We start from the raw sequence: 56,295 nt of genomic DNA, 5'->3' as shown, positions 1-56,295 counted from the left end.
GCCGGTTACTGGCAGGGCTGGTGCGACGGTATTATTTCACGCTTTATCGAGGCGCTGCTCGCCTGCCCGTTTCTGATTCTGGCGATTGCGCTCGGGGCGTTTCTCGGCCCGAGCCTGTCGAATGCGATGATCGCGATTGGCCTGTCAGCGATGCCGATTTTCGCCCGTCTGACGCGCGGCCAGGTGATCGCCATTCGTCACGAAGAGTATATCGATGGCGCTCGCGCCATCGGTCTGCCGGACCGCTGGATCATCCTGCGTTACGTGCTGCCGAATGTGTTGTCGCCGATTCTGGTACAGGCCACGCTGGCGATTGCGTCGGCGATTATCACCGAAGCCAGCCTGTCGTTTCTCGGCCTCGGCCAGCAACCCCCTTCGCCCTCGTGGGGCGCGATGCTGAATACCGCCAAAGGTTACCTGGAACAGGCACCGTGGATGTCGATTTTTCCCGGCCTGGCCATTTTTCTCACCGTGCAGGGCTTCAACCTGTTGGGCGACGGACTGCGCGACGCGCTCGATCCGCGCAATGACTCACATTAAGGAAAGGTTATGAGTGATTTGGATTACAACGTCAGTTACGCCTCACACCGTGTACCGATGATGGGACGCAACGCCGTCGCCACCTCGCAGCCGCTGGCAGCGCAGGCCGGTATCCGCATGTTGCAGCTGGGCGGCAACGCCGTCGATGCGGCGATTGCCAGCGCTATGGCGCTGACGGTGCTGGAGCCGACCGGTAACGGCCTCGGCAGCGATGCGTTCGCCATTATCTGGGACGGTAAAGAATTGCACGGCCTGAATGCTTCCGGCCGCGCCCCGGCGGCATGGAACCCGGAACGTTTTGCCGGACAGCAAACCATGCCGGAAATCGGCTGGGAGGCCGTCACCGTGCCGGGCGCAGTGTCGGCCTGGGTGGCACTGGCGGAACGCTTTGGCACCCTGCCGCTCACCACGCTGGCGCAACCGGCGATTGAATACGCCCGCGACGGCTTTCCGGTGTCGCCGCTGATTGGGCAGCTATGGCAGCGTGGCTACAACAAACTGAAAGATCAGCCCGGCTTCAGCGCCTGTTTTGCACCGGAAGGCCGCCCGCCGCGTGCCGGTGAGTTGTTCCGCAATCCGGCGCAGGCCGCCACCCTGCAGAAAATCGCTGAAACCAACGGCGAAGCTTTTTATCGCGGCGAACTGGCGCAGCAGATGGCTGCCTTCGCCGCCGAGCACGGTGCCGCACTGACGCTGGACGATCTTAACCATCATCGTGCCGACTGGGTGCAGCTGCTGTCGCAGCCGTTTGCCGGTGGTTCGGTGCAGGAACTGCCGCCCAACGGCCAGGGCATCGCCACCCTGATCGCCCTTGGCATTCTGGAGCATTGGGATATCGGCCGTTACACGCCGGACAGCGTGCCGTGGCTGCACTTGTCGATTGAAGCGATGAAGCTGGCGCTGGTGGATCTGGAGCGTTATGTCACCGATGAAGACCACCTGGAATTCCCGGCGGATTTGCTGCTGAGCGACAGCTACCTGAAACAGCGCGCTGCGCTTATTGACCCGGATAACGCGGGAGACTTTACCTTCGGCGCCCCGCAGCAGAGCGGCACTGTGTATCTTTCGACCGCCGATGCCAGCGGCATGATGGTGTCATTTATTCAGTCCAACTTTATGGGCTTCGGTTCCGGCGTGGTGGTTCCTGACACCGGCATCAGCCTGCAAAACCGTGGCGCGGGTTTCTCACTCGATCCTGCGCATCCGAATGTGGTCGCTGGCGGTAAACGTCCGTTCCATACCATCATCCCGGCGTTTGCGCTGGATGGCGACGGCCAGCCACTGATGTCATTCGGCGTGATGGGGGGGCCGATGCAAGCCCAGGGACATTTGCAGATGGCGCTGCGCATTATGCTGCACAAACAGAACCCGCAGGCGGCGATTGATGCACCGCGCTGGCGTGTGGTGCAGGGGCGAGAAGTGATTGTCGAAGCGGGGATGGATCGTAATGTCCTTGCCGCACTGCGCGCGATGGGCCACAAGATTGCGGTGGAAGATCCGTTGCAGGGTTATAACTTCGGTGGTGCGCAGGTTGTGGTGCGTGACCCGCAGGGGTTTTATATTGCGGCGACCGAGAGCCGGAAGGATGGGCAGGCGTTGGTGTATTAATGCGCTGTTGGCGGCGAGTTGCCTGCAAGCAGCGGTTTGGCCCTGAGAAGGTTCCGCCCGCCAGGCTTTGGGTAGTTTCAGGACCTGTGTGCAGGCGGACGGGCAAAGGTGCGATGGCGCGCACCTTTGCAATCCGCGCCCTGCGGCGTCCTCGCGCAGCGCTGCGCGCTGTCCCCTCGCTTATCACTCAGGCCGAACGGACCACGCGGATTCGCCATCCATGGCTCATGCCGCGCTCTCGCCGCATCCATGCGGCTCGTCCTGGCCTTCCCTCTGCGCTCGGCGCTGCGAATGCCGCCAACACCCCCGCCTGAAAGCCCGTGCTATCTGAGTTGCGCGATAAATCGCGCCGCTACAACAGCGTGCAGTTATTTGTAGCGGCGCGATTTATCGCGCAAAAAGCAATGAAGAAATAAATGGAAAGCAAAAGGCGTGCAGCGGGGGTGTGAGCGCCATCCGAACTCGCTGAGTGCGGGAGCGATTCCAGGATGAGCCGCATGGATGCAGCGAAAGGCGGCGTGTAGCGGCGCGATTTATCGCGCAATAAAGCCGCGAAGCGGCGAGGGAGGCGGCGCAAGGCCGGGGAATGCAAAGGGGGCGGCAGGCCCCCTTTGCTCGGTCGCCGCACGGGCGAACTGAAACTTCAGGTGCCCGAGGCGAACGAAATCACTCCGAAACAAACAAAACCACGCCATGGCGAACATAAAGATAAAGACGTTTTAAACGCACCACAACGCGCCCGTTGTACACCCCAACCCATTGTTCTATCCTTTAGGACCTTTCCCACCGAATTAAATCTATTCCCCGCAACGGAAGCGTGGCGGGGATAAGCCATGATCACTGACAGGAGTTGAAATATGGCGTCAGGAATTTCCCGCATCTGGATGCGTAGCGGCATGTTAATGATTACGTTGCTCGCCGTGCTGCAACTTACCGCCTGTGGCGATAAAGAAGGCGATCAACGCAAAGCCTTTACCGATTTTCTCCAGAACACCGCGATGCGCAGCGGCGAGCATCTGCCCAGCCTGAGCGAAAACCAGAAACAAACCTTCGGTAACTATGCCAGCGATTACGCCATCCTTTATGGCTTCTCTCAGCAGGTCAATCAGGCGGTTGAACAGGGTATGCGCCCGGTCGTTGATGAGCTGGCCGCCATTCGCGTGCCCCAGGATTATCTGACGCGCCGTGACACACTGCGCCAGGCCAGCGGCAATCTCAGCGTACTGACCCAGCAGATTCAGGCCGCCAAAATGCAGGCGGACAGCAGCCACGCCGCACTGAAACAACCGGACGACCTGAAAAAAGTGTATGACAGCGTCTTCACCAAAGTGGTGACGCAACCCGCCAGCACTCTGATGCCACTGCTGCCGCAATTGCAGGCACTGAGCCAGGCCGCAGTCCAGACCGGTGACTACCTGCAATCGCAGGGTACCCGTGTCACCTTTAATAATGGTGGCGTGCAGTTCCCGACCCAGGATCAGGCAACACAGTACAACGCGCTGATGACTACCCTCTCCAGCAATGCGCAGGCGCTGACCCAGGCACAGAATGCCGTACAGAGCGGTTTTCAGTAAAACTTCAGGCGGGTAATCATGGATTACCCGCTTTTCAGACTTTTGTCACTTCCTTACATCCCCCTTTTCTGCATGACCTCCCCCCCGTCATTGTGTGATCTGGCGCATTTTCGACCATAAATTGTTTGTGATCATCATCACATTTATGAAACAAACCACCCCCGGAAAAAAGTGATTATCGTCACATTTATCAGCCTGACTTGGTTAAATATTCGGCATCGTACTTTTCTTACACTGCCTTTTTGTGATCAATATCACCAAATAGCACCCTGCACACCCCAAATAAGCGTGATCTAAATCACACTTATTCCGTGCCCTACGCAGCGTCATAAACTAGTGCTAGAGTCCGCCTGCATACAGTAATGCCACGGCCCCCGCCGTAACGTCTTAACAAAAACAAACGCGCTCTCTTATTGCGGCGCGTCTCAATAAGGGGTGGGTTTATGTCCTCATCAGTGAAGGTCAAAGTTCAAAGCTTTGGTCGCTTTCTGAGTAATATGGTGATGCCTAACATCGGTGCGTTTATCGCCTGGGGTATCATCACAGCACTGTTCATTCCAACGGGTTGGATCCCCAACGCGACGCTGGCGAAACTCGTCGGCCCGATGATCACCTATCTGCTGCCACTGCTGATTGGTTTCACCGGTGGTCGTCTGGTGGGTGGTGACCGTGGCGGCGTGGTCGGCGCAATCACCACCATGGGTGTGATTGTCGGTGCCGATATGCCAATGTTCCTCGGCTCGATGATTGCCGGTCCGCTGGGCGGCTGGGCGATCAAACATTTTGACCGCGCCGTTGATGGCAAGATCAAAAGCGGCTTCGAGATGCTGGTTAACAACTTCTCTGCCGGTATCATCGGTATGCTGCTGGCGCTGCTGGCGTTTATCGGTATCGGTCCGTTGGTTGAAGGCCTGTCCCATATTCTCGCCGCTGGCGTGAACCTGATGGTGCAGAACAACCTGCTGCCGCTGACCTCGATCTTTGTTGAACCGGCGAAAATCCTGTTCCTCAACAACGCCATTAACCACGGTATCTTCTCTCCGCTGGGTATCCAGCAGGCCAGTGAAGTCGGCAAATCCATCTTCTTCCTGATTGAAGCCAACCCAGGCCCGGGTATGGGCGTGCTGGTGGCGTATATGATTTTTGGTCGCGGTAGCGCCAAACAATCAGCCGGTGGTGCAGCAATCATCCACTTCCTTGGTGGTATCCACGAAATTTACTTCCCATACGTGCTGATGGCACCGCGTCTGCTGCTGGCGGTGATCCTCGGTGGTATGACTGGCGTGTTCACCCTGACCGTGCTGCACGGTGGCCTGGTCTCTCCGGCTTCTCCGGGTTCAATCCTGGCGGTGCTGGCAATGACGCCGAAAGGCACTTACTTCGCTAACATCACCGCCATCATCGCGGCGTTTGCTGTCTCCTTCGTTGTCTCTTCTATCCTGCTGAAAACCAGCAAAGTGAAAGAAGAAGACGATATCGAAGCCGCAACCAAACGTATGCAGGACATGAAAGCGCAGTCCAAAGGACAGAGCGTGGCAGGTGCACCGGTTGCCGGTGACGCGATGAGCGTTGACCTGAACCATGTGCGTAAAATCATTGTGGCTTGTGACGCCGGTATGGGTTCCAGCGCCATGGGTGCAGGCGTGCTGCGTAAGAAAGTGCAGGATGCCGGTCTGAGCAATATTTCGGTGACCAACAGCGCCATCAACGCCCTGCCGGGTGATGTGGATCTGGTGATTACCCACCGCGACCTGACTGAACGCGCTATGCGCCAGGCACCGCAGGCACAGCATATTTCGCTGAACAACTTCCTCGACAGCGCGTTGTACACCAACCTGACCGAGCGTCTGGTGGCAGCGAATCGCAGCGAAGCGCATCGCGAAACCGTGCAGACCACCCTGGCCGACAGCTATGACGACGGCAGCGCGCATCTGTTTAAACTGGGTGCGAATAACGTGTTCCTCGGCCTGAGCGCCAGTAACAAAGAGCAGGCAATTCGCTTTGCCGGTGAGCAACTGGTGAAAGGCGGCTACGTGCAGCCGGAATACATCGATGCCATGCTGGAGCGTGAAAAACTGACCCCGACCTACCTCGGTGAGTCGATTGCGGTACCGCACGGCACGGTGGAAGCCAAAGACCGCGTGTTGAAAACGGGCGTGGTATTCTGCCAGTATCCGGCGGGCGTGAAGTTTGGCGAAGAAGCGGATGACGTGGCACGCCTGGTGATTGGTATTGCGGCACGCAATAATGAACACATCCAAGTGATCACCAGCCTGACCAACGCGCTGGACGACGAAAGCGTGATTGAGAAGCTGGCGAATACCACCAGCGTACAGGATGTGCTGGACCTGCTGTCTGGCAGCAAAACCACCGCCTGATATATCAGTCTTTTTCCCTGGGGCGGGCATGCCCGTCCCCAAGTTCCGGGGCGGATATGCCCGCCCCATCGTCATTTGATATGGGTCAAATTATGAAAGCGTTACATTTTGGAGCAGGTAACATCGGCCGTGGTTTTATCGGTAAGCTGCTGGCTGATGCCGGTATCGAACTGGTGTTTGCGGATGTGAATCAGGTGGTGCTCGATGCCCTTAACGCCCGTCATGAGTATCCGGTTCATGTGGTTGGCGAGCAGGCGAAAGTCGAGATTGTCAAAGGGGTAAGCGCAGTTAGCAGCGCCAGCGAAGATATCGTGACGCTGATTGCTGAGGTTGATATCGTTACCACGGCGGTGGGTCCGCAAATTCTGGAGCGCATCGCCGGTGGCGTCGCTAAAGGACTGGCCAAACGCCACGATAACGGTAATGTCCGTCCGCTGAATATCATTGCCTGTGAAAACATGGTGCGCGGCACCAGCCAGCTGAAACAACATGTGCTGAAAGCACTGCCGGAGCAGTATCACGCCTGGGTTGAGCAGCATGTTGGCTTTGTGGATTCAGCGGTAGACCGCATCGTCCCGCCATCAGAAGCTGGCAGCAATGACCCGCTGGAAGTGACCGTTGAAACCTTCAGCGAGTGGATCGTCGATAAAACCCAGTTCAAAGGCGATCTGCCGACTATCCCGGGGATGGAACTGACCGATAATCTGATGGCGTTTGTTGAGCGCAAGCTGTTCACTCTGAACACCGGCCACGCCATTACCGCCTACCTCGGCCAGCTGGCCGGTCACGCCACCATCCGCGATGCCATTCTTGACCAGAAAATCCGTGCCGTGGTGCAGGGGGCGATGGAAGAAAGCGGTGCAGTTCTGATCAAACGTTATGGTTTTGATGCGGATAAACACGCCGCCTACATCCAGAAAATCCTCAGCCGTTTTGAAAACCCGTACCTGAAAGATGACGTTGAGCGCGTAGGCCGTCAGCCGCTGCGTAAACTCAGCGCGGGCGATCGTCTGATCAAACCAACGCTGGGCACGCTGGAATATCAGCTGCCGCATGCCAACCTGGTGCAGGGCATTGCCGCCGCGATGCATTATCGCAGCGCACAGGACCCGCAGGCACAGGAGCTGGAAGCGCTGCTGGCGGAAAAAGGCCCGCAGGCAACACTGGCACAAATTTCCGGGCTGGATGCCAACAGTGAAGTCGTCACCTCAGTGGTGAGTGCTTATAACGCTATGGCATAATGCGCGCCACGTAACACGGCGGTATTTGAACGATGCAGGCAATAATGGAAGAGAAGCAAGCTTTTGAAAACCGGGTGCTTGAGCGCCTGAACGCCGGTCGTTCGGTGAGAAGCTTTCTGATCGCCGCCGCTGAGCTGTTGGCCGAAGCGGTTAACCTGCTGGTTCTGCAGGTTTTCCGCAAGGATGATTACGCCGTGAAATACGCCGTCGAACCGTTGCTGCTCGGCAATGGTCCGCTCGGCGAGATGTCAGTACGCCTGAAACTGATTTACGGCCTCGGCGTGATCAATCGGCATGAATATGAAGATTGTGAATTGCTGCTGGCACTGCGCGAAGAGTTAAACCACGACACCAGCGAGTATCGCTTTACCGACGACGAAATTCTCGGCCCTTTTCGCGAACTGCACTGCGTCGCCGCCTGGCCGCCACAACCAGACTTCACGCGCGATGACGAAGAACTGCGCGCCATGCAGCAGCAGCGTTATTTGCAGATGGTGCGCTCCACCATGGTGTTATCACTCACCGAGCTGATTTCCCGCATTTCCCATAAGCAGGCATTTAAAAAGCCCGCAGTTTGAGCCAGCCAGGTCGCCATCAATGGCGACCCTACAGTTGTAGGGTGCGCATTAATGCGCACCGGGCGAACGCTGCACAATGCTGGCGAATTGATGTATCCTTTCCCTGTTTTCCTTAACGAGTTTTCCCGATGAAAGAACTAGAAAAAGCTGAGATCAAACGCCTGAGCGATCAGCTGGATGCCCTGAACCGCAAAGAACCACAGCTGCTGGAAGCCGGTGATGCCGAAAAACTTGGTGCGCTGCTGAAAGAAAAAGAAGCGCTGGTGGTGGAGATTGAACGCCTGCGCGGTGTGCGTGACGAGAAGCTGAGCAAAGAAGCGCAACAGCTGCAAAAACTGGCGTTCAGCCGTGAGATCACCAAAAAAGAGCAGGCCAATCTGGGTGCGCTGAAGAAAAGCGTGCGCGGCCTGGTGGTGGTACACCCAATGACCGCGCTCGGACGCGAGATGGGACTGAAAGTGATGACCGGCTACGCGAAGCAGCCGTTCTGATACGCGGTTACGCGGCGTGAGTCACGTCGCGTACCACTTCCACCCCGGCTGCCAGCAATGCCTGTTGTGTCAGGTTATCCAGCAGTTCATAGCGACGGCGATACTCCGCACGTTTCTTGCTGGCAATCTCTTCCAGCGCCTTACGCGGCATATGCAGCGGCAGCGTAAATATCCCATCCGCCCGCGCTTCACCACCTAATGACTGCCAGAATTCACTGTAGCTGGCAAAGAAGTGATCCCCTTTGCTGTGACGATAGCGCAGGCTGCGGAAGACGTGGGTGGTATCTCCTACCGCGCTGATGACCTGCACGCCACATTGTTCGGCCAGAATAAATACCGCTTCCATCAGCAGACGTTTAGGGAATAAACCGTGCGCCGCCTTGGTGGCATCACGAATCACATCATTAGAAATATGTTTGCGTGGTCCCTGCAAACCGCCAATTAATAAACTGCGTTGTTGATTCTCATTAAAAATAGAGAAAGACAGCGAAGCAATTAACATGCCTTCATAATGTAATTCCAGCGTAATTTCGCCTTCACGATCGAAACGTCCCGGGCAGCAGTGAATCGTGAAAGATTCGCCATTCTTACCTTTAAAGCCTGCCAGCAAGTTATCACCGGGACTTTGCAGCATCTGACGCAGGGTGGCGTTTTCCAGGCCAGCCATCAGATGATAGTGGTCAAGAATGGCCTGCGCGCGCTGCGCCACGCTAAAACCCGCGCGCAGATAAGGACGATGGAGTTTAGCCGGTAGCAACCCCTGCACCGTTAACATTTGCGGCAACTGTGGCAATGCCGCCAGTTCATGCAGATAACGGTGGGTAGTAACAGGATAAACAAGAGATCTTAAGGCAAATTTAAAACGGAAATTTTTACTGCGCCATAATTTATTCGGCACAAACTTTCCGCTTATTAACTGCAGAAAAAGAGAGGCTGACGAATCATTATTCGTCTCAGTATTAATTATCGTAGACATGATTATTTTTTGCTTCGCAGGACTAATTGGCGCAACTATATGCCCCAAATTATCAACGGCGGGTTAATAAGTTTCGATGCGTTGCAATCACTGGCGGGAATATCGCTTTCGTTGAGGGTCGGTTTAGATTCTGTTAAAAAAAACCGGCGGCATGGAGCCACCGGTTGTGCAGTTAAGGACTGATTACTTAGCAGAAGCGAAGCGTGCTGCTGCTTCGTCCCAGTTCACCACGTTCCAGAATGCTTTGATGTAGTCAGGACGTTTGTTCTGATACTTCAGGTAGTAGGCGTGTTCCCATACATCCAGACCAATGATCGGGAAGCCAGAAACGCCAGCGATGGCTTCGCCCATCAGCGGGTTGTCCTGGTTAGCGGTAGAAACCACAGCCAGTTTGTCGCCTTTTTTCACCAGCCACGCCCAGCCAGAGCCGAAACGGGTCGCAGCCGCTTTCTCGAACTCTTCCTGGAATTTTTCTACGCTGCCGAAATCTTTTTCGATAGCCGCTTTCAGTTCACCCTGCAGGGTGGTACCGATTTTCAGGCCTTTCCAGAACAGGCTGTGGTTAGCGTGGCCGCCCGCGTTGTTACGCAGTGGACCTTTTTTGTCTGCTGGCAGCTGATCCAGTTTGGTGATCAGCTCATCAACCGGCAGAGCGGCGAATTCAGTCCCTTCCAGCGCTGCGTTAGCGTTGTTGACGTAAGTCTGGTGGTGTTTGGTGTGATGGATTTCCATCGTCTGCTTGTCGAAATGCGGTTCCAGTGCGTCGTATGCGTAAGGCAGGGATGGCAGTGAATAACTCATGTTCTTCCTCTCCATTAGTGTTTGAGCAGCACGACCTCGCTGGCGTGCCGCGTAAGCAGTTGGATCATTATAGTTAAATTCATGATCCGGAAAAGGGTTATCAATGCCTTAGTAATGATAAGGATTTGAAGAATCTGGCAAAAGGGGTACGGCAACCGTACCCCTTTGTAGGGTCGGGATTTATCCCGACCAGGTAAAATTAATTTACCGGCCCAGCTCCGTCAGCGATTGATCCAGCGCACCCACCAGCCAGTCGATATCGCCTTCCTGGAACGCCAACGGCGGACGCAGCTTCAGCACGTTACCGTAAGGACCCGCCACTGAAGTCAGCACATGGTGATCGCGCAGTTTCTCAATCAAATCCAGCGCCAGCGCCTTGTCCGGCGTTTTGCTGCTGCGATCGGTAACCAGTTCGAAACCGATAAACAGGCCCGCGCCGCGCACATCGCCAATCGCTTCATGGCGGTCCATCAGCTTCGCCAGTTCGGCCTGCAACTTCGCGCCCACCACACGGCTATGTTCCTGCAAACCTTCTTCCTTGATCACTTTCAGCACCGCCTGCGCGGCTGCCATCGCCACCGGGTTGCCACCAAAGGTGTTGAAGTAAGGAATCTCATCGCTGAATGCCGCCAGCACATCACTTTTCGCCAGCAGGCCAGACACCGGAATGCCGTTGCCCATCGGTTTACCGGTGGTGACCACATCCGGTACGACACCGTGACGGGCGAAGCCCCAGAACGCATCACCGGTACGGGCAAAGCCAGGTTGCACTTCATCCGCAATAAAAATACCGCCGTTGGCATGCACCACTTCCACCGCTTTCTGCAGGAATCCCGGTGGGTTGGGCAACACACCGTCAGAGGAGAAAATGGAGTCAGCAAGGAAACCGGCGAACTTGATGCCGTGCGCTTTCATGTCGTCGATTTGCTTCTGGATTTCATTAGCAAACCACTCACCGAGATCAGGCGCATTGACACGATAGTGATCTGGCGGTGGCACCAGACGGGTGGTCGGGGCCAGCGGCTGGCCGGTGCCCAGCGCCGGTGACGCGCCAGAAGTGAGGTCGCTGGTGCCGTGGTAGGCCTCCTGCGAAACGATAATGCCGGTACCGCCGCTAAACGAGCGCGCAATACGAATCGCCAGGTCATTGGCTTCCGAACCGGTACACATATACATCGCGCGGTCGATGGCGTCCGGGGTGGTTGCCAGCAGTTCTTCGCTGTAATCCAGGATACGTTCGTGCAGATAACGGGTATGGGTGTTCAGCATCTTCATCTGCTGATTCACCGCCTCAATCACTGCCGGATGGCAATGGCCGATGCTCGCCACGTTGTTGTACACATCGAGATATTTGTTACCTGCGGCATCCCACAGATACTGCCCTTCACCGCGCACCAGATGTACCGGCTTACGGTAGAACAGGCGATACGACTCGCCCAACACTTTGCTGCGTTTATCGGTCAGTTTGCGCGTATCGGCATCCAGGCCGTCGGCATGTTCAGCACGAAAACTGTTGGTATCCATGATGGTGGAACGTGTAGCCATGGTAACTCCCGTTGCGAAGGTGAAAGGGGTGAATGCGTAATAACCGTTTACAGATATCATGCCGGTTTTGGCGAGAAATGCAACCAAATACACAAATACAACCAAATACACATGACGGAACGATGAAGCTCAGGTAATCTTAGGCCCACGCTGAACTCGCCACAGGGAAATGTCATGTTGCAGGAAACCCGTTTACATCGCATCCGCGCGCTGCTGACCACACATCATCAGGTCAGTACCGAACGCGTGATCAAAGAGCTGGGTATTTCGCGGGAAACCGCGCGGCGCGACATTATCGAGCTGGAAGCGCAGGGGCTGGCGCGGCGGGTACACGGCGGCCTGGTGGCGGTGGATAACCAGCCAGAAGCGCCGTTACGCGAGCGACGCAGCGCCCAGGCCAAAGAGAAGCGCGCCATTGCTATCGCGGCGGTGCAGCATCTGCAACCCGGCCAGACGCTGTTCCTCGATTCCGGCACCACCACCACCCTGCTGGCTGAAGAATTACGTACTATGTCCGGGCTGACCATCATCACCAACAGCCTGCAAGCGGCGCTGGCGCTGAGTGCAGCCGAAGAACATGAAACGCTGAATAATCAGGTAATTTTGCTGGGCGGCATGATGTCTGCCGGTGCACAGCAGACGCGCGGTGAGATGACGGTGGGCGAAATTTATCGTTACCGTGCCGACGTGGCGCTGCTGTCTCCGGTCGGCATTGAGTCCAGACAGGGGGCCACCAGCTTCCATCCGCACGAGGCAGCGATTGCGCGCGCCATGGTCCAGCAGGCCAGTCACACCATCCTGCTGGCAGATCACAGCAAACTTGGCGTGGTGAGCCGCACGCAATACGCCGCGATTGCCGAGGTGGATTTGCTGATTTGCGACGCGGGCCAGGGCAAACCTGGCGCGCTCAGTGCCCTGCAACAGGTGCTGCCGCAGGTCCAGGTGGTTTAACGCAGCCGCTGCGGATGGGTATAGATGGTGGCGCGGCCCGGCTTGCTAAAGCCAACCAGCGTCAGATTGCTCCGCTCCGCCACATCAACGGCCAGCTGGGTCGCTGCCGATACCGCAAACAGAATCTCGACGCCACACATCGCTGACTTCTGCACCATCTCATAGCTGGCGCGGCTGGAAACCAGCACTGCGCCCTGCTGCCAGTCGGCTTTGCTGCGATAGCCAAGCAGCTTATCCAGCGCCACATGGCGGCCCACATCTTCACAGCCACCGCGCAGTTCCCCCTCTGGTGACATCCATGCCGCCGCGTGGGTGCAGCCTGTCAGTTCGCCCACCGGCTGGAAATCACGTAGTCGCGCTAATCCGGCATCCAGATGGTCGAGGGAAAATGTCTGGGTAAAGGGCAAAGGCGTGATTGGTTTACCGATCTGATCCAGCTGCTCGACCCCACAGACGCCGCAGCCGGTGCGGCCTGCCATCGCGCGACGCTGCTCTTTCAGCGCCATAAAGCGACGGCTGGAGAGTTCGATTTGCACTTCGATGCCATTGCAGCCCGGCACCACATCAAGACCAAAAATCTCCTGCGGTGTGTCGATAATCCCTTCAGACAGCGAAAAACCGAGGGCAAAGGCTTCCAGATCGTTGGGCGTCGCCATCATTACCACATGGGAAATGCCGTTGTAGACCAGCGCCACCGGAACTTCCTGCGCCAGCCAGTCCGGTTCGGCATGGGTGATGTCGCGCCGCTGCCACACCTGCGCCTGGCTTGCGCCTGCGATCTCACTCACATTGCTGGGACTTTTCTGAACTTTCTGTGTCACTTTCTTCGCCTCGCACAACAACCTTACAAAAGCAGTGGTAATATTTAGCCGCTATACTCGCAGTCTTAGTTGGGTCATTTTGAACCGCTAACCAGCGCTCCGCAAAAATAAAATGTAGTAATGTCGAATCAAGGATTATCCATGAACGTCAGCAGAAGAAAATTCTTCAAAATCTGCGCGGGCGGTATGGCAGGGACAACGGCAGCACTTCTTGGCTTTACGCCTGAGATAGCGCTGGCGGAAACGCGGCAATACAAGTTGTTGCGCGCCCGCGAAACCCGTAACACCTGCACTTACTGCTCAGTCGGCTGTGGCCTGTTAATGTACAGCCTCGGCGATGGCGCAAGAAACGCCAAAGAAACCATCTTCCACATTGAAGGAGATCCGGATCACCCGGTCAGCCGCGGTGCTTTGTGCCCGAAAGGCGCGGGCCTGCTGGATTTCGTCCATAGCGACAGCCGTCTGCACTATCCGGAATATCGCGCGCCAGGATCGGATAAATGGCAGCGCATCAGTTGGGACGATGCGTTTGATCGCATTGCGAAGCTGATGAAAGCCGACCGTGACGCCCATTTTGTGGCGCAAAACGCTGCGGGCGTGACGGTAAATCGCTGGCTCACCACCGGTATGTTGTGCGCCTCGGCGTCCAGCAATGAAACCGGCTATCTCACCCAGAAAATGACCCGATCGCTCGGTATGCTGGCGGTCGACAACCAGGCACGCGTCTGACACGGACCAACGGTAGCAAGTCTTGCTCCAACATTTGGTCGCGGTGCGATGACCAACCACTGGGTCGACATCCGTAATGCCAACCTGATTGTGGTGATGGGCGGTAATGCGGCAGAAGCGCATCCCGTCGGTTTCCGCTGGGCGATGGAAGCCAAAATCTTCAACAAAGCCAAACTGATTGTCATCGATCCGCGCTTTACGCGCACCGCATCGGTGGCGGATTTCTATACGCCCATTCGCTCCGGCTCCGACATTGCTTTCCTGTCGGGCGTGCTGCGCTGGCTGATGGAAAACGACAAAATCCAGCATGAATATGTGCAGGCGTACACTAACGCCAGCCTGATCGTGCGCGAAGACTTTACCTTCGAAGAGGGCCTGTTCAGCGGCTACGACGCTGAAAACCGCAAATATGACAAAACCAGCTGGAACTACGAGCTGGGTGATGATGGCTTCGCCAAACGCGACGATAGCCTGAGCCATCCGCGCTGCGTATGGAACCTGCTGAAACAGCATGTCAGCCGCTACACGCCAGAGATTGTCGAGCGCGTCTGCGGCACGCCGAAGGCCGATTTCCTGCACGTCTGCGAGCTGATTGGCGAGACCAGCGCAAAGGATCGCACCACGTCCTTCCTTTATGCCCTCGGCTGGACCCAGCACTCGATTGGCGCGCAGAACATCCGCACCATGGCAATGATTCAGCTGATGCTCGGCAATATGGGGATGGCAGGCGGTGGCGTGAATGCGCTGCGTGGTCACTCCAATATCCAGGGACTGACCGACCTCGGCCTGCTGTCGCAAAGCCTGCCGGGTTATATGACGCTGCCTTCCGAGAAGCAGACCGATCTGCAAACCTATCTCACCGCCAACACGCCGAAAGCCGCGTTGCCGGGCCAGGTGAACTACTGGAGCAACTACCCGAAATTCTTCGTGAGCATGATGAAAGCCTTCTTTGGTGACAAAGCGCAGGCGGAGAACAACTGGGGCTTTGACTGGCTGCCGAAGTGGGACAAAGGCTACGACGTGCTGCAATACTTCGAAATGATGTCACAGGGGAAAGTGAACGGTTATCTGTGCCAGGGCTTCAACCCGGTGGCCTCGTTCCCGAACAAGCGCAAAGTCATTGCTTCGCTGTCGAAGCTGAAGTTCCTCGTCACCATCGACCCGCTTAACACCGAAACCTCGACTTTCTGGCAGAATCACGGCGAATTTAACGACGTCGATCCGGCGCAGATTCAGACCGAAGTGTTCCGCCTGCCCTCCACCTGCTTTGCCGAGGAGAACGGCTCGATCGTGAACTCCGGTCGCTGGTTGCAGTGGCACTGGAAAGGCCAGGATGGCCCTGGTGAATCGCGCAACGATGGCGAAATCCTGGCGGGCATCTACCTGCGGCTGCGTGAGATGTATGCGCACCAGGGCGGTGCTGCGCCGGAGCCGGTGCTGAACATGACCTGGAACTACCTGACGCCAGATAACCCGGCGTCGGAAGAGGTGGCGATGGAGAGCAACGGCAAGGCGCTGGCGGATATCGTCGATGACAAAGGCACCCTGCTGGTGAAAAAAGGCCAGCAGCTCAGCACCTTTGCCCATCTGAAAGATGACGGCAGTACCAGCAGCGGTTGCTGGATTTTCGCCGGTAGCTGGACGCCAGAGGGTAACCAGATGGCGCGGCGCGACAACGCCGATCCATCCGGTCTCGGCAACACGCTGAACTGGAGCTGGGCGTGGCCGCTCAACCGCCGCATCCTTTACAACCGCGCCTCCGCCGATCCGCAGGGCAACCCGTGGGATGCCAAACGTCAGCTGCTGAAGTGGGATGGCAGCAAGTGGGCCGGCATGGATATCCCGGACTACAGCGCTGCCGCACCCGGCAGCAATGTCGGGCCGTTTATCATGCAGCCCGACGGTATGGGCCATCTGTTCGCACTCGACAAAATGGCCGAAGGTCCGTTCCCGGAACATTACGAGCCGTTTGAAACGCCGATTGGCACCAACCCACTGCACCCCAACGTGGTGTCGAACCCGGCGGCGCGCGTGTTTAAGGACGATCTGGCGGCGATGGGCAAAGCCGAACAGTTCCCGTATGTCGGCACCACCTATCGTCTCACCGAGCATTTCCACTTCTGGACCAAACACGCGCGGCTCAACGCCATCGCACAGCCGGAACAGTTCGTGGAGATTGGCGAAGTGCTGGCGAACAAGTTGGGCATTGCCCAGGGCGACACGGTGAAGGTCAGCTCGAATCGGGGCTATATCAAAGCCAAAGCGGTGGTCACCAAACGTCTGCGTCCGTTGCAGGTGGATGGTAAAACCGTGAATACCATCGGCATCCCGATTCACTGGGGCTATCAGGGCGTGGCAAAGAAAGGCTTTATCGCCAATACCCTGACGCCGTTTGTCGGTGACGCCAACACGCAAACGCCGGAATTTAAGGCGTTCCTCGTTAACGTCGAGAAGGTGTAAGGAGAACGAATATGGCTTATCAATCGCAAGACATCATCCGCCGCTCCGCCACCAACGGCGTTACCCCAGCGCCACAGGCACGCAACCATCAGCAGGAGGTGGCGAAGCTGATTGACGTCACCACCTGCATTGGCTGCAAGGCCTGCCAGGTGGCCTGTTCGGAGTGGAACGACATCCGTGATGAAATCGGTCATAACGTCGGGGTGTACGACAACCCGGCGGATTTGACCGCCAAATCCTGGACGGTGATGCGTTTTTCGGAAGTCGAGGAAAACGGCAAACTGGAGTGGCTGATCCGCAAAGATGGCTGCATGCATTGCGCCGATCCTGGCTGCCTGAAAGCCTGTCCTTCGGAAGGGGCAATCATTCAGTACGCCAACGGCATTGTCGATTTTCAGTCCGAGCAGTGCATCGGCTGCGGTTACTGCATCGCCGGTTGTCCGTTCGACGTGCCGCGTCTCAATAAAGACGACAACCGCGTGTATAAATGCACGCTGTGCGTCGATCGTGTCACCGTCGGCCAGGAACCGGCCTGCGTGAAAACCTGCCCGACCGGCGCGATTCATTTCGGATCCAAAGTCGATATGCAAACCCTCGCCGGGGAACGTGTGGAGGAGCTGAAAACGCGCGGTTACGACCATGCCGGTTTGTACGATCCCGCCGGGGTGGGCGGTACGCATGTGATGTATGTGCTGCACCATGCTAACAAGCCGCAGCTGTATCACGGCCTGCCGGAAAACCCGAGCATCAGCCCTGCCGTCACCTTCTGGAAAGGCATCTGGAAACCGCTGGCGGCGGTCGGTTTTGCCGCCACCTTCGCGGCGGCGGTGTTCCACTACGTCGGCATCGGACCGAACCGGGTGGACGACGAAGACGACAACCTGCATGACGATACAGAGGAGCGCAAATGATGAAAAAGCGCGATCGCCTGGTGCGCTACAGCGCACCGGAACGCATCAATCACTGGATTGTGGCGTTTTGCTTTGTCTTTGCCGCCCTGAGCGGACTGGGTTTCTTTTTCCCGTCGTTCAACTGGCTGATGCATGTGCTGGGCACACCACAACTGGCGCGGATTCTGCATCCTTTTGTTGGCGTGATTATGTTTGCTGCCTTTCTCATCATGTTTTTGCGTTACTGGCGGCATAACCTGATCAACCGTGAAGACCTGATATGGGCGAAAAATATCCATAAAATCGCACGTAATGAGGAGGTCGGCGATACCGGCAAATACAACTTCGGGCAGAAGTGTGTGTTCTGGGCTGCTATCATCAGCTTAGTCATGCTGCTGGCGAGTGGAATTGTGATTTGGCGACCGTACTTCGCCGGAGCCTTCTCCATTCCGCTGATTCGCGCCGCGCTGGTGGTGCATTCGGTCTCAGCCGTGGCGCTGATTATCGTGATTATGGTGCATATTTACGCCGCCCTGTGGGTCAAAGGCACCATCACCGCGATGGTTGAAGGCTGGGTCCCTGCCGCGTGGGCGAAGAAACATCATCCACGCTGGTATCGCGAGCAGCGCCAACGCCAAACACAACAGGAAAAACGCCCCTGATGAGTATTCGCATTATCCCGCAGGACCAGCTGGAGAAAAGCGATAAGAATACGGCGGATAAAATTCCGCCGTTACTTTTCCCCCGGCTGAAAAATTTATATAGCCGTCGGGCAGCCCGTTTGCGCGAGCTGGCAGCGAAAAATCCGCTTGGTGATTATCTGCGCTTCGCCGCCGTGATCGCCCAGGCGCAGGAAATCGTGCTGTACGACCATCCGTTGCAGATCGATTTACGCGCGCGGCTGGAGCAATGCGCTGAGCAGGGCATCCCACCGCTGGATATTCACACCTACCCACGCGATGCCCACTGGCAGCGGCTGCTGCATTCATTAATCGCTGAGCTGAAGCCGGAGATGAGTGGCCAGGCGCTGGCGGTGCTGGAAAATCTGGAGAAAGCCTCCGCGACCGAGCTGGAAACCCTCGCTACCGCATTGCTGGAAGGCAACTTCGCCCAGGTCAGTAACGACAAGTCGCCGTTTATCTGGGCGGCGTTGTCCATTTACTGGGCGCAGATGGCGGCATTAATTCCAGGCAAGGCCCGTGCCGAATATGGCGAGCATCGCCAGTTCTGCCCGGTTTGTGCCAGCGTGCCGGTAACCAGCGTGGTGCATATGGATATCGGACAGCAGGGATTACGTTATCTGCATTGCAATCTGTGCGAAAGCGAATGGTATGTGGTACGCAGTAAATGTTCTAATTGCGAACAGACTCGTGATTTGCATTACTGGTCGCTGGATAGCGAGATGGCGGCAGTCAAAGCCGAAAGCTGTGGCGATTGCGGGACTTACCTGAAGATGTTGTATCAGGAAAAGGACCCCGCCGTTGAACCGGTGGCCGATGACCTCGCTTCTCTGGTGCTGGATGCACGTATGGAGCAGGAAGGTTTTGCGCGCAGCAGCCTGAATCCGTTTCTGTTTCCAGGCGAGGGATAAGTCTCCTTCGTTATTCATATTCCTGCGGATTGTAGCGGCGCGATTTATCGCGCGGATTTTCCGGCATCGCGCACGGTAATGCGCGATAAATCGCGCCGCTACGGTCAGTGCATAACAGTTATTCAACCACGGAGGCGTTCGATGAAACTGATAGGCAGCTACACCAGTCCTTTTGTGCGGAAAATTTCGGTGATCCTGCTCGAAAAAGGCATCGTGTTTGAATTCGTCAATGAATCCCCGTGGAATGCTGACAGCCACGTGCCGCATTACAATCCATTGGGTAAAGTTCCGGCACTGGTGGATGACAACCAGCTCACCTGGTTTGATTCCGCGCTGATCGCCGAAGCCATCGAACTGCGTGGTGAAGCCCCGGCACTGCTGCCCAAAGATCCCTTGCGTGCATTGCAAATCCGCCAGCTGGAAAAACTGGCCGACGGTATCAGTGAAGCCGCGCTGGTGATTGTGCGCGAACAAATGCGCCCCGGAGATCAGCAATCCGCAGAGGTGCTGCTGCGCAATCGGGAAAAAATCCTGCGCGGCCTTGATGCGCTGGAAACTGCGGCCGGACAGCGCGATCTGCTGAACAGCGATACCCTCAATCTGGCGGATATCGCCACCGGCTGTATGATTGGCTACATCAATTTCCGCCGCGTGGTGCCGAACTGGTGTGTCAATCGCCCGGCACTTATCAAACTGGCGGAGAAACTGTTTCAGCGGGAGAGTTTTGCCCGCACCGTTCCGGCCTCCAGCTAAAAGTTCTGCTCAATGAAAACATTGTTTAGCCAGCTGCCTGCTATTGATAGCCTGCTGCGCGACCCCGCGTTGCAGCCGCTGCTCAATGAGGCAGGAACGGCTTTTGCCACACGTCAGCTGCGCGCCATGCAACAGGAAGCTCGCGAACATATCCAGCAGCATCAGGCGTTGCCCGACTGGCACGCTAACTGGTCGGATGAAGCGCTGCGCCGCTCGCGTCAGCAGCGCCAGAGCGCGCTCCGTCCGGTGTTCAATCTTACCGGCACGGTATTACACACCAACCTGGGCCGCGCCCAATTGAGCGATGCGGCCATCGCTGCCGTCACTCAATGTCTGCGCCAGCCGGTGACGCTGGAATATGCGCTGGATGATGCCGCTCGCGGCCATCGCGATCGCGCCGTTGCCGCCCTGCTGTGCGAACTGACCGGCGCGGAAGATGCCTGCATCGTCAACAACAACGCCGCGGCGGTGCTGCTGATGCTCTCAAGCCTGGCAGCCGGGCGCGAGGTGGTGGTTTCGCGCGGTGAACTGGTGGAGATTGGCGGGGCGTTCCGCATTCCTGATGTGATGCGCCAGGCAGGATGTCGGCTGGTGGAAGTCGGCACCACGAATCGCACCCATCTGAAAGATTATCGCGCCGCAATCACCGACGATAGCGGCTTGTTAATGAAAGTTCACACCAGTAACTATCAAATCCAGGGCTTCACCCATGCGGTGACAGAAGCGGAACTGGTGGCACTGGGCGCCGAGCATCAGTTGCCGGTGATCACCGACCTCGGCAGTGGATCACTGATCGACATGACCGCCTACGGCCTGCCAGCCGAACCGATGCCGCAGCAGCTGCTTGCTGCTGGCGTCAGCCTGGTGAGTTTTTCCGGCGACAAACTGCTGGGCGGCCCGCAGGCTGGGATTATTGTCGGGAAAAAAGCGTTGATTGCCCAACTGCAACAGCACCCACTCAAACGCGCGCTACGCGTGGATAAAATGACGCTGGCGGCGCTGGAGGCCACGCTGCAACTTTACCGCCATCCGGAAAAGCTGCGTGAAACGCTGCCGACCTTACACCTGCTGACCCGTCCCGCGCATGACATCCTGCACCAGGCCGAGCGACTGATGCCCGCGCTGGAAAATGCCTTTAGTGATGATTTTTCGCTGACAATCGCGCCCTGTTCGTCACAAATCGGCAGCGGATCGCTACCGGTGGAGCGTTTACCCAGCTTTGCCATCACCTTTAGCCCGCGCGATGGCCAGGGTGGCACCCTGAACGCGCTGGCACAACGCTGGCGCACCCTGCCACAACCGGTGATTGGCCGCTTACAGGATGGCAAACTGTGGCTTGATCTGCGCTGCCTCAGCGACGAATCCGCCTTTATCCAGGCGTTAGTACCATGATTATCGCCACTGCCGGGCATGTCGATCACGGCAAAACTGCGCTGCTACAGGCACTGACCGGCATCAATGCCGACCGTCTGCCAGAAGAACAACGACGTGGCATGACCATCGACCTGGGTTACGCCTACTGGCCGCAGCCTGATGGCCGGGTGATCGGTTTTATTGATGTTCCGGGCCATGAAAAGTTTCTCGCCAATATGCTGGCGGGCATCGGCGGTATCCATCACGCGTTACTGGTGGTGGCCTGCGACGATGGCGTGATGCCGCAAACCCGTGAGCATTTGCAGCTGCTCAGCCTGGCCGGGCAGCCCGCGCTGAGCGTCGCGCTGACCAAAGCGGATCGGGCAGACGCGGCCCGTATTGAAGAAGTGCAGCAACAGGTGGCGCAACTGACGCAGCAATGGGGTTGGTCAGATACGGTGCAGTTTGTCACCAGCAGCACCACCCGGCAGGGCATTGACGCGCTACGCCAGCATCTGATCAATCTGCATGAACCGCCCTTTACTCCCCGGCAGCGTTTCCGCCTCGCCATCGACCGTGCCTTTACCCTGAAAGGGGCGGGCCTGGTGGTCACCGGTACCGCACTGGCGGGAGAAGTCAGCGTGGGTGACACCCTGTGGCTGACCGGTGTTAATCAGCCGGTACGCGTACGCGCCCTGCATGCGCAGAATCAATCCGTCACCCATGCGCAGGCCGGGCAACGCATCGCCCTGAATATTGCCGGTGAGGTGGAAAAAGCGCAGATTAGCCGCGGCGACTGGCTGCTGAGCCAGCAGCAGGAGCATGGCAGTACGCGACTCACCGTGGCGTTATCGCTGTTGCAGCCACTGCATAGCGCTTCACAGCCGGTGCATCTTCATCATGCCGCCAGCCACGTTACCGGACGCTTAACCCCCCTCAGCGAGCAGCTTGGCGAGCTGGTACTGAGTAGCCCACTGTGGCTGGCAGACAATGACCGCCTGATCATCCGCGACAGCAATGCCCAGCAAACACTGGGGGGTGGGCGGGTGATTCTGCTGAACAGCAAAAAACGTGGCAAGCGGCATCCTGACTATCTGGCCTGGCTGCAACAGCTGGCGCAGGCGGGGAATGATGAAGCCAGCCTGCGTGCCCACCTTGCGCATCAGCCTGCTGACTACAGTGAATTCTCCTGGGCGCGTCAGCTGACGCCAGCGGCGATGGAGACCCTGCTGGCTGCCATCGCGCCGGTGCGCTTAAATCAGGCATTGATGGACCCGGATCAGGCCAGCCGCTGGCAGCAACAACTACTCGACGCGCTGGCCCACTTTCATCAGCAACATCCCGAGCAACCGGGCATCGGCCACGACCGCCTGCGCCGTATCGCCCTGCCGCATGCCCCGGCAGAACTGGTGCTGGCGCTGATTGATCAGACACTGGCACAGGGGCGGATTCAGCAACGCAACGGCTGGCTGCATCAGCCCGATTTTGAGCCGCGTTTCAATCCGCAGGAAGACGCCTTATGGCAGCAGGTTGGCCCGCTGTTTACTGACCAGCCGCTCTGGGTGCGTGATATTGCCACCCGCCTCCAGCAGGATGAGCAGGCGATTCGTTCCCTGTTACTGACAGCGGCACGGCTCGGCCACATCACCGCGATCGTGCGCGATCGCTACTACCTGACTTCGCAGGTGCAGATCTTCGCCGATCTCATTCGCCAGCGTGCCGCACAGGGCGGCAGCACTTCTGCCGCTGATTTCCGCAGCCAGCTCGGCACCGGGCGTAAAGTGGCGGTGCAAATCCTGGAGTTTTTTGACCGCAGCGGTTTTACCCGCCGCCGCGGTAATGAACATCTGCTGCGCGATGCGCGGCTGTTTAACACCTGATTTTCGTGCCTCCTCGCAATTGCCGATGTAATCCCGCTGCAACCCCAGTTCATCGTTGAACAAAAATGTGCCAGGATGTAAGAATATTTCTTACATCAGGTAACCGCTATGGCACGGACTATGACGATCGATTTGGGTGACGAACTGCGCGAGTTTGTTGAATCACTGGTTGCATCCGGTGACTACCGTACGCAAAGCGAAGTGGTGCGGGAATCACTACGTTTGTTGCGGGAGAAGCAGGCGGAGTCGAAGCTGGAAACACTGAGGGTGCTGGTGAAACAAGGTTTTGAGAGTGGTGAAGGGGAAGTGTGGGACAGAGAAGCCTTTCTTAAGAAAGTCAGAGCCAGGGTAGGCATAAATGAACAGGACGATAATAGTACAACCTGAAGCGGAGGAAGATCTCAGTTCAATTTGGATTTATGGCTATTGGAATTACGGCGAACATCAGGCCAATTGCTATAACCTTAAATTTGACACTCTATTTTCCAGACTTGTATCGAACGAGTTAGGACGTAAGCGATCAGAATTGGGAGAACATGTATATTCACTCCCTTGCGGACGGCATATTATTTTCTATCGATCAGAATCTGATACCGTATTTATTGGCCGTATATTGCATCATTCACAAGACATTGGTGCATTCACTTTCGATATTCAATTTCACTAAGCAAAAGGGGCGATCGCTCGCCCCTTCGTTTTTCCAGATGTTCGCCTTACTGCAACAGCGAAATATCCGCCACTTGCAAGAACAGCTCGCGCAGTTGGGCCAGCAGCGTCAGACGGTTAATCCGCACTGCCTGGTCATCTGCGTTCACCATCACTTTATCGAAGAAGTTATCGACCGCTTCGCGCAGCTGCGCCAGTTCGATCAACGCATCCTGATAGCGGCCTTCTGCGAAGTACGGTTGCAGTTTGCTGCCGAGCGCCGTGACGAAGGTCGCCAGCTTGATCTCTTCGTTCTCTTTCAACAGCGAAGCCTGCACGCTGTCGTTCAGCGTTTCGGTTGATTTCGCCAGGATGTTAGAAACACGCTTGTTGGCCGCTGCCAGCGTTGCCGCCGCTTCCAGAGTACGGAAGTGCGAAACCGCTTTCATACGCGCATCGAAATCGGCCGGACGAGTCGGGCGACGAGCCAGTACCGCCTGAATGGTGTCCACGCTGTGACCTTCTTCCTGATACCAGGTGCGGAAACGTCCCAGCATAAACTCGATCACATCATCCACAACCTTAGCATTGCTCAGTTTGCTGCCGTAGAGGCGCACCGCTTCTTCCGTCAGGGTTTGCAGATCGAGCGGCAGGTTCTTCTCGACGATAATACGCAGCACGCCCAGCGCCGCACGGCGCAGCGCGAACGGGTCTTTATCGCCTTTCGGATGCTGACCAATCCCGAAGATGCCCGCCAGGGTATCCATTTTATCGGAAATCGCGACGGCACAGGCGACCGGGTTAGACGGCAGATCATCACCGGCAAAACGCGGCTGATACTGCTCGTTCAGCGCCACCGCCACATCTTCCGCTTCGCCATCATGACGCGCGTAGTGCATGCCCATCACACCCTGAGTGTCGGTAAACTCGAACACCATGTTGGTCATCAGGTCGCATTTCGACAGCAGGCCAGCGCGGGTAGCATGGTTTACATCGGCACCGATCTGCGCGGCGATCCAGCCAGCCAGCGCCTGAATGCGGTCAGTTTTATCACGCAGCGTACCCAGCTCTTTCTGGAACAGCACGGTTTCCAGACGCGGCAGATGATCTTCCAGACGCTTTTTACGGTCGGTGTTAAAGAAGAATTCAGCATCGGCCAGACGCGGACGGACCACCTTCTCGTTACCGGAGATGATCTGCTGCGGATCGCGGGATTCGATGTTGGCAACAAAGATGAAGTTCGGCAGCAGTTTGCCGTCATCAGCGTAGACCGGGAAGTATTTCTGGTCACCTTTCATGGTGTACACCAGCGCTTCAGCCGGAACCGCGAGGAATTTCTCTTCAAAGGTGGCGGTCAGTACTACCGGCCACTCCACCAGCGAGGTGACTTCTTCCAGCAGGCTGTCGCTCAGGTCAGCATTGCCACCCAGCTGCAGCGCCGCTTTTTCGGCATCCGCTTTGATCCGGGCTTTACGCGCTTCGTAGTCCGCCATCACCTTGCCGCGTTCCAGCAGCAGCTGCGGATATTGATCGGCATTGTCGAGGGTGATTTCCGGCTCACCCATAAAGCGATGACCACGGATCACGCGATCCGACTGAATGCCGAGGATGGTCGCCGGAATCAGCTCCGCACCCAGCAGCAACGTCACGGTGTGGACCGGACGCACAAATTGCACGTCGCTGGCACCCCAGCGCATCAGTTTCGGGATCGGCAGCTTGCCCAGTGCGGTTGCTACCATCGCGGGCAGCAGCGTCTGGACGCTTTCGCCTTTGACCTGCGCACGATAGACCAGCCATTCACCTTTATCGGTGTTCAGGCGCTCCGCCTGATCCAAGGTGATACCGTTGCCACGCGCCCAGCCTTCTGCCGCTTTAGTGGCATTGCCGTCAGCATCGAAAGCTGCCGCAATCGCCGGGCCGCGTTTTTCAACTTCGCGATCCGGTTGTGCCGCTGCCAGCTGGGCCACTTTCAGTGCCAGACGACGCGGAGCCGCAAACCAGCTGACTTCACCGTGCGCCAGGCCAGCAGCGTCCAGCTCAGCAGTCACGTGCGCAGCAAAGGATTCCGCCAGGCTGCGCAGCGCTTTCGGAGGCAACTCTTCGGTGCCAATTTCCACCAGGAAAGTTTTATCGGTCATGGCTGCCTCTTACTTGTTGTTATTGCACATCGGGAAGCCCATCGCCTCACGGGAGGCGTAGTAGGCTTCAGCCACGGCTTTGGTCAGGGTACGGATGCGCAGAATGTAACGCTGACGCTCGGTCACCGAGATCGCCTTACGCGCGTCCAGCAGGTTAAAGCTGTGCGCGGCTTTCAGGATGCGCTCATACGCAGGCAGCGGCAGCGGTTTTTCCAGCGCCAGCAGGTGCTGTGCTTCTTTCTCGTACTGCTCGAAGCAGGTGAAGAGGAAATCCACATCGGCGTATTCGAAGTTATAGGTCGACTGTTCCACTTCGTTCTGATGGAACACATCACCGTAAGTGGTTTTGCCCAGCGGGCCGTCGCTCCAGGTCAGATCATAGACACTGTCCACGCCCTGGATATACATCGCCAGACGCTCCAGGCCGTAAGTGATCTCACCGGTCACTGGCTTACATTCGAGGCCGCCCACCTGCTGGAAGTAAGTAAACTGCGTCACTTCCATGCCGTTAAGCCACACTTCCCAGCCGAGACCCCAGGCACCCAGCGTCGGGTTTTCCCAGTTATCTTCAACGAAGCGAATGTCGTGCACCGTCGGATCGATACCCAGCTCTTTCAGCGACCCAAGGTACAGCTCCTGAATGTTGTCCGGCGAGGGCTTGATGATCACCTGGAACTGATAGTAGTGCTGTAAACGGTTCGGGTTTTCACCGTAGCGTCCATCGGTAGGACGGCGGGATGGCTGCACATAAGCGGCGGCAATCGGCTCCGGGCCTAATGCGCGCAGGCAAGTCATCGGGTGAGAGGTGCCAGCGCCCACTTCCATGTCCAGCGGTTGGACAATGGTGCAGCCCTGACGCGCCCAGTAATCCTGCAAGGTCAGGATCAGGCCCTGAAAGGTCTTGGTATCAAACTTTTGCATGTTGAATTCGCACGCGATACGGGTGGATTAAAAAAGAGTGCGACAGTATACCCTTTGACCGCGCATTGTGCAGCCGGAAATCCTGACAACGCACCAGCAACCAGATGGCTCTGAATTCCAGGCCCAGAGGTTGTTGGCTAGCCTGCCACTGACTACCCTTCCGGGCATGGACGTTGTGTACCTGGGGAAGCTATGCCGCAAAAAATCAATTGGATCGACAACTTACGTGCCATCGCCTGCCTGATGGTGATCGTTATTCATACCACCACCTGGTACATCACCGGGCCGATGGCAGTGACCGGTCTCAGCTGGGATGTGGCTAACGTGCTCAACTCCGCATCGCGCGTCTGCGTGCCGCTGTTCTTTATGATTTCAGGTTATCTGTTCTTTGGTGAACGCAGCGCCAGGGGGCGGCATATGCTGCGTATCGTGCTATGCCTGCTGTTCTACAGCGCGGTGGCGCTGGCTTATATCACCTGGCTGACGCCGATCAGCGAAGGCCGTTCGCTGCTGAAGCTGTTGCAGAAACCGGTGTTCTATCACCTGTGGTTTTTCTTTGCGATTATCGGTATCTACCTGCTTTCACCGCTGATTCAGGTGAAAAGCGTGCCGCCGCGCTACGTAGCGTTACTCGTCCTGGTGCTGGCGGTGCTGGCAAATCCCAACACGCTCAGCCAGTCGGTGGGGCCGTTTCACTGGTTACCGGTGAATTTATATGTCAGCGGAGACAGCATTTATTACCTGCTGTATGCGTTACTGGGGCGGACCATTGGCTGTATGGACACGGAAAAGCCGGGGGTCACCTTACTGGCCGCACTGGGTTTTATCGCCTGTGTGATTGGCATCGCGCTTGGCACCAAACAGATGTTGCTGATAAACGGTGCATTCAACGATACCTGGTATCTCTACTGCGGACCGCTGGTATTCATTGCGGCAATTAGCCTGCTGGTACTGTGCAAAAATGCGCTCAATCGCCGCACGCCGCCGCTACTGGCGACCATTGCGCGCTATTCGCTGCCCATTTATGGCTTTCATGCGTTGTTTATCCATTTTCTGCGTACCAACCATTACGACGATATGGCAAAGCCTTGGTTCGACCTGCCGTGGGTGTTTGGCGTAACGCTTGGCGGAAGTTTACTGCTGGCGATATTGCTAAAACGGGTCGATAAACATCATCTGGTGAGCTGATCGTCCCAGCGTTGCAGCGCCCGACGCAGCTGACGCGCGGAGGAAAAACCTGCTGCCAATGCGGCTTTTTCTGCGGCTTCGCCCTGCTGCTGACGCTGACGGGCAATCACCAGCCGCAGCTGCTCGTGGTATTCACGCACGCTAATGCCCAGATGCTGGCGGAACAGACGCGTCAGATGCCGCTCGCTGACATGGGCGCGCTGCGCCAGCGCAGGCAGCGACCAGTCATACTCAGGGTGGGCAATCATCACATCCTGCGCTCGGTGAATCGCCGGGTGCAGGTGGTTACGATAGCGCAGCCACGGCGAGAGCTGCGGATCATCGCCGGAACGCCGGAACCACACCACCATCTCACGCGCCACCGCCAGCGCCTGACGCGCGCCGCACAGCCGGTTAATCAAGTGCAGCGAGAGATCGATACCAGCGGTGATCCCGGCGCTACTCCAGATGCCACCATCTTCAATAAACACCCGATTTTCTTTTACCAGCGCTGCCGGGGCCGCCGCCTGCAAACGGGGCAACACGTCATGATGCGTGGTGCATTGCACGCCATCCAGCAATCCGGCAAGGGCTGCCAGCAACGAACCGGAGCAAACGCACACCAGGGTGATGCGCTGTGCCTGGATATCGGCCTGTTGCTGGCGTAACCAGTCACGCGCCATCGCCGCAGCGGGGGTGTCGTAGCAGGTACGCGAATCGTGCACGCCCGGCACCACCAGCAGGCTGTTGTCAGGCAACCGATCGGGCAGCGGCGCGATGTCACTGATGGTCATTTGGGTGGAACCGATGACGCTGGCCTGCGGCCCGATATAGTGCAGCACGAAGTGGCCGCCAGCCAGCTGGAAGGTTTCTGCCGGGCCGGTGAGATCGAGCACCATCACCCCGGGGAGAATCAGGAAGAACACGGGCTGCGGCATGAGTGTGCTCCGGTTGGTTTGGTTTACGTCCTGCACCCAACCGTAGCGACGCGATTTATCGCGTGTGTTTTAGCAGCAGGTGTCCCGGTTCAAAAGACGCGCGATAAATCGCGCCGCTACATCATAGCCAACCTTAACATCCAACTCATGCCCTTTTCGGCCATCTTACCGCGGTATCAGGACATCAGCGGTTGCAGTTGCTGATACAGACGGGCAAAGACCTCTCGCTGTGGTTGATAAGCACGATGCCTGGCCGCATCCGGCTGATGGCGCTGCGCCAGCTCCGGTGTCGGCAACGCGCTATCGGGAGCGACCGCCAGTTGTGCCAGCCGTGCCGCACCCAGCGCGGGACCCACTTCACCGCCATGACAATAATCCAGCGTCAGGCCGCTGATATCCGCCAGCATCTGCCGCCAGTAAGCACTACGCGCTCCGCCACCAATCAGCATCACCGTTTGCGGTTGCACGCCACATTCATGTACCGCATCCATTCCTTCGGCCAGAGCAAATCCCACCCCTTCCAGCACCGCACGCGCCAGTTCCGGCCTGCCATGCTGATGCGTCAGGCCGAAAAACGCCCCCTGCGCCTGCGGGTTGTTATGCGGTGTTCGCTCCCCGGAGAGATAAGGCAGGAACCATACGGATGAGACATCGCTGCGCGCCTGTTCAGCTTCGGCGAGGAGTTGCGGCACATCCTCACAGCCAGTGAGTTTTGCCGCCCAATCCAGGCAGGAGGCCGCACACAGGATCACGGACATCAAATGCCAGCGCTGCGGTAGCGCATGGCAAAAACTGTGTACCGCCCGCTGTGGATTGCTGAGATAACCCTCGCTTACCAGGAAATAGACGCCCGAGGTGCCGAGCGACAACATGCCCTGCCCTGGCTCCACCATACCCACGCCCACCGCTCCCGCCGCGTTATCACCGCCACCCGCCACCAGTGGCACCGGCTGCATTCCCCAGCGTTGGGCTATCTCTGGCTGCAACCTACCGGTCACCTGGTTGCCTTCAAACAGCCGTGGCATCTGGCTGCGATCCAGCCCGCAGGCGGAGAGTAATTTATCGCTCCAGTCACGTTGCGCCACATCCAGCCACATCGTCCCGGCCGCGTCCGACATATCAGTGGCAAAATCGCCGCTTAAGCGCCAGCGCAGATAATCCTTGGGCAGCAAAACCTTAGCGACCTGTGCAAAGATCTCAGGTTCATGTTGCTGCACCCACAGCAGCTTGGGTGCAGTAAAACCCGGCATCATCAGGTTGCCGGTGATGGCGCGTGAGTCCGGCACCTGCTGTTCCAGTTGGCGGCACTGCTCAGCACTGCGCCCGTCGTTCCAGAGAATCGCCGGACGCAGCACCCGGAACCGGGTATCCAGCAGGGTGGCACCGTGCATCTGGCCACTCAGACCTATCGCCTGCACGCCGCTTAAATCGTGCTGCTGCGCCAGTGCCTGCATCGCCTGGTCCGTGGCGAGCCACCAGCTTTCGGGATCCTGCTCGCTCCATAACGGATGCGGGCGCGACACCTGCAACGGTGCGCTGGTAACGGCAATCACCTGCCCCTGCGCATCCAGCAATGCCACCTTGACGCCGGAGGTGCCTAAATCGATCCCGATAACCATGCTGATCTCCTGAAAGATTAAAAATCAAAAAGGTAGTGATTCACCAGATTTTCCAGCTGCTCCTGACGTCCGCTACGATGCTGCGGATTAAATTGCTGCTGCCCGGCATGTTGCGCCAGCGAGGCGAGGGAAAATTCCCCTTTGAGGATCTGCTGACCAAACTCCCCGTTCCAGCCGCTGTAGCGTTGTGCAACTCGCTTATCCAGCTCGCCGTCTGCCACCATACGCGCCGCCACTTTCAGCGCCAGCGCCATAGTATCCATCGCACCAATATGACCGTAGAACAGGTCATATTTATCCGTGCTCTGACGCCGTACTTTGGCATCAAAGTTTAAGCCGCCGGTGGTAAATCCGCCCGCTTTGATGATTTCGTACAACACCAGCGCATTCTCTTCCACGCTAATCGGGAACTGATCGGTGTCCCAGCCGCACTGAATGTCGCCACGGTTAGCATCCACCGAACCAAAAATCCCCAGCGCAATGGCTGTGGCAATTTCATGATGGAAGGAGTGGCCCGCCAGCGTCGCGTGGTTAGCTTCCACGTTAACTTTAATCTCTTTCTCCAGCCCAAACTGCTTCAGGAAGCCATATACCGTCGCCACATCATAGTCATACTGATGTTTGGTCGGCTCCTGCGGTTTCGGCTCGATCAGCAACATGCCCTGGAAACCGATTTTGTGTTTATGGTCCACCACCATCTGCATAAAGCGGCCAATCTGCTCACGCTCCTGACGCAGGTCGGTATTCAGCAGGGTTTCATAGCCTTCGCGGCCACCCCATAACACATAGTTTTCACCGCCGAGGGTTTGCGTTGCCTGCATGGCGCTGCACACCTGGCTGGCGGCCCAGGCAAAAATTTCCGGGTCCGGGCTGGTGGCTGCCCCTGCGCCATAGCGCGGATGGGTGAAGCAGTTGGCGGTGCCCCACAACAGTTTCACGCCGGTTTCCTGCTGTTTTTCCAGCAGTTTATCAGTCATCACTGCAAAGTTTTCGCGATAGCTTTTCAGCGAATCGCCTTCCGGCGAGACATCGACATCGTGGAAGCAGTAATAAGGTACGTTCAGCTTGTGAAAGAACTCAAAAGCGACGTCGGCCTTCTGTTTCGCCAGTTCGAGCGCATCACCATTCTTCTGCCAGGGCCGGTCAAAGGCACCCACACCAAACATATCTGCGCCGTTCCAGCAGAAGGTATGCCAGTAGCAGGCGGCAAAACGCAGATGCTCCGCCATGGTTTTACCGAGAATCACTTCATCAGGATTGTAATGACGAAACGCCAGAGGATTGCGGGTGTTGGCTCCCTCATAACGAACGCGATCAAGCTGGTCGAAATAGGCGTGCATTTTTTGCTCCTTAGCATGAGGACCCGAGTGGTCAGCTTTGAGCCATTATTGTGGTAATGCGTTATGCCGCTTCTCAATTACGATATTTCACACTTAACTTAAGATAATTATTATTTGTGCGTCAGCTCGCAAAATAATGTCGTTATTTTCATTGCACGCCTTCTCGCAGCTGACTTGCAATCCATTCCTCTGAAAACCGCCAAATATCGATCGCGCTCAAAAAATCGCAAATAAACCAAAAAACGTAATAGCTGGATAAAAATCAGTAATTGATGTTGCCGGAAACTCAGGTCAACAATTCAACCGCCCTGTTCATAGCCTTACAACGACAATAGCCTCTACACCCTACAGGATGAACACCATGAACATGAAAAAAACGTTGTTAGCCGTCTGCGCGACGCTGGCCCTGATCAGCCACGCAGGCATGGCGAAAGAAGTAAAAATCGGTATGGCGATTGATGACTTACGTCTGGAACGCTGGCAGAAAGACCGCGATATCTTCGTAAAACAGGCGGAAACACTGGGTGCGACGGTGTTTGTCCAGTCCGCCAACGGCAACGAAGAAACCCAGATGTCGCAAATTGAAAATATGATCAACCGCGGCGTCGATGTATTGGTGATCATCCCTTATAACGGCCAGGTATTAAGTAACGTGGTAGCAGAAGCGAAGCGTGAAGGCATTAAAGTTCTGGCCTATGACCGCATGATAAATAACGCCGACATTGATTTTTATATCTCTTTTGATAATGAAAAAGTGGGTGAACTCCAGGCCGAAAGTATTGTTCAGCAGGTACCGAAAGGGAATTATTTCCTGATGGGTGGCTCACCGGTTGATAATAACGCTCGCCTGTTCCGCGCCGGGCAAATGAAGGTGTTAAAACCCTATATTGATAACGGCAGCATCAAAGTGGTGGGCGATCAGTGGGTTGATGCCTGGCTGCCAGAGAATGCGCTGAAAATTATGGAAAACGCCCTCACCGCCAACAGCAACCATATTGATGCGGTGGTGGCGTCGAACGATGCCACCGCAGGCGGGGCGATTCAGGCGCTGAGCGCACAAGGTCTGGCGGGTAAAGTGGCGATCTCCGGTCAGGACGCCGACCTCGCCGCCATCAAACGCATCATGAATGGTACGCAAACCATGACGGTGTACAAACCCATCACCCAGCTTGCCACCGAAGCGGCCAAAATCGCGGTTGAACTCGGCAACGGCCAGACACCGGCCAGCAACGGCAAACTCAATAATGGCCTGAAAGATGTGCCGTCACGCCTGCTGACGCCGATCCCGGTCAACAAAAGCAATATCGAAAGCACCGTAGTTAAAGACGGCTTCCATAAGCAGAGCGAACTCTAAGCGCAGCCCGCGAAGGAGAGATGTCGATGTTGCTGGAAATGAACCATATCACCAAGCGCTTCGGCGCGGTGAAAGCGGTGGATGACGTTAGCCTGCGGCTGGAAGCGGGTGAAGTGATGTCGCTGTGCGGCGAAAACGGCTCGGGAAAATCGACACTGATGAAGATCCTGTGCGGGCTTTACCCGCACGGGGACTTTGACGGCAGTATCCATTTTGCTGGCGATGAAATCCAGGCACAGACTATCCGCGATACCGAACGCAAAGGGATTGTGATTATCCATCAGGAGCTGGCGCTGGTGCGCCAGCTGACGGTGATGGAAAACATTTTCCTCGGCGCTGAACTGGGGCGCTACGGCATGGTGGATGACGAAACCATGACCCTGCGCTGCCAGCAACTGCTGGAGCGGGTGAAACTGAATGTTTCGCCTGACACACGCGTAGGTGAACTGGGCCTGGGCCAGCAACAGCTGGTGGAGATTGCCCGCGCCCTGAATAAACAGGTGCGCCTGCTGATCCTCGATGAACCCACCTCCTCCCTGACCGAGCAGGAAACCGAGGTGCTGCTCAGCATCATCAAAAACCTGCGCGAACATGGCATCGCCTGCATCTATATTTCGCACAAACTCAACGAGGTCAAAGCGATTTCGGACACCATCTGTGTGATCCGCGATGGACAGCATATCGCCACCCGTGCGGCCGCTGGCCTGAGTGAGGATGACATCATCACCATGATGGTGGGGCGCGAACTGACCGCGCTCTATCCCCACACGCCACATGATATCGGCGAGACCATTTTGCAGGTGGAAAACCTGACTGCCTGGCATCCCGTCAATCGCCATATTCGCCGGGTAAATAACGTCTCTTTCAGCCTGAAACGCGGTGAGATTCTTGGCATCGCCGGGCTGGTGGGTGCCGGACGCACCGAAACCGTCCAGTGCCTGTTTGGCGTCTGGCCGGGTCGCTGGCAGGGCGACATCACCCTCAACGGCAAAAAGGTACATATCCGCGACTGCCGGGACGCCATTGCGCATGGCATCGCCATGGTGCCGGAAGACCGTAAAAAGGACGGCATTGTGCCGCTGATGGGAGTCGGTAAAAACATCACCCTGGCGGCACTGGACCAGTTCAGCCAGCGGCTTTCCACCCTGGATGAGGCACTTGAACAACAGGCGATCAACGATGCCATTGCCCGTCTGCGTGTGAAAACGTCCTCCGCTGAATTGCCGATTGGCCGCCTGAGCGGCGGTAACCAGCAGAAGGCGATTCTCGCTAAATGCCTGCTGCTGAATCCACAGATTCTGATTCTTGATGAGCCAACACGCGGCATCGATGTCGGCGCACGTCAGGAGATCTATCTGCTGATCAATGCGCTGGTGCAGCAAGGGATTGCCGTCATTGTCATTTCGTCCGAGCTGCCCGAAGTGCTGGGCCTGAGCGATCGGGTTTTGGTGATGCACGAAGGACAAATCAAAGCCGATCTGATTAACGACAACCTGACTCAGGAGCAGGTGATGGAAGCCGCCCTGCGGAGTGAACACTATGCTTAAGACCGAAAGTACAGAACGCGGCCTGACCACACCGGGTAAAGGCGCTGCGGGTAAATTTCCGCTGCCGAATTTGCAGGTGCTGGTGATGCTGGGTGCCATCGTGTTGATTGCGCTTTTCTTTACCTGGACCACCGACGGAGCCTGGCTCAGCCCGCGTAACGTCTCCAACCTGCTGCGCCAGACTGCCATCACCGGCATCCTCGCGGTGGGAATGGTGTTTGTCATTATTTCGGCAGAGATCGATCTCTCGGTCGGCTCGATGATGGGCCTGCTTGGCGGTGCGGCGGCGATTTTTGATGTCTGGCTCGGCTGGCCGCTGCCGCTCACCATCGTGGTCACCCTGGTGATGGGGCTACTGCTCGGCACCTGGAATGGCTGGTGGGTCGCCTATCGTAAAGTCCCTTCTTTTATCGTTACCCTCGCGGGCATGCTGGCGTTTCGTGGCATCCTGGTGGGCATCACCGATGGCACCACCGTTGCGCCCACCAGTCCGGCGATGTCGCAGATTGGGCAAAGCTACCTGCCCGGTGGCGTCGGCTTTGGTTTCGGCTTTGCCGGTCTGGCGCTGTTTATCCTCTGGCAGTGGCGTTTGCGTTTGCGCCGTCAGAGTCTGGGTCTGTCACAACCCGCCGCGAGCGGCGCCGTTGCACGCCAGGCAATCACCGCCGTTCTGGTGCTGGGGGCGATATGGCTGCTGAATGATTACCGTGGCGTGCCAACCCCGGTGCTGCTGCTGGCATTACTGCTGCTGGGCGGCATGTTTATGGCAACGCGTACCGCCTTTGGTCGCCGTATCTACGCCATTGGCGGCAACCTGGATGCCGCCCGACTTTCCGGGATCAACGTGGCGCGTACCAAGCTGGCGGTGTTTGCCATCAATGGCGTGATGGTGGCGATTGCCGGTTTGATCCTGAGCTCGCGACTGGGCGCGGGTTCTCCCTCCGCGGGTAACATTGCGGAGCTGGATGCCATCGCCGCCTGCGTCATCGGCGGCACCAGCCTGGCGGGAGGTGTCGGTTCCGTCGCGGGCGCGGTGATGGGGGCATTTATCATGGCATCGCTGGATAACGGCATGAGCATGATGGATGTACCGACCTTCTGGCAGTACATCGTCAAAGGCGCGATTCTGCTGCTGGCAGTGTGGATGGATACCGCTACCCGGCGTCGGGTGTAATCGCGTGAGCGATCACAATGTGGCGCAAATTCTTTCTGCTCCCCGGCCAGCCGTGTTATGCAATGCGCTGAGGGTTTAAGGGAACACGCCACTATGCATGAAAAACGCTATCGCATTACGTTGCTGTTCAACGCCAATAAGGTCTATGACCGCCAGGTTGTTGAAGGCGTAGGTGAATATTTACAGGCGTCGCAAACCGACTGGGACATCTTCATTGAAGAGGATTTTCGCTGTCGCATCGATAACATTCGTGAGTGGCTGGGCGACGGGGTGATCGCCGATTACGACGACAGCTCGATTGAGAAATTGCTGGCGAATGTTTCTGTGCCGATTGTCGGCGTGGGTGGCTCCTATCATCAGCAACAGGACTACCCACCAGTACATTACATCGCCACCGATAACGCCGCGCTGGTGGAGAGTGCCTTTTTGCACCTGAAAGAAAAAGGCATCAACCGCTTCGCTTTTTACGGCCTGCCCGCCGCCAGCGGTAAACGCTGGGCGCAGGAGCGCGAGCACGCCTTTCGCCAGCTGGTGGCGCGCGAACGTTATCAGGGGGTGGTGTATCAGGGGATGGAAACAGCACCAGAAAACTGGCAGCACGCGCAGAACCGCCTGGCGGACTGGCTGCAAACGCTGCCGCAGCAAACCGGCATTATCGCCGTCACCGATGCACGCGCGCGCCATTTGCTGCAGGCGTGTGAGCATCTGAAGATTCCGGTACCGGAAAAACTCACGGTTATCGGCATCGACAATGAAGAACTCACCCGCTATCTGTCACGCGTGGCGCTTTCCTCCGTCGCGCAGGGCACACGTCAGATGGGTTATCAGGCCGCCAAATTGCTGCATCGCCTGCTGGATAAGCAGTCGCTGCCGCTACAGCGTATTCTGGTGCCACCGGTTAAAGTGATTGCCCGCCGATCCACCGATTTTCGTTCATTGCGTGATCCGGCGGTTATCCAGGCGATGCATTACATCCGTTTTAACGCCTGCAAAGGCATTAAAGTTGAACAGGTACTGGATGCCATCGGTATTTCACGTTCCAATCTGGAAAAACGTTTCCGCGATGAAACGGGCGATACCATTCATGCCATGATTCACCGCGAAAAACTGGAGAAGGCGCGCGAGCTGCTGGCCAGTTCCTCCCTTAGCATCAATGAAATCTCACAGATGTGCGGCTACCCTTCGCTGCAATATTTCTATTCGGTATTTAAGAAGAGCTATGCCACGACGCCGAAGGAGTACCGGCAACTTAACGGTGAAAACGTGCTGTGACGCACGGGTAAGATCAACAACGTTGCACCGTTTGCCGCTATAATTCTGCGGCTGCGGTAAAGGAAGATCGTCGTCTCCGGTGAGGCGGCCGGATTTCAAATCCGGTTGGGGCCGCCAGCGGTCCCGGGCAGGTTCGACTCCTGTGATCTTCCGCCACTACACTTCCGAAACCATCCTGGATAACTTTAAATTTCCTTTAAAAACATAACAATAAATACATCCTTTATCCGTGTAAGTCCTACAGCATCTGCCAGAATCCATGAAAAATATGTATAGTGATGCGTATAGATTTTTTATACACACTTTAGACTTATACACATGGCACTTACAGACATACAAATTCGACGCGCAAAACCCCAGGAAAAGCCTTACACCCTTAGCGACGGCCTCGGCCTGGCTTTACTCATTAACCCTGATGGCAGCAAAGGCTGGCGCTTCCGTTACCGATTCAACGGTAAGGCTAAGTTGATGTCGTTTGGCTCCTATAGCCTCGTTTCACTCGCTGAGGCACGCGAGAAACGTGATATCGCGCGCAAGCAGGTAGCTAATGACATTGATCCAGTTGAGGAACGTAAGGCCCAAAAACTGGCAAAACAGCTTTCGGCAGAAAACTCTTTCGAGGCCATCAGCCGGGAATGGCACACAAACAAGGCGGACCGCTGGACCGTTGCTTACCGGGACGAGATTATTAAGACCTTTGAGCAGGATGTTTTCCCATATATTGGCAATCGTCCAATCTCAGAGATTAAGCCGCTTGAGCTTCTTGAGGTGCTGCGTCGTATTGAAAAACGCGGGGCGTTAGAGAAAACCCGCAAGGTGCGCCAGCGCTGTGGGGAGGTGTTTCGTTATGCGATCATCACTGGCAGAGCTGAATATAATCCTGCTCCTGATTTGTCTATCGCGCTGGCCGTTCCTAAACAAAAGAATCACCCATTTTTATCTGCGGAAGAATTGCCTTTTTTTGTCCGAGATCTGGAAGCGTATACCGGCAGCATCATTACTAAAAACGCCACAAAAATAGTGATGTTGACAGGAGTTAGAACTCAAGAGATGCGCTTTGCAACCTGGGATGAGGTTGATATCGAAAAAGGTATTTGGGAGCTCCCTGCGGAACGGATGAAAATGCGCAGACCTCATGTTGTACCTTTATCTACCCAAGTAATTGCCCTTTTTGAGCAATTGAAACCTATCACCAGCCATTATCCTTACATTTTTATTGGTAGAAATAATCGGAGAAAACCCATCTCTAAAGAAAGTGTTTCCCAGGTTATTGAGTTACTCGGTTACAAAGGACGCGCAACTGGCCACGGTTTCAGACATACAATGTCTACAATTCTTCACGAGCAGGGTTTTAATAGTACATGGATTGAAATGCAACTAGCACATGTCGATAAAAATAAAATCCGCGGGATATATAATCATGCTAACTATTACGAAGATAGAAAAAAAATGATGCAGTGGTATAGCGACTTTTTATCGAATGGTGGTCAGTGACCACCATTCGAAACTAGATGTTATTTATTACACTCTTGAGATTCTGGATATAATATTCCAAGTCATATTCATTCAATTCAAAACCTTGAGAGTGTACAATTACATTCCTAACCTGGGATAAATTAACAATGGATTCATATATAGACTCTCCAATAAGCTGCCGCTCCCTAAGCTCTCGTGAAGTTGGCTTTATATTTAAATAACTTCTTTCTTTAGGCATTCCAGCTTTAACAGCAAGATCTCCAATTTTCTTCTCTAAAGCACGCCAATTTAGTAAAAACTCACCCACTCTGTAGTTTGTACTTACCGCAGCATTCTCTGCTAACTCCTCCCTTTCCTCTTCCGGTACAGTAATTTTCTCTAAGGAGGATATTGCCCCTTCAATAATAGGCTTAATTTCGCTGCTCATTTTTATTAGCATATCGAAATCATTTCTTTCGAAGAAATTATTATGTGCAACTTTACATCTAATTAAATATAACTTATCCCACCTCGATTTAAGCAGGCTCTCTTCACAATCCACATGTTTCTGAAAATAACGCTGCCAGTTTGACTTAGGTATAAAGTCTCTTACGTCATCAATGGGTATAGAATCTCCATCATGATCTTTAATTTTACGGATAAGCCCATCTAAATCTTGAGTTCTATATGAATCAAAAAGAAATGTAGACAACTGTATAAAGTCAGCATCATATAAATAGTTATTTGAGCTTTGCTGCTTCTTATCTCTTCTTATTTTTTTCAGTTCATCTGGGATTGCCGTTTCAGACCATCCTAAACCAACATTAGTCAGCATAAACTTAGTGATTAACTTCCTCATGAGATTTTCTAACTCATGAATGATTGGGTATGCTTTACGCGAATAACTATAACTGACATCATCCCATAGCGTCTGAATATTGTTATTCGATGCTAGATTAAGCAAGCCCCGTATGACTCTTAAAAAAGCAGAAAATAATTCTAAATCATCAGAAGAGCTTGCCAGCTTAAGGTGAAAAATTTTGTATTTTTCAGAAGGTGTATTTTCTTCAACCACTTCAATATCGAACTCATTTCCAATGTACTTGGCTTTCTTACCAGAAAGGCTTATATCAGAATCCGACTGAAGGAAATTCAAAAAGGATTTTTTCGTTTTACAAAAAGAATTTTTTAATTCAATAGTGACCAAATATTCTACTTTCATTTAATCCCCAGCCTCGACATATAATGCATATCCTAGCATCAAGTACGAAATACTCCGGTTATCAAACTACATTTTACATTCGCGCGCAATGCTATCCCCGCCACGCCTGCCCGCTTTATGCATCGCTTTTCATGCAGGTGCATGATGCGGGCAAAGCCGCGCCCGGTATGGGCTGAACGGGGGAAAGCGCTGCATGTTTTTTCATGCAAATCCATGCACGCTATGCATGCATCACTCTTTACAAAGCGGCTGGCCAGAAAAAGGCTTCAGAAAGGCAAAGGACAGGCACAAAAAAGCCGCTGGTCGGGCAGCGGCTGTGCGGGATTAATGCACCTGGCGGAATGCAGAACCGTAACGGCCCAGCGTCTGGCGTTCCCTGATCGGTTCCGGCGGTGCTTCCGTTTTTGTTTCCGGCTGTGGCGGTGCGGTGATGACCTTGGTGATGCTTTCATTTGTCTTGAAGGTGCAGGAACAGTCCAGGTTAGTGCACTGGTGATAACGCTCTTTCACCTGTTCGGACATATAGCGGCTCGATTTGGTGTGTGCCGCGCTTTTGCAGTAGGGACAGTGCATCATTTCTGGCTGCCCCCCTGCAATGCCGCACGTTGCTGCTGTAATGCATTTACAAACTTCATCCGGTAAATGGCGTTGTTATACAGCTTCATATCAATCCCCGTCAGCGCCGGGCGATGCAGGCCGATATTCTCCAGCAGCGGAGCCTCTTTCAGTACGCTGTCCGGCAGAGCCGCCGCTGCCCGCGTCAGCGCTTCACCGACCAGACCGGCCACGTCCTTAATCCGGTCCCGGTCATCACCGGCAAACGTCGGGGAAAGTTCTTCACGACGGAGGCGCAGCTTAATGGCCCACAGCAGTGACGGACTCACGTTACGCAGGGCTGACTGCCAGTGCGCATCCGCAAATCCGGTAAACGCCTCGCGGTGTGAGTTCACATACTCTGAGGCGCTGCCACAGCATTTCAGCATCGCCTCCTGCTTATCCAGCGCCAGCTCTTTCAGCAGCCCGCCAAACTCATCGGCCAGTTCCCGGCTGGCGATACGCTGTGAATGCTCGGCGCGCAGTTCATCCGTGAGATTGCCGCGCAGGTTACGGAAACGCGTGCGCCAGTTGCTCTCAGCCTCTTTCCCGGCCTCAATGGCCGCCTGCTGCTCTTTCTCACAGCGGGCGATATCGGCGCAGATGCCGTTATACCGCTTCATTCTTTCCGTATGTTCAGCGCGGGCTTTCTCGAAGCGCACCAGTGAGGCAGGTTTCTGTTCCGGGGTGGTCATGGTGGTCTCTCATCGTCTGTAAAGGATGAGGCCATTCTGTCGTGTACCACAGGACAGCGCATTTCATTGCTTTCCGCCTGTCGATGAGCAGACAAAGGCAGAACCGGCGCGGGATACCCCCTTAACAGATTTTATTTCTTATATAACTGTTCACTGGTATTCACTGAGATAAAAAATATAATAAATACAATAATTAAAGCAGTGAACACTTTAGACTGAAGTCTTCACTGAGTATTCACCAGTGTTCACTTCTCAGAAATTCAGCCTTTTTCTGGCGAGCCTTTATTCATTGTTTTTATCTATTAATAATCAAAAAATGATTACTTAAAATAATATAAAGAGAACAGGATGCAACTCAGTGCAACACACTGCATTAAATCTCATGAATGGGTATTTTTTGTACTAAGCAGGACTGTTGCTACGCTTAAAAATATCTACAAAATAGGGGGTTACCTGAAGACACCACCGTAACCGGACAGCTCCGGCCGGACTCATAATGAGGTAACACCATGCACGCAGTTTCATCCGTAGCGCCCCCCGCCATTCCCGTAATCCGCGATGCCGTTTTCCCGCGCGACCGCTTCATGCGACTGCCGGAAGTCATCAGCACCTGCGGCCTGTCTCGCTCGACCATTTACGACTTAATCAGCCGTGAGCAGTTCCCCTCGCAGATTTCCCTCGGCGGTAAAAACGTCGCCTGGCTGGCGTCAGAGATTGACTGCTGGATGCAGGCCCGCATCGCACAGCGCGCCGGAGGTGCAGCATGATTACGCTGAATTTCGGTACGAAAACTTACCCCCTCACCCGCGAAGAAGCCACCTTTGTGGCGGAAAGCCTGACGGCAGCGGTCAGCGGCAAACCCGCCACGGCACCGGCCTTCACCAGCGGGATGCACGGCCATATCTCCGTGCTGAGTCAGAAAGCGAAGCCTGAAAAGCAGAAAGTAAAGAAAGAGGACGGGGAATTCCGATCAAATCCGCCGCAATCCGATCACGTCCTGACCGATTGCTGAGGAAAACGCCCCGATGTGTGAAAAAAGGCTTTTCTCTGGCGAGCGGCCGTTATACAGTTTTTGTGCTGCCGCAAAATCGGCAGCCGGGCGTAGGAACCCGTGTTACTTATTGGCGACACAACACGCGCCATGCGTGTTTTTTTACGTCGTTGCCTCAGTGCGCCATTTTTCAGCGCAGCGGTTCTTATTCCGTTGCGTCGTCAAAATAATGGTGGCTCAGGCGGGGCAGCCTTCGGGCTGGCCGGTTTCCAATAAGACCGGTATTCCTACCCCCGTCTGGGCTACCACCCATGAGCGTAGGAACTCCGGTGGTAGCAGTAACCGCTACTTATTGGAGATTGTCCTCATGACAACGGCCCTTACTGCCGCTCACCCCGAATTTACCTTTATTTTTGCCGCCGTGCGCCGCACTGATGCCTCCGCACGTCCCTGTATGCTGCGTACCGTGGCAGGCGATGAGCGCAGCGCCCGCGCCAGCCTCGCCCGCGATTACGTCCTCTCCTTTGCCGGTCGTCTGCCGGTTAAGGCGGTGGCCGCATGAACACCCTTTCCCGGCAACTGAATAACCATGACACCTACCCCATTCCCCACGCTGACTACCTGCGCCTGCTGCACGCGCACACGGTCGGCGTGACCGTGCTCGATATGTTCGACTCGGTGAACTGCCTGAGCGCGCGCGGCTGCGTGCCGGACGGCGCGGCGCTGGCCTCGGTCGTCGCCCTGCTTACTGACCAGCTCGGTAAAGTCGTTGAAACCTGTGAATCCCGGATGTTAGCCACGGAGGCCCGCCATGATGACCGTTAATCACTCCTGCCTGCCCGTTGAGGTACGCACCGCCGTTTACCGCCGCGCGCTGGCGCAGGGCTACCTGAATGCCTGCAAAAACCTCGGCATCGCCGTCTCCGCCACGCTTGATGAGTTGCAGATGACCATCGCCCTTGAGCTGGAAGGCTTCTATGTGCGCCGTCACGGCCCCGATGCGGGCATGGAGATGGCCTGCACCATGCTGGGCGATATGGTCGAGCCTGACCTGCTGACCGCGCCGCCGCGCCTGACGCAGCTCGGCGTCACCATGATGGATGAGCTGTTCCGCAGCCAGCTTGCGGCCGCCAGCCGCACCACGCTGCACTGAAGGGGGATGCGCACATGAAACATATTGTCTCTGACACCGTAAAGGCGGCCACCGGACTGTGGCCGCAGCTTCTGCCCGCCCTCGGCATCAGCGTGCACGCCGGGGGGCGACACGGTGCCTGCCCGGCGTGTGGCGGCAAAGACCGCTTCCGCTTCGACAATCAGGACGGGCGCGGAACGTGGCTGTGTAACCAGTGCGGGGCCGGTGACGGCCTTAACCTGGTGGAAAAGGCGCTCAGTATCAGCGCTAAAGAGGCCGCCATGAAGGTGGCCGGAATGCTCGGCACGCTGCCGGAGTCTGCCCCGGTGATGCAGGATGACGCCGCCGACCGAACCCGCGCGCAGGCAGACGCCGCCGCACGGGCGCAGGCGCTTATCGCCGCCGCCGTCAGCCGCACGGACAACGCCTACCTTTCATCGAAAGGGCTGCACGGTATACAGGCGCTCACACTTGCTGATGCGCTGCGCTGTGGTGGCATCCGTTTTGCCGCCGGGGATGTGCTCATCCCCCTGACCGGTGAAGACGGCACAGCGGTTAACGTGCAGCTCATCAGCGCCGCAGGCGACAAGCGCACCCTGCCCGGCGGGCAGGTAAGAGGCGCATACTGGCTGGCCGGTGAGCCGGACGGCAAAACGCTGTGGCTCACGGAGGGCTACGCCACAGGCCTGACTGTGCACCGGCTGACCGGCCAGGCGGTTTACGTGGCGCTGAGCGCCAACAACCTGCCCGCGCTGGCGAAGCGACTGCGTGAATCACATCCTGATGCGATGATGCTGATTGCCGCCGACCGTGACGACAACGGCACCGGCCAGTTAAAGGCCGAGGAAGCGGCGAAAGCCTGCGGGGGGAAAGCCGCCCTGCCGCCGGTCACGGGGGACTGGAACGACCTGTGGCAGGCGCAGGGCGATATCGCCACCCAGGCGCAGCTCACCGCCTTCACGCAGCCGCAGCCGCTCAGCCCGTTTGAATCCGTCAGCGAGGCCGACCTGAAGGCCATGAGCGCCAGCCAGAAGGCGGAGCTGCTGGTCGCCCACTACGGGCAGGCGCTGGCCGTGCCACCGGTCGGGGAGGAAATCTGCCGCTATGAGAACGGCGCATGGCAGGTGATGGAAGCGAAGACGCTGCGCCGGGAAATCGCCGCGCTGTTTCAGAAGGTGCGCGCCCCGTTCTCGGCCGCCGGTATCGGCAGCGTGCTGGACACGCTGAAACTGATGGTGCCGCAGATGGGCGAACCGTCCCGCCGCCTGATTGGCTTCCGTAACGGCGTGTTTGATACCGCCACCGGCACGTTCATCCCGCACCGCCGCGAGCACTGGCTGCGCACGGTGAACAGCGTGAACTACACCGCCCCGCGTCCGGGTGAAAACCTCGCAGACCACGCCCCGGCATTCTGGCGCTGGTTAACGCGGGCCGCCGGACACAGTCACGACAAGCAGGAGCGCATTCTCGCGGCGTTATTTATGGTGCTGGCGAACCGCTATGACTGGCAGATGTTTCTTGAGGTGACCGGCCCCGGCGGCAGCGGTAAAAGCGTGATGGCCTCGATAGCCACTCTGCTGGCCGGAAAAGACAACACCACATCTGCCACCATCGACACGCTGGAATCCTCCCGCGAGCGCGCCAGCGTGGTGGGCTTCTCGCTGATTATCCTGCCTGACCAGGAGAAATGGAGCGGCGACGGCGCGGGCATCAAGGCGATAACCGGCGGCGATGCGGTGGCAATTGACCCCAAATACCGTGACGCCTATTCGGCACACATCCCGGCGGTGATTCTGGCGGTGAACAACAACCCGATGCGCTTCAGCGATCGCAGCGGCGGCGTATCGCGCCGCCGGGTAATCCTGACGTTCCCGGAGGTGATACCGGTAAAGGAGCGTGACCCGCAGTTGCTGGACAAAATCGGCACCGAGCTGGCCGTTATCGTGCGCCACCTGATGCAGCGCTTCAGCCAGCCGGAGGAGGCCCGCGCACTGCTACAGGCGCAGCAGACGTCCGGCGAGGCGCTGGAGATTAAACGCCAGGCTGACCCGCTGGTCGATTTCTGCGCCTACCTGATGCCGATAAGCACCGCGACCGGTCTGTTCATGGGTAACGCCAATATCCGCCCGCTGAACCCGAAGCGCTACCTCTATCATGCCTATCTGTCGTTTATGGAATCGCGCGGCCATCAGCACCCAATGACGCTGACTGCCTTTGGGCTGGCTGTTCCACAAACGCTAAAAGAATATGAGACAGAAATGCTTAAACGCAAAACAAGCAACGGCATACAAACGAACCTAATGCTTAACGATGAATGTGAAAGTGATTGGTTACCCAGGTATTAGTCCATAACTCTACTAACCGGCTTTGGCCGGTTTTTTTATGCAAAATTAAATCTGGTTCTGCGGAAGGCATAGGCAGCAGCAGATCTTGCCTAGGCCTTATTGACGTTGGATTTAAACCTAAAGAACATACGGAGGTTTGTTTTAAGACTCAAAGAACAACCGAACGAGCCAATCAAATCCATCATCTTGGGATGACAGATTTTTTTCTTTCGCTGTTTAATGACTACTAATGTATAGTGCAAAGGATGGGAGATCGACTTAACCGAATGAATTTAAATGAAAATTCCATCATGAACAGTATGACGAGTGTAAAAGAAAAATTTTTAGGCTAGATATTTTTCTTGATGATAAGATTTTAGCTCAAGCTTACATAAGTCCGAATTACACAAGAGTTGCCTAAGATCATGTTAGAAAGTAGAGAAGCCATCCAACTGTTTACCAGTCAATCTATCCAAAACATAGCTAAGGGTAACCATGACTTTGTTATTGATGTCATTACTAAATATCTGAAATATGAACCATCCTCGCTAACATTGTCTCAAGCATTTGACTTAACGATGAAAAAAGCCTCGAAGGAATATAAAAATGAGTATTATTATAAGAATAAAATAGCAAACGAGCTCTTTTTGAAGAAACACAAAAAGAACACTGCTACTATGGTTAGCGAATTTAGAGTAGGAAATGCCAAAGCCGATTGTGCAATTTTTAATGGAAAAACAACGTGTTACGAAATAAAAACAGAATTTGACACATTAAAAAGATTACCCGAGCAAATATCGGAGTATGCCAAGCTATTTGATGAGATATATATCGTTGCTTCAAGGAATCATATTGATAGAATTGTTGATATAACACCTAGCCACATTGGAATAATTGAGCTTACAGAAAAAGGATTTTTAAGAGACTTCAGGACAGCATCATTAATTAATACTCCAATTGATCCTGTATTAATGACTCAATCACTTAGAAGAAGTGAGTACGTAGAAATTGCTTCACTAATTAAGGGAGTAAATATTAATGTAAACAATATGGAAATTTACAAGCACTGCCTAGATATTATAAAAAGTGAAGACCCCCAAATATTAAGAGAGCACTTTAGAGAAGTAATAAAAAAACATAGGATGATAAATTATGATTTAGTGAGGAGCCTTCCATTTTCCTTGGTCTCTTCATTTATTTCTTATAATCTTACAAAATCTATTCAACTTTCAATTTCTGAGATGTTAACAAAAGAGATTGTAACGGAGGACACATGTACTGCCCATTAGTGAGAGGTAAGCAGTTTGAGCTAATTGCTTTACGGGAGCTGGCGGATTTATTATCACCACAATACTTTAAACCGATAATTGAGCCAGTGCGAGACAATTACTCACCTTTGTTAAAGACTATTGAATGTCTGAATAATAGGAACATTGAACCGATTGTAATCATCAATCCCTGTTTGGGTGATTTTAAAACAGAACCTCTTATAATTGATGACATCCTGTTAAAGCTTAACCCAAATATAAAATACACCCCCTGCTATGGCATAAAAGAACACGATGATAATATATATGAATCATTGAATAAAAAACAAGGTCGTAAAGCTGCATATGTTTATGACAAAATAGATTCTAGAATAGTACCCATTTTGAATGAATGTGAATACTCAATCGTTCCTGTTGATGCACCAATTGGTGCATTGAGAAAATTAAAAAATATAATATTAATGGACGATCCTTTTCAGAAAAAAAGGAAAAACGCAGATTATCTTAACGAGTCATATTTTTCAGACATCCATACGTCTTATAAGAATAAAGGAATTGATGTATTAGGCTTTGGAGATTATACGATCGTTGGTAGTGAATTCAGTGAGTCTGGTGGCCCTGCCTATGTAGTGACAATCCACATGTCGTATATTGATGAAGAGAATTTTGATGCAATGTCCGTTAAACATTTCTCGTCAGAGGATAACGGAAGCCTAGTCGATCCTGGCGGAAAATTCTTGGAAGCACTGCAGAAATTCGTCATATTTGATCATGACAACCCTAATATTTTTGATGATACAGATGGTAAGGAAGAACTACATAAGTTATTTAAAAACAAGCAATTTTCTGGATTAGGAATTGTTAAGAAAATAGCCATAAAACATCACATAGAAACATTATGCAATTATATTTCAAAGGGATAATAATATGCCTTTATGTTGCACTGATTGTTTTAATGATACAGCGATAAAACAAAAAATTAAAGATTTAGGTAACATAGGCTACTGTTCATATTGTGGAGGAGAAAGGGTTGCGTGTGTAAGCCCTGATAAAATAAGCGACAAATTTGAATTTTTCAGTTATTGTATTGAGAAAAATGAAAATGCCAGTGAAAGTTATGCAAATTTAATTCAAGAACAATTTCACCTGTTCAATAACAATATTAGGAATTTAAACGATCTTATAACTGACATTTTAGGTAGAGAATACTCGACCCCGACGTTTAAGTTTAAGCATGATTACAATAAGCATTTAGAACTATGGACAGACTTTAAAGATGAGCTTAAATTTAGAAACAGGTTCTTTCCTAACAACTCATTATATTCAACCATATTCAATTATTCCAAAGGGTCTGACGCAATTTTTCTTGAGTTATTAGGCCAGCTCACTAGGCCTTTGTATGCTGGAAGAAGAGAACTATTTAGAGCGAGAATTAGTGATAAAAGACTGGAAGCTAAGGATTTACATATGCCTCCGCCAGGGTCAGCAAGTGGTGGAAGGGCTAATCCCGTAGGAATATCTTATCTTTATCTAGCGGAGAATATAAAAACTTGTATCGCTGAAGTTCGCCCCAGCAACAGCAGTTCAATATGGATATCATCATTTGAACTAAATAAAGATTTAAATGTACTAGATTTAACATCTCCTAAAAAGTCCGTGACAGTAACCTCTTTCGAAGGTGACAGTGTTGAAGAGATAATAAATTATGTAAATTTACTAGAAAACTTATCGACAGAGTTGTCTAAACCTATTCTTCCGGACAAATCGAGCATTGATTACCTTCCAACTCAGTTCATCTGTGAATTTATCAAGTCGGTAGGTAAGTATGATGGAATAATATTCAAAAGCTCATTTGGCGAAGGCAATAATTTTGTATTTTATAGTCAGGAGCATTTTACAATAACACAGCCTGAACTGTTCAGCGTAACGCGCACCACTCATGAGTTTTCAAAGCAACAGTTGGAATAACTGTTAGAAACAATATGATTTCAGTATGTATAAAAAAGTGTATATAAGATCAAGCAAGTCTGTGATAAATATCATACAATCATAGACTTGCTACATAAAACTCACTCCTGTGATCTTCCGCCACTTTGCCTCCTTCACCCCAGGATACCCCATGCTCTTCAGCCCTGCCGATAACATCCCCTTCGCTGACGACCCACGCAAAGACGATTTGCGCCAGCGGTTGATGCAGCCGGATGCGCCAAAAGTCATTGCCGTGTCATTGTCTAAAGAACTGGATCGCGAAAGCCACACCCATCAGCATGCAGCCGGGCAGCTTTACTGCCTGAAACAGGGGTTAATGACGGTCAACACGCCATCTGGCATCTTCGCCAATCCACCACGTCTGGTAGGCTGGATTCCGCCACACTTTGAACACGCCATCGTCGGGCCGGGGCGCGTGACAGGCTGGACGGTGCTGATTGACGAGGCGCTGGCTACACCCTTGCCGGATCGTCCGGTGCTATTAGCCTGTCCGGCACTGCTGGAGCCACTGGCCGAAAGGCTGGCGACCTTGTCCCCGGACTTTTGGGGCAGCGATCGTTACAACCGGCTGAGTGAGGTCTTTCTTGATGAACTCTACCAGGCATCGGTCCAGCCGCTCACCTTGCCGTTACCTGAGGACCCGCGTCTGTTGCAAATTGCCCGTCAGCTGATGGATGAGCCATCCGACGCTCGTACCGGCCCGGAGCTGGCTCGCTGGGTCGGACTCAGCCCGCGCAGCCTGAGCCGTCACTGGGCCAGCGCCACCGGCATGAGCCTGGCAAAGTATCGCCAGGTTGCGCGTTTACTGAAATCATTGCAGGAACTTGCTGCCGGAAAGAGTGTGCAGCAGGTGGCATGGCAGGTCGGCTTCGAAAATGTCAGCAGCTATATCAACGCATTCCGCAACGCTTTTGGTTCAACACCGGGCAAATACTTCGCTACGCCTGCTGACCGTGCGGATGCAGCATCAGCAGACTAGCCGGACCATCCAGCGGCGGCAGGCTGTGTTGATATTTACGGCGAAACGCGCCAGGTGGCAAATTGAACATGCGGCGGAAGGTGCGGCAATAGGTTTGCTGCGAATCAAAACCGAACTGCAAAGCAATGTGCATCAACGGTGTGTTGCCACTAAGCAGCTCAATCACCGATGCGGTTAACTTCCTCTCACGAATATAGGCACCCAGCGCCAGACCGGTGTAACGGCGAAACAGACGTTGCAGGTGCCACTGCGAATACCCCGCCCGTTGGGCAACGGTCTCCAGAATCAGTTTTTGGTCGATGTTCGCTTCAATCCAGATCAGCAACTGATGCATGAAGGTCACGTTAATATCCATACTTCCTCCCGATGCTGTCAGGCAAAACCGGGCCTGAATCCGGTCAGTCAGGAGGATTATAAAAAAACCACAAATGGCTATGTTTATGCGTAAGGCCAATAAATAACGATAACTCGCCAGTTTGGGGTGTGGTGGGGGGGATCTCTTCATGGAGACAGGAGCCTGATACTGACGACAGGCGGCTGAAGTAAACAAGCCGCAAGGATCATTCAGATCTCTTCCGGCTTATTTTTTCATCTGGTAATAATAATATCTGGATGTTTTGTAGATTTTATAAAGTCTGAAAAATGTTCATCTCCAAATTTATCACCATGCTCCTCCATCAGGTTAATTGTATGCGTGATGAACCTTGATAATTCCTTTAATTCATCGACACTTACCTGTAATGACATTTCCTGAAGACTGACTAAGTCACTGTCTTCATTTTCATATCCATAAATTTTCATAGTGCCTCGTGTTTAATCTGGTGGCGTCCATCCATGACTACTAAGCCATATACGAGCTTTTTTAGTTGGATTCGGTATACCACGATGAGCATCGTGAATACCACCGCTCATATTAGAGGATGTTCCATCTGAATAATGAACGTGAGCTTCCTGGCCGGGTATATGCCCCCTGTCAACACGCTGTATTTCCCTCGGAGCCTGCCCTCGCTCAACTTCTTTTTGCATTGAACCAGGCGATGAAGGTTTGCATCGGCTAAGACCTGACGGATCGATCCAGCTGAACGGATTCGGTGCATAAGCGTAGAGGTTTGCTCCTCCCGCCAGCCCTATCGGGTCATAGGGAAGATTCCGGTGCCGTCATACTTTTTAGCGCAGCTAACCTGCTGATGTCATTGCTTTTTTACAGCCAGTTTTTCCCGTTTTCAGCTGTCCGTTAACACGCACACCCCGACGCGCACTTTCGCCCCGCAGCTCAGCATCGCGGGCAGGTGGCTGGCCGAGGCGGGGTTTGAGACCGGTCAGGCGGTTACCCTCCGGGTGGAGGCGGGCTGTCTTACCCTGACGGCGGGCGGCTGAAGATAAAAAGCCGGAAGGATCTCGGAGATCTTTTCCGGCTTTTTATTATTTGTTAGTCGCCATCATATTCTATTGTTGCTTCAAGAGCGCTTCGCAGCCAGTCCCAAAAAGACTCGAACTCCCGAACATTTTCATAACCTTCACTTGCGAAGTCATGAATAATAATAACCCGACCATCTTTATCTTTTTCCCAACAGGCAACATCATCATTATCCTCCCTTCGGGCAAAAGGAATTAACTCTCGCGAAGGGTACCGCTTCTTAAGCCCATCGTAACGAGTTCTAAGCCTGTCTTTTTCCATGATAATCCAGGGATCAAAGTCAAGTAACCCCTGCCCAACTATTCTAATAAATTCAGCAGGATAGAAAAACCATTCAGGCAATTCTTTTTTAGATAATAACTGTTCCATACTAATCTAATGACCCTATAATGTCTGAACTATTTGGATATCCGTTTTTATACCCTGAGACTTGTTTTCCTATTCTTAAGCGTATTGCTTCATCCCATGTTGAAGGAACGCCTTTTTTAGTAGTAAATCACTCAATAAATTCTGTCGGCGATGGAGCGGAACCTTCATGTATTCTCGCCTGTACTTTTATACCTGCTCTCGATGCAGCTAAAATACGCGTGTTGTCGATGGTAGTTAATTTTCCGTCACTCATTCTGACAACATCAACAGGATCTCCCGCCCACCCTTTAGTTTTCATACTATGAGTCAAATCCGCTGCACCATTAACTGAGCTTTGGCTAAAGCGTATATCCCTGGGATCTAATTCTTTGATTCCTGGTTTGCAATTTCTTAACCCTAACGGATCGATCCAACTGTACGGGTTTGGTGCATAAGCGTAAAGGTTTTCTCCCCCTCTTAACCCTATCGGGTCAAAGGGACGATTCCGGTGCCGTCATACTTTTTATCGCAGTTAACCTGCTGATATAATTTCTTTTTCACAGCCAGCCTTTCCCGCCTTCAGCTGCCCGTTAACACGCACACCCCGACGCACACTTTTGCCCCGCACCTCAGCATCGCGGGCAGGTGGCTGGCCGAGGCGGGGTTTGAGACCGGTCAGGCGGTTACCCTCCGGGTGGAGGCGGGCTGTCTTACCCTGACGGCAGGCGGCTGAAGATAAAAAGCCGGGAGGATCGTTAAGATCGCTTCCGGCTTTATTAACTATATTTCTTTATAAGCTTGTTCTGCATCGATAAGTATACTTCCCAACTCAAGATCAAAAGGCCATTGATCAACTATAATCCTTGATATACCTATGACTCTTTCATTCTTAGGAGGAATATTATCCGATTTAATTATCGTTAATATAATAGAAAAAGTTTCCTTAAATTTGGAGAGTTGAGATACGGAACTTACAGATAATACCTTCATATCTTTAGTGATAATAGCTTTCTCAAGCTCATCTATAGCTTTTTGTATCTTTACAACTGCCTTATTTACTTTTGTCATTTTCATAAATCTAATAAGTTATTGAGATCAGTTATGTATTTTTGTATTTGCCCACCGGGCAAACCAACTCCCTGAGAAGATGCCCTTCCTTCAAGAATGACAGAGCCCGGCTTAATTTTAAACTGAGACACATTAGTCATCTGATTCCATTCTGTTTTCACTGCCAGGCTTTCTCGGGTAGCAGGGAAGGTTTCAAAAATATATCTACCTCTCGCCTTAGCATCGACACCATCATAATATCTTAACCCGTATTCTGAATTAGTCGCTTTGCGAACTCTGATTGAATCTATTTCGAATGACTCTAACGTTTGCTTCCTGAATTTTCTCGGAGTGCCGACTTTCTTTAAATAAGCCGACGCATCTTTTACACCTTTATATGGATCTGACCGGTTGCTGCCCGTACATTTACTTAGCCCCAGCGGGTCGATCCACGTCAGAGGGTTTGGTGCATAAGCGTAAAGGTTTTCTCCCCCCGCCAGCCCTATCGGGTCCTGGACCGTAAACCGTCCCACCTGCGGGTCATAATACCTGAACAGATTATAGTGCAGTCCGGTTTCCCGGTCGGCGTACTGTCCGGCGTAGCGCAGCGGCTGATGGTGCAGCGACGCCAGTCCGGACAGGCGGTAAAAGCCTTCCGTCTGCCTGCTGACCTCACCAAAGCTGCCGTACTGCCCGCTCCAGCGTACCGCGCCCTCTGCGTCCGTCACCTCCAGCGGCGCACCGTTCAGGTCGGTGCTGAACCAGAATATCTCCCCCTGTGTGGCATCCTGCTGATGGTCGATACGCGCCAGCGGGCTCCAGGTCTCCGTTGGGTCATAAACGTAGGTCTGGCGGTGGTGATTTCCTTAAATTACAACACCGGTCGGATGTATCACACGTCTAAAAAATAGCTAGTTATTCATCTCACTAATTTTTGGTCTCCATACATTTGTCCATTGCCTTTCCAATTCTGGTGAGTAGTTTCTGATAGTGTAAAGATCACTTTCATCTTTGTGTGATGAAAAACATTGATCAATACAATTAACCATCCACGATAAAAAATCTTTTAATTCGCTATCACTCCCATTTTCCTTTGTTAATAGTATACAATTATCAATTAACTCTTCTAATAAAGAACATTCGAACAATGAGTCCTCAAATAATGAGTAACAAAATGTCCCCTCAATAAGGTCATCCCTGTTTTTTAGTACTTCTTCTTTAAGAACATTATTCATCTAACACCCCGGTCCCTTTCTCTTAGTTGCTTTAGCAGACTTCCTCTCATTGTAAGAACCATCTAAATTAAACACCCCTTTAGATTTATCCAGTGAAGAAAATGTCTCATAATGATCTTTATGTAGATTATCTATATAGAAATAATCTCCATTCTTAAAGGTAACATCACCGACTTTAACTTTGGAGGATACCTTGTAAATCTCGGCCCCTTGATATTTCCTTCCAGTTTTTTGAGCTGCATCGCCTATTATATCTATAAAACTCAATCCGAAAGGATCAATCCAACCAAGTGGATTCGGCGCATACTGATAAAGATTCCAGCCCCCCGCTAACCCTGCCGGGTCCTGGACCGTAAACCATCCCACCTGCGGGTCATAATACCTGAACAGATTATAGTGCAGTCCGGTTTCCCGGTCGGCGTACTGTCCGGCGTAGCGCAGCGGCTGATGGTGCAGCGACGTCAGCCCGGACAGGCGATAAAAGCCTTCCGTCTGCCTGCTGACCTCGCCAAAGCTGCCGTACTGCCCGCTCCAGCGTACCGCGCCCTCTGCATCCGTCACCTCCAGCGGCGCGCCGTTCAGGTCGGTGCTGAACCAGAATATTTCCCCCTGAGCGGCATCCTGCTGATGGTCGATACGCGCCAGCGGGGTCCAGGTTTCCGCCGGGTCATAAACATAGGTCTGGCGGCTGCCGTTTGCCTGCTGCTCCTGCAACAGACGATATCCCTGCCACAGAAAACGGGTTTCCTGCTCACCCTGTCCGCTGTTCACCACCTTGCGCGTGCGTCGTCCCAGCACATCGTAATGATAGTGCGCGGTAAACCGGCCCTGCGGGCCGCTGCCGCTGGCGGTTATCAGCCGGTTTTCCGCGTCCCAGGTAAAATGCTGTTCATACTGACCGCTGCGGCGGCGGATAAGGTTGCCCCACGCGTCGTACTTCATAAACAGCTGCTGCCACTGCCGCAGACGGTTATCCCTCACCGCCACGGAACCCTGCTCCTCATCCACCAGGTTGTCGGCGGCATCGTAGCGGAACCCGCGGCTGGCGTGGCCCTGCCGCGCTTCATAATGCTTCAGCAGGCGGCCTTCAGCGTCATAGCCGTAATCCACCTGGCCGCGCAGCGTGTCGTGGATACCCGCCAGCGTGCTCTGCTGCCAGGTGCGTCGGCCCAGGCTGTCGAACTCACGGGTTTGCCATGATTTAAATTAAATATTAAAGTCGGAAGAAATATCACCCCTCTGACATTTTTTAAATTTTATATGGGTGAAGGCAATAGTTAATGACTAACTCTTTTATTTCTTCATCTAAAGGATGGCCATTTTCCTTTTCAGAATCTTCGATTTTATTGATCACTACTTTCTTATTGATTTCTGGTAGGCTTTCAAAAACCTTCTCCCAGTCAGATTTGTAGTCATACATTGCCAAAAACTTATCAAGAACGGAGTTTATTAAGGGGCTCCCCGCATACAACAACGAACCCGAATCTAGACTTGTAAACTTCAAATAGAGTATTGCCTTAATCAAAGCATTAACCTCCTCTCTAGAGAGGACCACACTCTCATCACTTCTCATTACTTACACCCTCTTGAAGCCACCTGATTATCTGTTAATTTTAGTCGAGTTTCATAATCCAAATTTGAAATCATAGAATAAGGATTTTTACCCGAATAAACAACATCCTTCAGTCTTAGATTTCCTTCGTGAACAAACTCCAGCCGTGAGGAGATGCTAACATTACTTCTTTGAACAGCATCGACTTTGAAAATAACTGCATAATCACCCCGACCTGTATGCATTGGATTATTGATTAAAACATCCCTCATCACATCATTAGGTGACATTAATAGATCAGTAATATAAACCTTACCACTCGAGTTCGCATTGAGAACTCCAGTTTTCATTATCCCATCCAAGCCAGTTTTATTCGTATAGTGAATGAAAATACTTTCAGAAGTTAGTCCAAGTGGGTCTATCCAAGTCTGCGGATTTCTGACGTAAGAATATAAGTTAATCCCCCCCGCCAGCCCTATCGGGTCATAGGGACGATTCCGGTGCCATCGTACTTTTTAATGCAGTTAACCTGCTGATGTCATTGCTTTTTCTCAGCCAGCTTTTCCCGCTTTCAGCTGCCCATTAACACGATGACCCGACGCGCATTTTAGCCCCGCGCGCTACCGCCCCGCCGTGACCGTCGCCGTCTGCACCCCTTCATATTACCCGCCAGCCTCTGACCGGCAACCCGTGCACGGCGTGCAGCTTGCTGTGCGCCGGGCACGGGTTCTGCGGGTGCGGGCGGCACAGAGCCCGCTGGCGACGCCTGCGG

54 protein-coding genes, 1 tRNA gene and 5 pseudogenes (1 of these 60 only partly in view) are annotated in these 56,295 nt (G+C 54.0%); 36 read left to right on the top strand and 24 right to left on the bottom strand.

The genetic code is table 11. From position 1 onward, the window contains the following. From CUN67_RS00285 to CUN67_RS00255, 7 genes are all read left to right on the top strand, one after another. Positions 1-540: the 3' portion of an ABC transporter permease gene (locus tag CUN67_RS00285; RefSeq protein ID WP_208713523.1), read on the top strand. 342 nt of this gene lie to the left of the window's left edge; the window shows 540 of its 882 coding nt (coding positions 343-882); its start codon lies off the left edge, out of view; its stop codon occupies positions 538-540. A gap of 9 nt (positions 541-549) precedes the next feature. Next, on the top strand, positions 550-2,148 hold the full coding sequence (locus CUN67_RS00280; protein ID WP_208713522.1) for a gamma-glutamyltransferase family protein: 1,599 nt from the start codon (positions 550-552) through the stop codon (positions 2,146-2,148). 857 nt (positions 2,149-3,005) lie between these two features. Continuing rightward, positions 3,006-3,722 (top strand): DUF3053 domain-containing protein, encoded by a 717-nt coding sequence (locus tag CUN67_RS00275; protein WP_208713521.1) that lies wholly within the window; start codon positions 3,006-3,008, stop codon positions 3,720-3,722. Between the two features lie 443 nt (positions 3,723-4,165). Next, entirely contained in the window at positions 4,166-6,100 is a 1,935-nt protein-coding gene (locus CUN67_RS00270) for a PTS mannitol transporter subunit IICBA (RefSeq protein ID WP_208713520.1), read from the top strand. Between the two features lie 92 nt (positions 6,101-6,192). Continuing rightward, positions 6,193-7,341, top strand: a complete 1,149-nt coding sequence (gene mtlD, locus CUN67_RS00265) for a mannitol-1-phosphate 5-dehydrogenase (protein WP_208713519.1) — start codon at positions 6,193-6,195, stop codon at positions 7,339-7,341. 32 nt (positions 7,342-7,373) lie between these two features. Beyond that, a complete protein-coding gene (gene mtlR / locus CUN67_RS00260; protein ID WP_208713518.1) occupies positions 7,374-7,919 on the top strand; it encodes an MltR family transcriptional regulator in 546 nt (181 codons plus the stop codon). Positions 7,920-8,047: 128 nt separating this feature from the next. Then, on the top strand, positions 8,048-8,410 hold the full coding sequence (locus CUN67_RS00255; RefSeq protein WP_208713517.1) for a YibL family ribosome-associated protein: 363 nt from the start codon (positions 8,048-8,050) through the stop codon (positions 8,408-8,410). Between the two features lie 7 nt (positions 8,411-8,417). On the opposite strand, the gene CUN67_RS00250 is transcribed toward CUN67_RS00255, so the two are convergent. The 3 genes from CUN67_RS00250 to CUN67_RS00240 all read right to left on the bottom strand — a co-directional run bounded on the left by CUN67_RS00250 (position 8,418) and on the right by CUN67_RS00240 (position 11,732). Next, positions 8,418-9,386, bottom strand: coding sequence for a VirK/YbjX family protein (locus CUN67_RS00250; RefSeq protein WP_208713516.1), 969 nt, complete (start codon positions 9,384-9,386; stop codon positions 8,418-8,420). 183 nt (positions 9,387-9,569) lie between these two features. Beyond that, entirely contained in the window at positions 9,570-10,187 is a 618-nt protein-coding gene (gene sodA, locus CUN67_RS00245) for a superoxide dismutase [Mn] (RefSeq protein WP_208713515.1), read from the bottom strand. A gap of 204 nt (positions 10,188-10,391) precedes the next feature. Continuing rightward, on the bottom strand, positions 10,392-11,732 hold the full coding sequence (locus CUN67_RS00240; RefSeq protein ID WP_208713514.1) for an aspartate aminotransferase family protein: 1,341 nt from the start codon (positions 11,730-11,732) through the stop codon (positions 10,392-10,394). 174 nt (positions 11,733-11,906) lie between these two features. On the opposite strand from CUN67_RS00240, the gene CUN67_RS00235 reads away from it, so the two are divergent. Continuing rightward, a complete protein-coding gene (locus CUN67_RS00235) occupies positions 11,907-12,683 on the top strand; it encodes a DeoR/GlpR family DNA-binding transcription regulator (RefSeq protein WP_208713513.1) in 777 nt (258 codons plus the stop codon). Here CUN67_RS00235 and fdhD read toward each other — a convergent pair. Further along, positions 12,680-13,504, bottom strand: coding sequence for a formate dehydrogenase accessory sulfurtransferase FdhD (gene fdhD / locus CUN67_RS00230; protein WP_208713512.1), 825 nt, complete (start codon positions 13,502-13,504; stop codon positions 12,680-12,682). The two genes, CUN67_RS00235 and fdhD, sit on opposite strands and share 4 nt — an antisense overlap. A 141-nt stretch (positions 13,505-13,645) precedes the next feature. Between fdhD and fdnG the strand changes: the two genes are divergently transcribed. The 9 genes from fdnG to CUN67_RS00185 all read left to right on the top strand — a co-directional run bounded on the left by fdnG (position 13,646) and on the right by CUN67_RS00185 (position 23,827). Next, on the top strand, positions 13,646-16,693 hold the full coding sequence (fdnG, locus tag CUN67_RS00225) for a formate dehydrogenase-N subunit alpha (protein WP_208713511.1): 3,048 nt from the start codon (positions 13,646-13,648) through the stop codon (positions 16,691-16,693). A gap of 11 nt (positions 16,694-16,704) precedes the next feature. Continuing rightward, positions 16,705-17,604, top strand: coding sequence for a formate dehydrogenase subunit beta (fdxH, locus tag CUN67_RS00220; protein ID WP_208713510.1), 900 nt, complete (start codon positions 16,705-16,707; stop codon positions 17,602-17,604). Next, complete coding sequence (gene fdoI / locus CUN67_RS00215; protein ID WP_208717039.1) at positions 17,604-18,245, top strand: formate dehydrogenase cytochrome b556 subunit; 642 nt, start codon at positions 17,604-17,606, stop codon at positions 18,243-18,245. The genes fdxH and fdoI overlap by 1 nt, the downstream gene beginning before the upstream one ends. Next, on the top strand, positions 18,245-19,174 hold the full coding sequence (fdhE, locus tag CUN67_RS00210) for a formate dehydrogenase accessory protein FdhE (RefSeq protein ID WP_208713509.1): 930 nt from the start codon (positions 18,245-18,247) through the stop codon (positions 19,172-19,174). Before fdoI ends, fdhE begins: the two co-directional genes overlap by 1 nt. 141 nt (positions 19,175-19,315) lie before the next feature. Continuing rightward, complete coding sequence (locus CUN67_RS00205) at positions 19,316-19,927, top strand: glutathione S-transferase (protein WP_208713508.1); 612 nt, start codon at positions 19,316-19,318, stop codon at positions 19,925-19,927. 12 nt (positions 19,928-19,939) lie between these two features. Then, the gene (gene selA, locus CUN67_RS00200; RefSeq protein WP_208713507.1) at positions 19,940-21,319 is read left to right on the top strand and encodes an L-seryl-tRNA(Sec) selenium transferase; all 1,380 of its coding nucleotides are present in this window, start codon (positions 19,940-19,942) and stop codon (positions 21,317-21,319) included. Further along, entirely contained in the window at positions 21,316-23,160 is a 1,845-nt protein-coding gene (selB, locus tag CUN67_RS00195; RefSeq protein ID WP_208713506.1) for a selenocysteine-specific translation elongation factor, read from the top strand. Before selA ends, selB begins: the two co-directional genes overlap by 4 nt. Positions 23,161-23,268: 108 nt before the next feature. Next, on the top strand, positions 23,269-23,547 hold the full coding sequence (locus CUN67_RS00190; protein ID WP_208713505.1) for a type II toxin-antitoxin system ParD family antitoxin: 279 nt from the start codon (positions 23,269-23,271) through the stop codon (positions 23,545-23,547). Further along, positions 23,519-23,827, top strand: coding sequence for a type II toxin-antitoxin system RelE/ParE family toxin (locus CUN67_RS00185; protein ID WP_208713504.1), 309 nt, complete (start codon positions 23,519-23,521; stop codon positions 23,825-23,827). The genes CUN67_RS00190 and CUN67_RS00185 overlap by 29 nt, the downstream gene beginning before the upstream one ends. Positions 23,828-23,873: 46 nt before the next feature. Here CUN67_RS00185 and glyS read toward each other — a convergent pair whose 3' ends face one another. Together glyS and glyQ are read right to left on the bottom strand one after the other, a co-directional pair. Beyond that, the gene (gene glyS, locus CUN67_RS00180) at positions 23,874-25,943 is read right to left on the bottom strand and encodes a glycine--tRNA ligase subunit beta (protein WP_208713503.1); all 2,070 of its coding nucleotides are present in this window, start codon (positions 25,941-25,943) and stop codon (positions 23,874-23,876) included. 9 nt (positions 25,944-25,952) lie between these two features. After that, positions 25,953-26,864, bottom strand: a complete 912-nt coding sequence (gene glyQ / locus CUN67_RS00175) for a glycine--tRNA ligase subunit alpha (protein WP_208713502.1) — start codon at positions 26,862-26,864, stop codon at positions 25,953-25,955. 192 nt (positions 26,865-27,056) lie between these two features. On the opposite strand from glyQ, the gene CUN67_RS00170 reads away from it, so the two are divergent. Beyond that, positions 27,057-28,052 carry an acyltransferase gene (locus tag CUN67_RS00170; protein WP_208713501.1) on the top strand — a complete coding sequence of 332 codons (996 nt, stop codon included), beginning with the start codon at positions 27,057-27,059 and terminating at the stop codon, positions 28,050-28,052. On the opposite strand, the gene CUN67_RS00165 is transcribed toward CUN67_RS00170, so the two are convergent. From CUN67_RS00165 to xylA, 3 genes are all read right to left on the bottom strand, one after another. After that, the gene (locus CUN67_RS00165; protein ID WP_208713500.1) at positions 28,037-28,969 is read right to left on the bottom strand and encodes a GlxA family transcriptional regulator; all 933 of its coding nucleotides are present in this window, start codon (positions 28,967-28,969) and stop codon (positions 28,037-28,039) included. The two genes, CUN67_RS00170 and CUN67_RS00165, sit on opposite strands and share 16 nt — an antisense overlap. 176 nt (positions 28,970-29,145) lie before the next feature. Then, the gene (gene xylB / locus CUN67_RS00160; RefSeq protein WP_208713499.1) at positions 29,146-30,588 is read right to left on the bottom strand and encodes a xylulokinase; all 1,443 of its coding nucleotides are present in this window, start codon (positions 30,586-30,588) and stop codon (positions 29,146-29,148) included. Between the two features lie 17 nt (positions 30,589-30,605). Further along, entirely contained in the window at positions 30,606-31,928 is a 1,323-nt protein-coding gene (xylA, locus tag CUN67_RS00155) for a xylose isomerase (protein WP_208713498.1), read from the bottom strand. Positions 31,929-32,289: 361 nt separating this feature from the next. On the opposite strand from xylA, the gene xylF reads away from it, so the two are divergent. From xylF to CUN67_RS00125, 6 genes are all read left to right on the top strand, one after another. Further along, on the top strand, positions 32,290-33,282 hold the full coding sequence (gene xylF, locus CUN67_RS00150) for a D-xylose ABC transporter substrate-binding protein (RefSeq protein WP_208713497.1): 993 nt from the start codon (positions 32,290-32,292) through the stop codon (positions 33,280-33,282). A gap of 20 nt (positions 33,283-33,302) precedes the next feature. After that, the gene (locus tag CUN67_RS00145; RefSeq protein ID WP_208713496.1) at positions 33,303-34,829 is read left to right on the top strand and encodes a xylose ABC transporter ATP-binding protein; all 1,527 of its coding nucleotides are present in this window, start codon (positions 33,303-33,305) and stop codon (positions 34,827-34,829) included. Continuing rightward, positions 34,822-36,003: a xylose ABC transporter permease XylH gene (xylH, locus tag CUN67_RS00140; protein ID WP_208713495.1), complete on the top strand. Its 1,182-nt coding sequence runs from the start codon at positions 34,822-34,824 to the stop codon at positions 36,001-36,003. The genes CUN67_RS00145 and xylH overlap by 8 nt, the downstream gene beginning before the upstream one ends. 93 nt (positions 36,004-36,096) lie before the next feature. Then, on the top strand, positions 36,097-37,275 hold the full coding sequence (gene xylR / locus CUN67_RS00135; RefSeq protein ID WP_208713494.1) for a D-xylose utilization transcriptional activator XylR: 1,179 nt from the start codon (positions 36,097-36,099) through the stop codon (positions 37,273-37,275). A gap of 61 nt (positions 37,276-37,336) precedes the next feature. Further along, positions 37,337-37,431, top strand: a tRNA-Sec gene (locus CUN67_RS00130). Positions 37,432-37,593: 162 nt separating this feature from the next. Further along, on the top strand, positions 37,594-38,769 hold the full coding sequence (locus CUN67_RS00125) for a tyrosine-type recombinase/integrase (protein WP_208713493.1): 1,176 nt from the start codon (positions 37,594-37,596) through the stop codon (positions 38,767-38,769). 13 nt (positions 38,770-38,782) lie between these two features. Here CUN67_RS00125 and CUN67_RS00120 read toward each other — a convergent pair whose 3' ends face one another. From CUN67_RS00120 to CUN67_RS00110, 3 genes are all read right to left on the bottom strand, one after another. Further along, entirely contained in the window at positions 38,783-39,952 is a 1,170-nt protein-coding gene (locus tag CUN67_RS00120) for a HEPN domain-containing protein (protein WP_208713492.1), read from the bottom strand. Positions 39,953-40,276: 324 nt separating this feature from the next. Next, positions 40,277-40,528: an ogr/Delta-like zinc finger family protein gene (locus tag CUN67_RS00115; RefSeq protein WP_208713491.1), complete on the bottom strand. Its 252-nt coding sequence runs from the start codon at positions 40,526-40,528 to the stop codon at positions 40,277-40,279. Continuing rightward, positions 40,525-41,241, bottom strand: a complete 717-nt coding sequence (locus tag CUN67_RS00110) for a hypothetical protein (protein ID WP_208713490.1) — start codon at positions 41,239-41,241, stop codon at positions 40,525-40,527. The genes CUN67_RS00115 and CUN67_RS00110 overlap by 4 nt, the downstream gene beginning before the upstream one ends. A 509-nt stretch (positions 41,242-41,750) precedes the next feature. Here CUN67_RS00110 and CUN67_RS00105 point away from each other — a divergent pair. The 10 genes from CUN67_RS00105 to CUN67_RS00060 all read left to right on the top strand — a co-directional run bounded on the left by CUN67_RS00105 (position 41,751) and on the right by CUN67_RS00060 (position 49,924). Beyond that, positions 41,751-42,008: a helix-turn-helix transcriptional regulator gene (locus tag CUN67_RS00105; protein ID WP_208713489.1), complete on the top strand. Its 258-nt coding sequence runs from the start codon at positions 41,751-41,753 to the stop codon at positions 42,006-42,008. Next, positions 42,005-42,253 carry a hypothetical protein gene (locus CUN67_RS00100; RefSeq protein WP_208713488.1) on the top strand — a complete coding sequence of 83 codons (249 nt, stop codon included), beginning with the start codon at positions 42,005-42,007 and terminating at the stop codon, positions 42,251-42,253. Before CUN67_RS00105 ends, CUN67_RS00100 begins: the two co-directional genes overlap by 4 nt. 13 nt (positions 42,254-42,266) lie before the next feature. Then, positions 42,267-42,794, top strand: coding sequence for a host cell division inhibitor Icd-like protein (locus tag CUN67_RS00095; RefSeq protein ID WP_208713487.1), 528 nt, complete (start codon positions 42,267-42,269; stop codon positions 42,792-42,794). After that, on the top strand, positions 42,791-43,057 hold the full coding sequence (locus tag CUN67_RS00090) for a hypothetical protein (RefSeq protein ID WP_008926733.1): 267 nt from the start codon (positions 42,791-42,793) through the stop codon (positions 43,055-43,057). Before CUN67_RS00095 ends, CUN67_RS00090 begins: the two co-directional genes overlap by 4 nt. Continuing rightward, the gene (locus tag CUN67_RS00085; protein ID WP_208713486.1) at positions 43,044-43,385 is read left to right on the top strand and encodes a DUF5375 family protein; all 342 of its coding nucleotides are present in this window, start codon (positions 43,044-43,046) and stop codon (positions 43,383-43,385) included. Before CUN67_RS00090 ends, CUN67_RS00085 begins: the two co-directional genes overlap by 14 nt. Before the next feature lie 14 nt (positions 43,386-43,399). After that, positions 43,400-45,709, top strand: coding sequence for a primase-helicase zinc-binding domain-containing protein (locus CUN67_RS00080; protein ID WP_208713485.1), 2,310 nt, complete (start codon positions 43,400-43,402; stop codon positions 45,707-45,709). 404 nt (positions 45,710-46,113) lie between these two features. Beyond that, entirely contained in the window at positions 46,114-46,977 is an 864-nt protein-coding gene (locus CUN67_RS00075; protein ID WP_208713484.1) for a sce7726 family protein, read from the top strand. Then, positions 46,962-47,879: a sce7725 family protein gene (locus CUN67_RS00070; protein WP_208713483.1), complete on the top strand. Its 918-nt coding sequence runs from the start codon at positions 46,962-46,964 to the stop codon at positions 47,877-47,879. The genes CUN67_RS00075 and CUN67_RS00070 overlap by 16 nt, the downstream gene beginning before the upstream one ends. 4 nt (positions 47,880-47,883) lie before the next feature. Continuing rightward, positions 47,884-48,924 carry an RES domain-containing protein gene (locus CUN67_RS00065; RefSeq protein WP_208713482.1) on the top strand — a complete coding sequence of 347 codons (1,041 nt, stop codon included), beginning with the start codon at positions 47,884-47,886 and terminating at the stop codon, positions 48,922-48,924. A 151-nt stretch (positions 48,925-49,075) separates the two neighbouring features. Beyond that, positions 49,076-49,924: an AraC family transcriptional regulator gene (locus CUN67_RS00060; protein ID WP_208713481.1), complete on the top strand. Its 849-nt coding sequence runs from the start codon at positions 49,076-49,078 to the stop codon at positions 49,922-49,924. Here CUN67_RS00060 and CUN67_RS00055 read toward each other — a convergent pair. The 3 genes and pseudogenes from CUN67_RS00055 to CUN67_RS30750 all read right to left on the bottom strand — a co-directional run. Then, positions 49,884-50,279, bottom strand: a complete 396-nt coding sequence (locus CUN67_RS00055; RefSeq protein ID WP_208713480.1) for a helix-turn-helix domain-containing protein — start codon at positions 50,277-50,279, stop codon at positions 49,884-49,886. The genes CUN67_RS00060 and CUN67_RS00055 overlap by 41 nt on opposite strands. Before the next feature lie 233 nt (positions 50,280-50,512). Further along, positions 50,513-50,725 (bottom strand): hypothetical protein, encoded by a 213-nt coding sequence (locus CUN67_RS00050; protein WP_208713479.1) that lies wholly within the window; start codon positions 50,723-50,725, stop codon positions 50,513-50,515. A 12-nt stretch (positions 50,726-50,737) separates the two neighbouring features. Beyond that, positions 50,738-51,061 (bottom strand): annotated as a pseudogene (locus CUN67_RS30750) (hypothetical protein); the annotation flags it as partial. A gap of 90 nt (positions 51,062-51,151) precedes the next feature. Between CUN67_RS30750 and CUN67_RS30570 the strand changes: the two are divergent. Continuing rightward, the gene (locus CUN67_RS30570; RefSeq protein WP_208717038.1) at positions 51,152-51,301 is read left to right on the top strand and encodes a SymE family type I addiction module toxin; all 150 of its coding nucleotides are present in this window, start codon (positions 51,152-51,154) and stop codon (positions 51,299-51,301) included. Positions 51,302-51,353: 52 nt separating this feature from the next. On the opposite strand, the gene CUN67_RS00040 is transcribed toward CUN67_RS30570, so the two are convergent. Both CUN67_RS00040 and CUN67_RS30745 read right to left on the bottom strand, forming a co-directional pair. Next, the gene (locus tag CUN67_RS00040) at positions 51,354-51,710 is read right to left on the bottom strand and encodes a hypothetical protein (protein ID WP_208713478.1); all 357 of its coding nucleotides are present in this window, start codon (positions 51,708-51,710) and stop codon (positions 51,354-51,356) included. Positions 51,711-52,083: 373 nt separating this feature from the next. Then, positions 52,084-52,182: pseudogene (locus CUN67_RS30745) on the bottom strand (RHS repeat-associated core domain-containing protein); the annotation flags it as partial. 90 nt (positions 52,183-52,272) lie between these two features. Between CUN67_RS30745 and CUN67_RS30565 the strand changes: the two are divergent. Next, entirely contained in the window at positions 52,273-52,422 is a 150-nt protein-coding gene (locus tag CUN67_RS30565; protein WP_208717037.1) for a SymE family type I addiction module toxin, read from the top strand. A 47-nt stretch (positions 52,423-52,469) separates the two neighbouring features. Here CUN67_RS30565 and CUN67_RS00030 read toward each other — a convergent pair whose 3' ends face one another. The 7 genes and pseudogenes from CUN67_RS00030 to CUN67_RS30740 all read right to left on the bottom strand — a co-directional run. Beyond that, a complete protein-coding gene (locus CUN67_RS00030; protein WP_254711368.1) occupies positions 52,470-52,757 on the bottom strand; it encodes a hypothetical protein in 288 nt (95 codons plus the stop codon). 2 nt (positions 52,758-52,759) lie between these two features. Beyond that, positions 52,760-53,599 (bottom strand): annotated as a pseudogene (locus CUN67_RS00025) (RHS repeat-associated core domain-containing protein); the annotation flags it as partial. A gap of 48 nt (positions 53,600-53,647) precedes the next feature. Then, positions 53,648-53,971, bottom strand: a complete 324-nt coding sequence (locus tag CUN67_RS00020; RefSeq protein ID WP_208713476.1) for a hypothetical protein — start codon at positions 53,969-53,971, stop codon at positions 53,648-53,650. Between the two features lie 261 nt (positions 53,972-54,232). After that, positions 54,233-55,165: pseudogene (locus tag CUN67_RS30560) on the bottom strand (RHS repeat domain-containing protein); the annotation flags it as partial. A gap of 55 nt (positions 55,166-55,220) precedes the next feature. Then, a complete protein-coding gene (locus CUN67_RS00010) occupies positions 55,221-55,544 on the bottom strand; it encodes a hypothetical protein (RefSeq protein WP_208713475.1) in 324 nt (107 codons plus the stop codon). Then, positions 55,544-55,873 carry a hypothetical protein gene (locus tag CUN67_RS00005; protein WP_208713474.1) on the bottom strand — a complete coding sequence of 110 codons (330 nt, stop codon included), beginning with the start codon at positions 55,871-55,873 and terminating at the stop codon, positions 55,544-55,546. The genes CUN67_RS00010 and CUN67_RS00005 overlap by 1 nt, the downstream gene beginning before the upstream one ends. A 51-nt stretch (positions 55,874-55,924) precedes the next feature. Continuing rightward, positions 55,925-56,008, bottom strand: a pseudogene (locus CUN67_RS30740) (RHS repeat-associated core domain-containing protein); the annotation flags it as partial. Positions 56,009-56,295: the final 287 nt, after the last annotated feature.

It is taken from the genome of Pantoea cypripedii (genome assembly GCF_011395035.1).
GTDB classification, from domain to species: Bacteria; Pseudomonadota; Gammaproteobacteria; order Enterobacterales; family Enterobacteriaceae; genus Pantoea; species Pantoea cypripedii_A.
Note: the sequence above shows the minus strand (reverse complement) of the source record. Positions and strands in the feature narration are given on the sequence as shown.

What these genes read in the sequence shown, in the direction of transcription:
- CUN67_RS00085 (WP_208713486.1), top strand. Translation starts at nt 43,044, where the DNA reads ATGATGACCGTTAATCACTCCTGCCTGCCCGTTGAGGTACGCACCGCC.
- CUN67_RS00065 (WP_208713482.1), top strand. Translation starts at nt 47,884, where the DNA reads ATGCCTTTATGTTGCACTGATTGTTTTAATGATACAGCGATAAAACAA.
- CUN67_RS00145 (WP_208713496.1), top strand. Translation starts at nt 33,303, where the DNA reads ATGTCGATGTTGCTGGAAATGAACCATATCACCAAGCGCTTCGGCGCG.
- fdxH (WP_208713510.1), top strand. Translation starts at nt 16,705, where the DNA reads ATGGCTTATCAATCGCAAGACATCATCCGCCGCTCCGCCACCAACGGC.
- CUN67_RS00005 (WP_208713474.1), bottom strand. Translation starts at nt 55,873, where the DNA reads ATGAAAACTGGAGTTCTCAATGCGAACTCGAGTGGTAAGGTTTATATT.
- glyS (WP_208713503.1), bottom strand. Translation starts at nt 25,943, where the DNA reads ATGACCGATAAAACTTTCCTGGTGGAAATTGGCACCGAAGAGTTGCCT.
- CUN67_RS00270 (WP_208713520.1), top strand. Translation starts at nt 4,166, where the DNA reads ATGTCCTCATCAGTGAAGGTCAAAGTTCAAAGCTTTGGTCGCTTTCTG.
- CUN67_RS00110 (WP_208713490.1), bottom strand. Translation starts at nt 41,241, where the DNA reads ATGACCACCCCGGAACAGAAACCTGCCTCACTGGTGCGCTTCGAGAAA.
- CUN67_RS00205 (WP_208713508.1), top strand. Translation starts at nt 19,316, where the DNA reads ATGAAACTGATAGGCAGCTACACCAGTCCTTTTGTGCGGAAAATTTCG.
- CUN67_RS00050 (WP_208713479.1), bottom strand. Translation starts at nt 50,725, where the DNA reads ATGAAAATTTATGGATATGAAAATGAAGACAGTGACTTAGTCAGTCTT.
- xylF (WP_208713497.1), top strand. Translation starts at nt 32,290, where the DNA reads ATGAACATGAAAAAAACGTTGTTAGCCGTCTGCGCGACGCTGGCCCTG.
- CUN67_RS00280 (WP_208713522.1), top strand. Translation starts at nt 550, where the DNA reads ATGAGTGATTTGGATTACAACGTCAGTTACGCCTCACACCGTGTACCG.
- CUN67_RS00055 (WP_208713480.1), bottom strand. Translation starts at nt 50,279, where the DNA reads ATGGATATTAACGTGACCTTCATGCATCAGTTGCTGATCTGGATTGAA.
- xylR (WP_208713494.1), top strand. Translation starts at nt 36,097, where the DNA reads ATGCATGAAAAACGCTATCGCATTACGTTGCTGTTCAACGCCAATAAG.
- CUN67_RS00250 (WP_208713516.1), bottom strand. Translation starts at nt 9,386, where the DNA reads ATGTCTACGATAATTAATACTGAGACGAATAATGATTCGTCAGCCTCT.
- CUN67_RS00115 (WP_208713491.1), bottom strand. Translation starts at nt 40,528, where the DNA reads ATGATGCACTGTCCCTACTGCAAAAGCGCGGCACACACCAAATCGAGC.
- fdoI (WP_208717039.1), top strand. Translation starts at nt 17,604, where the DNA reads ATGAAAAAGCGCGATCGCCTGGTGCGCTACAGCGCACCGGAACGCATC.
- CUN67_RS00125 (WP_208713493.1), top strand. Translation starts at nt 37,594, where the DNA reads ATGGCACTTACAGACATACAAATTCGACGCGCAAAACCCCAGGAAAAG.
- CUN67_RS00165 (WP_208713500.1), bottom strand. Translation starts at nt 28,969, where the DNA reads ATGCCGCAGCCCGTGTTCTTCCTGATTCTCCCCGGGGTGATGGTGCTC.
- CUN67_RS00090 (WP_008926733.1), top strand. Translation starts at nt 42,791, where the DNA reads ATGAACACCCTTTCCCGGCAACTGAATAACCATGACACCTACCCCATT.
- CUN67_RS00235 (WP_208713513.1), top strand. Translation starts at nt 11,907, where the DNA reads ATGTTGCAGGAAACCCGTTTACATCGCATCCGCGCGCTGCTGACCACA.
- CUN67_RS00240 (WP_208713514.1), bottom strand. Translation starts at nt 11,732, where the DNA reads ATGGCTACACGTTCCACCATCATGGATACCAACAGTTTTCGTGCTGAA.
- fdhE (WP_208713509.1), top strand. Translation starts at nt 18,245, where the DNA reads ATGAGTATTCGCATTATCCCGCAGGACCAGCTGGAGAAAAGCGATAAG.
- CUN67_RS00185 (WP_208713504.1), top strand. Translation starts at nt 23,519, where the DNA reads ATGAACAGGACGATAATAGTACAACCTGAAGCGGAGGAAGATCTCAGT.
- mtlD (WP_208713519.1), top strand. Translation starts at nt 6,193, where the DNA reads ATGAAAGCGTTACATTTTGGAGCAGGTAACATCGGCCGTGGTTTTATC.
- CUN67_RS00190 (WP_208713505.1), top strand. Translation starts at nt 23,269, where the DNA reads ATGGCACGGACTATGACGATCGATTTGGGTGACGAACTGCGCGAGTTT.
- mtlR (WP_208713518.1), top strand. Translation starts at nt 7,374, where the DNA reads ATGCAGGCAATAATGGAAGAGAAGCAAGCTTTTGAAAACCGGGTGCTT.
- sodA (WP_208713515.1), bottom strand. Translation starts at nt 10,187, where the DNA reads ATGAGTTATTCACTGCCATCCCTGCCTTACGCATACGACGCACTGGAA.
- CUN67_RS00040 (WP_208713478.1), bottom strand. Translation starts at nt 51,710, where the DNA reads ATGGAACAGTTATTATCTAAAAAAGAATTGCCTGAATGGTTTTTCTAT.
- CUN67_RS00070 (WP_208713483.1), top strand. Translation starts at nt 46,962, where the DNA reads ATGTACTGCCCATTAGTGAGAGGTAAGCAGTTTGAGCTAATTGCTTTA.
- CUN67_RS00060 (WP_208713481.1), top strand. Translation starts at nt 49,076, where the DNA reads ATGCTCTTCAGCCCTGCCGATAACATCCCCTTCGCTGACGACCCACGC.
- xylH (WP_208713495.1), top strand. Translation starts at nt 34,822, where the DNA reads ATGCTTAAGACCGAAAGTACAGAACGCGGCCTGACCACACCGGGTAAA.
- CUN67_RS00100 (WP_208713488.1), top strand. Translation starts at nt 42,005, where the DNA reads ATGATTACGCTGAATTTCGGTACGAAAACTTACCCCCTCACCCGCGAA.
- selA (WP_208713507.1), top strand. Translation starts at nt 19,940, where the DNA reads ATGAAAACATTGTTTAGCCAGCTGCCTGCTATTGATAGCCTGCTGCGC.
- xylA (WP_208713498.1), bottom strand. Translation starts at nt 31,928, where the DNA reads ATGCACGCCTATTTCGACCAGCTTGATCGCGTTCGTTATGAGGGAGCC.
- selB (WP_208713506.1), top strand. Translation starts at nt 21,316, where the DNA reads ATGATTATCGCCACTGCCGGGCATGTCGATCACGGCAAAACTGCGCTG.
- CUN67_RS00255 (WP_208713517.1), top strand. Translation starts at nt 8,048, where the DNA reads ATGAAAGAACTAGAAAAAGCTGAGATCAAACGCCTGAGCGATCAGCTG.
- CUN67_RS00010 (WP_208713475.1), bottom strand. Translation starts at nt 55,544, where the DNA reads ATGAGAAGTGATGAGAGTGTGGTCCTCTCTAGAGAGGAGGTTAATGCT.
- glyQ (WP_208713502.1), bottom strand. Translation starts at nt 26,864, where the DNA reads ATGCAAAAGTTTGATACCAAGACCTTTCAGGGCCTGATCCTGACCTTG.
- CUN67_RS00095 (WP_208713487.1), top strand. Translation starts at nt 42,267, where the DNA reads ATGTGTGAAAAAAGGCTTTTCTCTGGCGAGCGGCCGTTATACAGTTTT.
- CUN67_RS00275 (WP_208713521.1), top strand. Translation starts at nt 3,006, where the DNA reads ATGGCGTCAGGAATTTCCCGCATCTGGATGCGTAGCGGCATGTTAATG.
- CUN67_RS00170 (WP_208713501.1), top strand. Translation starts at nt 27,057, where the DNA reads ATGCCGCAAAAAATCAATTGGATCGACAACTTACGTGCCATCGCCTGC.
- CUN67_RS00020 (WP_208713476.1), bottom strand. Translation starts at nt 53,971, where the DNA reads ATGAATAATGTTCTTAAAGAAGAAGTACTAAAAAACAGGGATGACCTT.
- CUN67_RS00120 (WP_208713492.1), bottom strand. Translation starts at nt 39,952, where the DNA reads ATGAAAGTAGAATATTTGGTCACTATTGAATTAAAAAATTCTTTTTGT.
- CUN67_RS00105 (WP_208713489.1), top strand. Translation starts at nt 41,751, where the DNA reads ATGCACGCAGTTTCATCCGTAGCGCCCCCCGCCATTCCCGTAATCCGC.
- xylB (WP_208713499.1), bottom strand. Translation starts at nt 30,588, where the DNA reads ATGGTTATCGGGATCGATTTAGGCACCTCCGGCGTCAAGGTGGCATTG.
- CUN67_RS00075 (WP_208713484.1), top strand. Translation starts at nt 46,114, where the DNA reads ATGTTAGAAAGTAGAGAAGCCATCCAACTGTTTACCAGTCAATCTATC.
- CUN67_RS00030 (WP_254711368.1), bottom strand. Translation starts at nt 52,757, where the DNA reads ATGACAAAAGTAAATAAGGCAGTTGTAAAGATACAAAAAGCTATAGAT.
- CUN67_RS00080 (WP_208713485.1), top strand. Translation starts at nt 43,400, where the DNA reads ATGAAACATATTGTCTCTGACACCGTAAAGGCGGCCACCGGACTGTGG.